The organism is Solilutibacter silvestris (genome assembly GCF_002895945.1).
GTDB classification, from domain to species: Bacteria; Pseudomonadota; Gammaproteobacteria; order Xanthomonadales; family Xanthomonadaceae; genus Solilutibacter; species Solilutibacter silvestris.
The window spans coordinates 343959-400038 of sequence record NZ_NPZB01000002.1 but is presented as its reverse complement, the minus strand read 5'-3'; the positions used below and the strand labels follow the sequence as shown (position 1 = coordinate 400038).

Annotated in this window: 56 protein-coding genes, 3 tRNA genes and 2 pseudogenes (2 of these 61 only partly in view); 26 read left to right on the top strand and 35 right to left on the bottom strand. The window is 64.5% G+C overall.

Features of this window, described 5'->3' with window-relative positions; genetic code table 11:
- Positions 1-1124 carry the 3' portion of a M13 family metallopeptidase gene (locus tag Lysil_RS09480; protein ID WP_103075359.1) on the top strand. Its footprint begins 922 nt before the window's first position, so only the last 1124 of its 2046 coding nucleotides appear in the window; its start codon lies off the left edge, out of view; it ends in the stop codon at positions 1122-1124.
- 119 nt (positions 1125-1243) lie between these two features.
- Positions 1244-3250 (top strand): M13-type metalloendopeptidase, encoded by a 2007-nt coding sequence (locus Lysil_RS09475; RefSeq protein WP_103075358.1) that lies wholly within the window; start codon positions 1244-1246, stop codon positions 3248-3250.
- Positions 3251-3262: 12 nt separating this feature from the next.
- On the opposite strand, the gene Lysil_RS09470 is transcribed toward Lysil_RS09475, so the two are convergent.
- Complete coding sequence (locus Lysil_RS09470; protein ID WP_103075357.1) at positions 3263-3901, bottom strand: rhomboid family intramembrane serine protease; 639 nt, start codon at positions 3899-3901, stop codon at positions 3263-3265.
- 57 nt (positions 3902-3958) lie between these two features.
- Here Lysil_RS09470 and Lysil_RS09465 point away from each other — a divergent pair, with 57 nt between their 5' ends.
- On the top strand, positions 3959-4570 hold the full coding sequence (locus Lysil_RS09465; protein WP_103075356.1) for a 2OG-Fe(II) oxygenase: 612 nt from the start codon (positions 3959-3961) through the stop codon (positions 4568-4570).
- 4 nt (positions 4571-4574) lie between these two features.
- On the opposite strand, the gene Lysil_RS09460 is transcribed toward Lysil_RS09465, so the two are convergent.
- Positions 4575-4901, bottom strand: a complete 327-nt coding sequence (locus tag Lysil_RS09460) for an MGMT family protein (protein ID WP_103075355.1) — start codon at positions 4899-4901, stop codon at positions 4575-4577.
- 142 nt (positions 4902-5043) lie between these two features.
- On the opposite strand from Lysil_RS09460, the gene Lysil_RS09455 reads away from it, so the two are divergent.
- Both Lysil_RS09455 and Lysil_RS09450 read left to right on the top strand, forming a co-directional pair.
- Entirely contained in the window at positions 5044-6351 is a 1308-nt protein-coding gene (locus Lysil_RS09455) for a hemolysin family protein (RefSeq protein WP_103075354.1), read from the top strand.
- On the top strand, positions 6344-6988 hold the full coding sequence (locus tag Lysil_RS09450) for an exopolysaccharide biosynthesis protein (RefSeq protein ID WP_165782456.1): 645 nt from the start codon (positions 6344-6346) through the stop codon (positions 6986-6988). The genes Lysil_RS09455 and Lysil_RS09450 overlap by 8 nt, the downstream gene beginning before the upstream one ends.
- 3 nt (positions 6989-6991) lie before the next feature.
- On the opposite strand, the gene Lysil_RS09445 is transcribed toward Lysil_RS09450, so the two are convergent.
- Positions 6992-7792 (bottom strand): RNA methyltransferase, encoded by an 801-nt coding sequence (locus Lysil_RS09445; RefSeq protein WP_103075352.1) that lies wholly within the window; start codon positions 7790-7792, stop codon positions 6992-6994.
- 75 nt (positions 7793-7867) lie between these two features.
- Here Lysil_RS09445 and Lysil_RS09440 point away from each other — a divergent pair, with 75 nt between their 5' ends.
- Entirely contained in the window at positions 7868-8695 is an 828-nt protein-coding gene (locus Lysil_RS09440) for an inositol monophosphatase family protein (RefSeq protein ID WP_103075351.1), read from the top strand.
- Between the two features lie 36 nt (positions 8696-8731).
- Here Lysil_RS09440 and Lysil_RS09435 read toward each other — a convergent pair whose 3' ends face one another.
- From Lysil_RS09435 to tgt, 5 genes are all read right to left on the bottom strand, one after another.
- Positions 8732-9217: a hypothetical protein gene (locus Lysil_RS09435; protein ID WP_129588422.1), complete on the bottom strand. Its 486-nt coding sequence runs from the start codon at positions 9215-9217 to the stop codon at positions 8732-8734.
- A gap of 13 nt (positions 9218-9230) precedes the next feature.
- A complete protein-coding gene (gene secF / locus Lysil_RS09430; protein ID WP_103075349.1) occupies positions 9231-10199 on the bottom strand; it encodes a protein translocase subunit SecF in 969 nt (322 codons plus the stop codon).
- A 20-nt stretch (positions 10200-10219) separates the two neighbouring features.
- Positions 10220-12103 (bottom strand): protein translocase subunit SecD, encoded by a 1884-nt coding sequence (secD, locus tag Lysil_RS09425; protein WP_103075348.1) that lies wholly within the window; start codon positions 12101-12103, stop codon positions 10220-10222.
- Between the two features lie 65 nt (positions 12104-12168).
- Positions 12169-12513 (bottom strand): preprotein translocase subunit YajC, encoded by a 345-nt coding sequence (yajC, locus tag Lysil_RS09420; protein WP_103075347.1) that lies wholly within the window; start codon positions 12511-12513, stop codon positions 12169-12171.
- Between the two features lie 58 nt (positions 12514-12571).
- Positions 12572-13714, bottom strand: a complete 1143-nt coding sequence (gene tgt, locus Lysil_RS09415) for a tRNA guanosine(34) transglycosylase Tgt (RefSeq protein WP_103075346.1) — start codon at positions 13712-13714, stop codon at positions 12572-12574.
- Between the two features lie 62 nt (positions 13715-13776).
- Between tgt and Lysil_RS09410 the strand changes: the two genes are divergently transcribed.
- A complete protein-coding gene (locus Lysil_RS09410) occupies positions 13777-14820 on the top strand; it encodes a lysozyme inhibitor LprI family protein (protein ID WP_165782455.1) in 1044 nt (347 codons plus the stop codon).
- Here Lysil_RS09410 and queA read toward each other — a convergent pair.
- Together queA and Lysil_RS09400 are read right to left on the bottom strand one after the other, a co-directional pair.
- The gene (gene queA / locus Lysil_RS09405; protein ID WP_103075344.1) at positions 14807-15853 is read right to left on the bottom strand and encodes a tRNA preQ1(34) S-adenosylmethionine ribosyltransferase-isomerase QueA; all 1047 of its coding nucleotides are present in this window, start codon (positions 15851-15853) and stop codon (positions 14807-14809) included. The genes Lysil_RS09410 and queA overlap by 14 nt on opposite strands.
- A gap of 509 nt (positions 15854-16362) precedes the next feature.
- Positions 16363-16794 (bottom strand): Lrp/AsnC family transcriptional regulator, encoded by a 432-nt coding sequence (locus Lysil_RS09400; RefSeq protein WP_103075343.1) that lies wholly within the window; start codon positions 16792-16794, stop codon positions 16363-16365.
- A 143-nt stretch (positions 16795-16937) separates the two neighbouring features.
- Here Lysil_RS09400 and Lysil_RS09395 point away from each other — a divergent pair, with 143 nt between their 5' ends.
- Both Lysil_RS09395 and upp read left to right on the top strand, forming a co-directional pair.
- Positions 16938-18434 (top strand): aminotransferase class III-fold pyridoxal phosphate-dependent enzyme, encoded by a 1497-nt coding sequence (locus Lysil_RS09395; protein WP_103075342.1) that lies wholly within the window; start codon positions 16938-16940, stop codon positions 18432-18434.
- A 96-nt stretch (positions 18435-18530) separates the two neighbouring features.
- Positions 18531-19163, top strand: coding sequence for a uracil phosphoribosyltransferase (gene upp / locus Lysil_RS09390; protein WP_103075341.1), 633 nt, complete (start codon positions 18531-18533; stop codon positions 19161-19163).
- Positions 19164-19175: 12 nt separating this feature from the next.
- Here the strand turns inward: upp and Lysil_RS09385 are convergent, their stop codons facing one another.
- The 5 genes from Lysil_RS09385 to rsmD all read right to left on the bottom strand — a co-directional run bounded on the left by Lysil_RS09385 (position 19176) and on the right by rsmD (position 23262).
- Positions 19176-20066, bottom strand: a complete 891-nt coding sequence (locus Lysil_RS09385; protein ID WP_103075340.1) for an MBL fold metallo-hydrolase — start codon at positions 20064-20066, stop codon at positions 19176-19178.
- Between the two features lie 17 nt (positions 20067-20083).
- Entirely contained in the window at positions 20084-21838 is a 1755-nt protein-coding gene (gene ggt, locus Lysil_RS09380) for a gamma-glutamyltransferase (RefSeq protein ID WP_103075339.1), read from the bottom strand.
- Positions 21835-22089 (bottom strand): YfhL family 4Fe-4S dicluster ferredoxin, encoded by a 255-nt coding sequence (locus tag Lysil_RS09375; RefSeq protein WP_103075338.1) that lies wholly within the window; start codon positions 22087-22089, stop codon positions 21835-21837. The genes ggt and Lysil_RS09375 overlap by 4 nt, the downstream gene beginning before the upstream one ends.
- Positions 22090-22096: 7 nt before the next feature.
- Positions 22097-22612, bottom strand: coding sequence for a pantetheine-phosphate adenylyltransferase (gene coaD, locus Lysil_RS09370; RefSeq protein ID WP_103075337.1), 516 nt, complete (start codon positions 22610-22612; stop codon positions 22097-22099).
- A gap of 68 nt (positions 22613-22680) precedes the next feature.
- Positions 22681-23262: a 16S rRNA (guanine(966)-N(2))-methyltransferase RsmD gene (gene rsmD, locus Lysil_RS13570; protein ID WP_240600481.1), complete on the bottom strand. Its 582-nt coding sequence runs from the start codon at positions 23260-23262 to the stop codon at positions 22681-22683.
- 136 nt (positions 23263-23398) lie between these two features.
- On the opposite strand from rsmD, the pseudogene ftsY reads away from it, so the two are divergent.
- The 3 genes and pseudogenes from ftsY to Lysil_RS09355 all read left to right on the top strand — a co-directional run.
- Positions 23399-24400: pseudogene (ftsY, locus tag Lysil_RS09365) on the top strand (signal recognition particle-docking protein FtsY); the annotation flags it as partial.
- The gene (gene mutY / locus Lysil_RS09360; RefSeq protein ID WP_103075335.1) at positions 24385-25434 is read left to right on the top strand and encodes an A/G-specific adenine glycosylase; all 1050 of its coding nucleotides are present in this window, start codon (positions 24385-24387) and stop codon (positions 25432-25434) included. The pseudogene ftsY and the gene mutY, both read left to right, overlap by 16 nt.
- Complete coding sequence (locus Lysil_RS09355) at positions 25431-25700, top strand: oxidative damage protection protein (protein WP_103075334.1); 270 nt, start codon at positions 25431-25433, stop codon at positions 25698-25700. Before mutY ends, Lysil_RS09355 begins: the two co-directional genes overlap by 4 nt.
- A gap of 6 nt (positions 25701-25706) precedes the next feature.
- Here Lysil_RS09355 and Lysil_RS09350 read toward each other — a convergent pair whose 3' ends face one another.
- Entirely contained in the window at positions 25707-26129 is a 423-nt protein-coding gene (locus Lysil_RS09350; protein WP_103075333.1) for a DUF6491 family protein, read from the bottom strand.
- 116 nt (positions 26130-26245) lie between these two features.
- Between Lysil_RS09350 and Lysil_RS09345 the strand changes: the two genes are divergently transcribed.
- Positions 26246-26321 (top strand) — tRNA-Phe (locus tag Lysil_RS09345).
- A gap of 85 nt (positions 26322-26406) precedes the next feature.
- On the opposite strand, the gene Lysil_RS09340 is transcribed toward Lysil_RS09345, so the two are convergent.
- Positions 26407-26592, bottom strand: a complete 186-nt coding sequence (locus Lysil_RS09340) for a hypothetical protein (protein WP_103075332.1) — start codon at positions 26590-26592, stop codon at positions 26407-26409.
- 357 nt (positions 26593-26949) lie between these two features.
- Between Lysil_RS09340 and Lysil_RS09335 the strand changes: the two genes are divergently transcribed.
- The 6 genes from Lysil_RS09335 to dxs all read left to right on the top strand — a co-directional run bounded on the left by Lysil_RS09335 (position 26950) and on the right by dxs (position 33608).
- Positions 26950-27360, top strand: coding sequence for a hypothetical protein (locus tag Lysil_RS09335; RefSeq protein ID WP_103076001.1), 411 nt, complete (start codon positions 26950-26952; stop codon positions 27358-27360).
- 74 nt (positions 27361-27434) lie between these two features.
- Positions 27435-27917, top strand: coding sequence for an LEA/WHy family protein (locus tag Lysil_RS09330; RefSeq protein WP_240600478.1), 483 nt, complete (start codon positions 27435-27437; stop codon positions 27915-27917).
- Positions 27918-27936: 19 nt separating this feature from the next.
- Positions 27937-29727, top strand: a complete 1791-nt coding sequence (locus Lysil_RS09325) for an acyl-CoA dehydrogenase C-terminal domain-containing protein (protein ID WP_103075331.1) — start codon at positions 27937-27939, stop codon at positions 29725-29727.
- A gap of 146 nt (positions 29728-29873) precedes the next feature.
- Positions 29874-30473: an HNH endonuclease gene (locus Lysil_RS09320; RefSeq protein WP_240600593.1), complete on the top strand. Its 600-nt coding sequence runs from the start codon at positions 29874-29876 to the stop codon at positions 30471-30473.
- Positions 30474-30552: 79 nt separating this feature from the next.
- Positions 30553-31644 (top strand): hypothetical protein, encoded by a 1092-nt coding sequence (locus Lysil_RS09315; protein ID WP_103075329.1) that lies wholly within the window; start codon positions 30553-30555, stop codon positions 31642-31644.
- A gap of 59 nt (positions 31645-31703) precedes the next feature.
- A complete protein-coding gene (gene dxs, locus Lysil_RS09310; protein ID WP_103075328.1) occupies positions 31704-33608 on the top strand; it encodes a 1-deoxy-D-xylulose-5-phosphate synthase in 1905 nt (634 codons plus the stop codon).
- Positions 33609-33667: 59 nt separating this feature from the next.
- Here the strand turns inward: dxs and Lysil_RS09305 are convergent.
- The 15 genes and pseudogenes from Lysil_RS09305 to Lysil_RS09235 form a co-directional block, all read right to left on the bottom strand.
- Positions 33668-33744: transfer RNA gene (locus Lysil_RS09305), tRNA-Pro, on the bottom strand.
- 26 nt (positions 33745-33770) lie between these two features.
- Positions 33771-34148, bottom strand: a complete 378-nt coding sequence (locus Lysil_RS09300; RefSeq protein ID WP_103075327.1) for a MerR family transcriptional regulator — start codon at positions 34146-34148, stop codon at positions 33771-33773.
- On the bottom strand, positions 34141-34428 hold the full coding sequence (locus tag Lysil_RS09295; protein WP_103075326.1) for an integration host factor subunit alpha: 288 nt from the start codon (positions 34426-34428) through the stop codon (positions 34141-34143). The genes Lysil_RS09300 and Lysil_RS09295 overlap by 8 nt, the downstream gene beginning before the upstream one ends.
- An 11-nt stretch (positions 34429-34439) precedes the next feature.
- Complete coding sequence (gene pheT, locus Lysil_RS09290; RefSeq protein ID WP_103075325.1) at positions 34440-36818, bottom strand: phenylalanine--tRNA ligase subunit beta; 2379 nt, start codon at positions 36816-36818, stop codon at positions 34440-34442.
- The gene (gene pheS / locus Lysil_RS09285; RefSeq protein WP_103075324.1) at positions 36815-37810 is read right to left on the bottom strand and encodes a phenylalanine--tRNA ligase subunit alpha; all 996 of its coding nucleotides are present in this window, start codon (positions 37808-37810) and stop codon (positions 36815-36817) included. The genes pheT and pheS overlap by 4 nt, the downstream gene beginning before the upstream one ends.
- A gap of 207 nt (positions 37811-38017) precedes the next feature.
- Positions 38018-38368, bottom strand: a pseudogene (rplT, locus tag Lysil_RS09280) (50S ribosomal protein L20); the annotation flags it as partial.
- Positions 38369-38381: 13 nt separating this feature from the next.
- Complete coding sequence (gene rpmI / locus Lysil_RS09275; RefSeq protein ID WP_103075322.1) at positions 38382-38585, bottom strand: 50S ribosomal protein L35; 204 nt, start codon at positions 38583-38585, stop codon at positions 38382-38384.
- Positions 38586-38757: 172 nt separating this feature from the next.
- Positions 38758-39309 carry a translation initiation factor IF-3 gene (gene infC, locus Lysil_RS09270; RefSeq protein WP_103075321.1) on the bottom strand — a complete coding sequence of 184 codons (552 nt, stop codon included), beginning with the start codon at positions 39307-39309 and terminating at the stop codon, positions 38758-38760.
- 36 nt (positions 39310-39345) lie between these two features.
- Positions 39346-41250 (bottom strand): threonine--tRNA ligase, encoded by a 1905-nt coding sequence (gene thrS / locus Lysil_RS09265; protein WP_103075320.1) that lies wholly within the window; start codon positions 41248-41250, stop codon positions 39346-39348.
- A 231-nt stretch (positions 41251-41481) separates the two neighbouring features.
- Complete coding sequence (locus Lysil_RS09260; RefSeq protein WP_205756927.1) at positions 41482-42954, bottom strand: efflux transporter outer membrane subunit; 1473 nt, start codon at positions 42952-42954, stop codon at positions 41482-41484.
- On the bottom strand, positions 42951-43688 hold the full coding sequence (locus Lysil_RS09255; protein ID WP_103075318.1) for an SDR family oxidoreductase: 738 nt from the start codon (positions 43686-43688) through the stop codon (positions 42951-42953). Before Lysil_RS09255 ends, Lysil_RS09260 begins: the two co-directional genes overlap by 4 nt.
- 44 nt (positions 43689-43732) lie before the next feature.
- The gene (locus Lysil_RS09250; protein ID WP_103075317.1) at positions 43733-46912 is read right to left on the bottom strand and encodes an efflux RND transporter permease subunit; all 3180 of its coding nucleotides are present in this window, start codon (positions 46910-46912) and stop codon (positions 43733-43735) included.
- Between the two features lie 27 nt (positions 46913-46939).
- Positions 46940-48142: an efflux RND transporter periplasmic adaptor subunit gene (locus tag Lysil_RS09245; protein ID WP_103075999.1), complete on the bottom strand. Its 1203-nt coding sequence runs from the start codon at positions 48140-48142 to the stop codon at positions 46940-46942.
- A gap of 38 nt (positions 48143-48180) precedes the next feature.
- Complete coding sequence (locus Lysil_RS09240) at positions 48181-49041, bottom strand: SDR family NAD(P)-dependent oxidoreductase (RefSeq protein WP_165782453.1); 861 nt, start codon at positions 49039-49041, stop codon at positions 48181-48183.
- Between the two features lie 8 nt (positions 49042-49049).
- Complete coding sequence (locus Lysil_RS09235; RefSeq protein ID WP_103075315.1) at positions 49050-49307, bottom strand: hypothetical protein; 258 nt, start codon at positions 49305-49307, stop codon at positions 49050-49052.
- Between the two features lie 123 nt (positions 49308-49430).
- Between Lysil_RS09235 and Lysil_RS09230 the strand changes: the two genes are divergently transcribed.
- A complete protein-coding gene (locus Lysil_RS09230) occupies positions 49431-50471 on the top strand; it encodes a LysR family transcriptional regulator (RefSeq protein ID WP_103075314.1) in 1041 nt (346 codons plus the stop codon).
- A gap of 26 nt (positions 50472-50497) precedes the next feature.
- Here Lysil_RS09230 and Lysil_RS09225 read toward each other — a convergent pair whose 3' ends face one another.
- Positions 50498-51097, bottom strand: coding sequence for a rhomboid family intramembrane serine protease (locus tag Lysil_RS09225; RefSeq protein ID WP_103075998.1), 600 nt, complete (start codon positions 51095-51097; stop codon positions 50498-50500).
- A 108-nt stretch (positions 51098-51205) separates the two neighbouring features.
- On the opposite strand from Lysil_RS09225, the gene Lysil_RS09220 reads away from it, so the two are divergent.
- A complete protein-coding gene (locus Lysil_RS09220; RefSeq protein WP_165782452.1) occupies positions 51206-51730 on the top strand; it encodes a GNAT family N-acetyltransferase in 525 nt (174 codons plus the stop codon).
- 264 nt (positions 51731-51994) lie between these two features.
- On the opposite strand, the gene Lysil_RS09210 is transcribed toward Lysil_RS09220, so the two are convergent.
- A tRNA-Arg gene (locus Lysil_RS09210) sits at positions 51995-52071 on the bottom strand.
- A gap of 37 nt (positions 52072-52108) precedes the next feature.
- Complete coding sequence (locus Lysil_RS09205; protein WP_129588419.1) at positions 52109-52705, bottom strand: hypothetical protein; 597 nt, start codon at positions 52703-52705, stop codon at positions 52109-52111.
- A gap of 80 nt (positions 52706-52785) precedes the next feature.
- On the opposite strand from Lysil_RS09205, the gene trxA reads away from it, so the two are divergent.
- From trxA to Lysil_RS09185, 5 genes are all read left to right on the top strand, one after another.
- Positions 52786-53643 (top strand): thioredoxin, encoded by an 858-nt coding sequence (gene trxA / locus Lysil_RS09200; protein WP_103075311.1) that lies wholly within the window; start codon positions 52786-52788, stop codon positions 53641-53643.
- 7 nt (positions 53644-53650) lie between these two features.
- On the top strand, positions 53651-54112 hold the full coding sequence (locus Lysil_RS13405; protein ID WP_165782451.1) for a DUF4442 domain-containing protein: 462 nt from the start codon (positions 53651-53653) through the stop codon (positions 54110-54112).
- A 9-nt stretch (positions 54113-54121) separates the two neighbouring features.
- A complete protein-coding gene (locus Lysil_RS13400) occupies positions 54122-54775 on the top strand; it encodes a DUF502 domain-containing protein (RefSeq protein WP_165782450.1) in 654 nt (217 codons plus the stop codon).
- Positions 54776-54780: 5 nt separating this feature from the next.
- A complete protein-coding gene (locus Lysil_RS09190; protein WP_205756926.1) occupies positions 54781-55950 on the top strand; it encodes a PQQ-dependent sugar dehydrogenase in 1170 nt (389 codons plus the stop codon).
- 67 nt (positions 55951-56017) lie between these two features.
- Positions 56018-56080, top strand: the 5' portion of a protein-coding gene (locus Lysil_RS09185; RefSeq protein WP_240600476.1) for a DUF885 domain-containing protein. 1740 nt of this gene lie beyond the right edge of the window; only the first 63 of its 1803 coding nucleotides appear in the window; its start codon is at positions 56018-56020; its stop codon lies beyond the right edge, outside the window.

Sequence of the window (56080 nt, the reverse complement as noted above, 5' to 3'; positions counted from 1 at the left end):
ACCTAGCCGCGCACGCCATCGACAGCGCATCGCCGTCGTTGTCGACCGCGTTCCAGAACGAACGCTTCGACTTCTACGGCAAGACGCTCAACGGCCAGCCGGAACAGGAAGTGCGCTGGAAGCGCGTGGTGGGTTCCGTCAACGGCGCGATGGGTGAAGGTCTCGGCCAGCTCTACGTCAAGGACTATTTCCCGGCCGAATCCAAGGCGCGCGCCCAAGTGCTGGTCGACAACGTCCGCAACGCGCTGAAGTCGCGCATCGAACACCTCGACTGGATGAGTGACGCCACCAAGGCCAAGGCGATCGCCAAGTGGTCGACCTTCCTGCCCAAGATCGGTTATCCCGACCATTGGCGCAGCTGGGACGGCCTGAAGGTCAGCCCGAATGATTTCTTCGCCAACGTGCGTGCCGCCCGCGCCTTCAACCAGCGCTGGGAACTCGACCACATCGGCAAGAAGACCGATCGCCTCGAATGGGGAATGACGCCGCAGACGGTCAACGCCTATTACAACCCCACCGACAACACCATCAACTTCCCCGCCGCCATCCTGCAGCCGCCGTTCTTCTACGCCAATGGCGACGATGCCATCAATTACGGCGGCATCGGCGCGGTGATCGGCCACGAGGCTGGCCACGGTTTCGACGACCAGGGCAGCCAGTTCGACGGCGCCGGCAACAACGCCAACTGGTGGACGCCGGAAGACCGCAAGCGTTTCGAGGAACGCACCGCCCTGCTCGGCGCGCAGTTCGACGCCTACGCGCCGATTCCGTCGATGCCCGACAAGCACGTCAACGGCAAGCTGACGATGGGCGAGAACATCGGCGATCTCGGTGGCCTCAATTTCGCCTACACCGCGATGCAGACGGCCGCCGCCGGCAAGCCCGACCCGATGATCGATGGCCTGACGCGCGACCAGCGCTTCTTCCTCAGCTGGGCCCGCGTCTGGCGTGGCAACATCCGCGACAAGGCGCAACTGGTGCTGCTCAACAGCGACCCGCATGCACCGACGAAGTTCCGCGCGATCGCGGCGCCCAGCAACATGCCGGCGTTCGCCCAGGCCTTCCAGTGCAAGGACGGCGACGCCATGGTGCGTTCCGGCGACAAACGCGTGCAGATCTGGTAATTGCACGCGCTGGCAATACCGCACGAGGCCCGGGATCACCGGGCCTCGTCGTTTCCGGGTCAGGAAGCAACCGGCCGCGATTGCTAGACTTGGCGGATTGCCACAGGAATCCTGCCACGATGACCCGACGCCCACTCGTCCTTGCCCTCGCCGCCCTGCTTGCCACCACGCCATTCGGCGCGATGGCCGCCAAGAAGAAGGCAGCACCAAAGAAGGCCAAGGCCGAACCCGTGGCCGCGGAATGCGCGGACTACTACGACGTCGTCAACAAGTCGTGGCTGGCCACCAACCCGATGCCGGCCAACAACGTCACGCTCAGCGCCCTCGGCCAGCTCGATGCGCGTGCGGTGCAGCAGCAGCGCGACCTGCTCGACGCGGCGATGAGCGGCCCGCAGAACAACGTGCAGAAGCTGCTTGGCGATTTCTGGGCCAGCGGCCTCGATGAAGCCGCGGTGGAAGCCGATGGCTCGAAGCCGATCGCGCCACTGCTCGCGCGCATCGACGGCATCCGCCGCTCCGGCGATGTCGCCGCGTCGATCGCCGCGTTGCACCAGGTCGGCATCCCGGTGGCCTTCAACTTCGCCGCCGACGTCGATCTCGACGATCTCAATCGCCACATCGGCTACTTCAGCCAGGGCGGCCTCGGTCTCGGCGATCCCGCGTTCTACACGCGCCAGGACGCCGACATCAACGCGATCATGATCCGCTATCGCAAATACGTCGAAAACATCCTCACCCTCACCGGCAGCCAGCCCGACAAGCTGGCGCAGGATCTCGACATGGTGATCGGTCTGGAAACGCGGCTCGCCCAGCTGTCGCGCCCGTTCAAGGCCAATCCCGATCCGCGCTCCGACTTCAACGCGGTGCCGGTGGCATCGCTGGCCGCCTATCGCAACCTGCAGCTCGGCGATTTCCTCAAGGCACAGGGCGTGAACGACGATCGCGTATCGATGGTCGATCCCAACTATTTCACCCAGCTCGATTTGCTGGTGAAATCAGTGCCGGCCAGCCAGTGGAAAACCTATCTGCGCTACCAGGTCGGCAACGCGATGGCGCCGTATCTCTCGCGCGGTTTCCGCGATGCCGAACAACAGTTCCGCGGCGTGGTCTTCCGCAATGAAAGCGCCGCGCCGCCGCGCTGGCAGCAGGTGCTGGACGCGATCAATACCGCCGCCGGCCCGATGCTCGGCCACGAATACACCGCGCGCTATCTGCCCGCTGCGACCAAACAGCGCGCCGAGGCGATCGCGCAGGAAGTGCGCCAGGCGCTGGACGCCGATGTCCAGGCATCGACGTGGATGAGTGCGACCGCCAAGGCGGAAGCGCAGGCCAAGATGGCCGCGATGAAGATCGAGATCGGCGCGCCGGCGCGCGACCTCGACTACACCATCCAGCCGATGGGGCGCGGCAGCTTCGGCAGCAACATGCTGATCGCAGCGACTTGGCGCCATGCCCAGGAAATGAAGCGCATCGGCAAGGGCAACGCCGATCGTCGCTGGAGCGTGCTGCCGCAATCACCGGCGCTCGGTTACGACCCGGCGCAGAACCGCATCATCATCACCGCCGCGATGTTGCAGTCGCCGGTGCTCGACATGGCGCAAGCGAACGGCGCGCTTTATGGCAGTTTCGGCGCACTGACCGCGCGTGCAATGGTGCGTGCAGTCGATGCGCATGGCCAGATGGTCGACGCCAAGGGCGCGTTCCGCGACTGGTGGACGCCTGCCGACACCGCCGCCTGGAATGATCGCCTCGCGCGCATCGGCAGCCAGGCCAACGGCTGGGCCTACCCCGGCCTGACCGGCAGGATGGTGAACGGTCAACTGGTACGCGACCAGAGCCTGCTCGATTTCGCCGGGCTCGATGCCGCCTGGCGCGCGTTGGGCAAGGGCCAGCCGGTTGTCGCGGCCGATGCCGGCGCGTTCTTCTCCGGTTGGGCGCGCTTGTGGCCGCAGCAGGCCAGCATGCAGGCCGCAGCGATCGATCAGGCCAGCAGCCCGTATGCGCCGGGCAAGTGGCGCGTCAACGGCCCGCTCGCGGCGATGCCGGAATTCGCGCACGCCTTCAGCTGCAAGACCGGGCAACCGATGGCGCTGGCACCCGCCGCCATCGTCCATCCCTGGCACTGAGCTTCGGGGCGGCTACATCACCCTGCGCAGTTGCGGCGGCTTGCGGTCGCCGCGACCGAAGGGGGGCTGCCCGCGCCAGTAACGCAGGATCAGCCAGCCGGTGAGCATGCCGCCGAGATGGGCGAAATGCGCGACGCCGGGCATGAATCCGGTCATGCCCGAGAACAGCGACAGCGCGCCGATCAGGAACACGCCGACCCGCGCCGGGATGAAGAACGGGATCGGGAAGATCATCAACTTCTGGTTCGGGAACAGCATGCCGTAGGCCAGGATCAGGCCGAGCACGCCGCCCGAGGCACCCACCGTCGGGTAGGCCGGCGTGCCTTCGTGTGTCATCCAGGCACCGACCGCGAGCTGGCACAGGCCAGCCCCGATCACGCAGGCGAGATAGAAGAAGGTGAAGCGGCGGGTGCGCCAGGTGTATTCCAGCGGCGCGCCGAACATCACCAGCGCCAGCATGTTGAAGAACAGGTGCATCCAGCCGCCATGAAGGAAGCCGTAGGTCAGCAATTGCCAGGGTATGAATCCCTCGCCCAGCGGCCACAGCGCGAAAGGCGCGAAGCCGGCATCGTGGAGCAGCCATTGCGCCAGGAAGATCACCACATTGGCGATGGCGATGGTCTTGGTGGCAGGCGGCAGGTTGTTGAACATGGGGGCTCCGTGGCTACGCATGGATATGATACGGGGGTCGCCGAAAACAACGTCAACATGCAGACCGCCATCGCCCGTTCCGGTCCCGATTCGGTCGCCATCGCCGATGCCCTGTGCGGCAGTGGTGCCTGCATCATCGACGGCCTGTTCGCCGACCTCGCGGACGATCTCGCCGCAGAATCACGGCTGCTGCAACAACGCGGGGCGATGCAGGCCGCGCGCGTCGGTCGCGGATCATCGCAACAGGAAAACCTGCAGCTGCGTGGCGACAGCGCACTGTGGCTGGATGATCCCGCCTGCATCGCCGGGCGACAGCTGTTGCATCGCCTCGAAAGACTGGCGGAAGGGTTGCGCGAATCGCTGCGCTTGCCGATCCGCTCGGTGGAGGCGCATTACGCGCACTATCCGGCCGGCGCGTCCTATGCACGGCATCGCGACCGCTTTCGCGACAGCGGATCGCGACTGCTGTCGTGGGTCGGCTATCTCAATCCGGATTGGCGCGTTGATGATGGCGGACAACTGCGCATCCATTTCGAGGATGGAGCATCCGGTGATGTGCTGCCGACGCTCGGCACATCGGTGTGTTTCCTCAGCGAGCTCGAACACGAAGTGCTGCCGGCGCGGCTTGATCGTTACAGTGTCGCGGCGTGGTTCCGGCGGGACGAATAAGGTTTCATTTCGGCCCCCACAACGCCTCGTCCTCGCTGCGAACCGCACGCGCACCACGGACGCGACCGGATTCCACTGTCACGCCTTCGGCCTTGAGCCGGCGACTCTGTTCGACATAGCCCTTCGATCGCGCGGGAAACGCGATGCGCCCGTCGCTGCGCAACACGCGATGCCACGGCAACGCGGCGTCATCGTTCTCCGACAGGATTCGCGCCACCAGTCGCGCACGCCCGGGCAAACCGGCAAGGCGCGCCACTTCGCCATAGCCGCGCACCTGTCCGCGCGGAATCACGCGAATCGCGGCAAGGATGGCGGCGCGGGCATCGTCCATCGCCACAGGATACCGGTGCCCGCGGTGCCACGGGCGCGCCACGGACGCCCTGCTAAGATGCCGACGAGATGACTATCGCGACTCCTGCCGAACCTCCGACGCGCAGCGCGCGCATTCCCCGCTCGACGCAGGGCCTGCCGCGATGCTGAATCTGCTCATCGTCGCGGTGCTGATCCTGTTCAACGCCTTCTTCGCGATGTCCGAAATCGCGGTGGTGACATCGCGCAAGAGCCGCCTGAAAGCGCTGGCCGTGCACCACACCGGCGCGGCCAAGGCGCTGGAACTGGCCGAGGCGCCTGATTCCTTCCTCTCCGCCGTGCAGCTGTGGATCTCCCTGCTGAGCCTGATGGTCGGCTACTTCGGCGGCGAGACCATGGGCGCACAAATCGCGGTGCCCTTCCATGACATCCCGCTTTTGGCGCCTTACGCCGGCAGAATTGGTTTTGTGCTCGGCTTCATCACCACGCTGTTCGTGTTCGGCCTGCTGGGCGAACTTGTGCCGAAACGCGTCGCCACCATCGCGCCGGAACGCATCGCTTCAGTGGTGGCGTGGCCGATGGTGATCTTCGCGCGCATCGCCATGCCGCTGGTGTGGCTTCTGTCGGTGTGCACCCGCGGCATCATTCGCCTGCTGGGACTGGCCAATGTCGACGAACAGTCCATCACCGAAGAGGAAATCCAGATCCTGGTGAGCGAAGGCCACGAACAGGGCGTGATCGACGACGACGAACGCAACATGATGACGCGGGTGATGCGCCTCGGCGATCGCAGCGCCGAGAGCCTGATGACGCCACGCACGCGCATCGTCTGGCTGGATACCGAAGCCAGCACCCGTGACAACATCGCATTGATGCGCGAGGAAGCGTTCTCGCGTTATCCAGTCTATCGCGGCAACGACGCCGATGTGGTCGGCACGCTGGAAGTGAAATCGCTGCTCGACAACATCGGCGATGCCACGCCGTCGCTGTTCTCCAAGTTGCGTGAAACATTGTTCGTCAGCGAATCCACCCATGCGATGAAACTGCTGGAGATCTTCCGCGAGGAACAGCAATCGTTGGCCTTGGTGGTGGACGAATACGGCGATGTCACCGGGTTGGTCACCATCAGCGACGTGATGGGCGCGATCACCGGACGTCTGCAATCGGCCGAACACGCCGACGACGAACCGCTGGTGGTGACGCGCGAGGATGGATCGTTGCTGGTCGATGGCAGCCTGCCGGTGGACGAACTGCGCGAACTCACCGCAAGCGCGCGCCTGCCGCACGAAGACGATCTCGATTACCACACCGCCGCCGGCATGTTGATCGCGCACTTCGGGCGCATCCCCCACGTCGGCGAATATTTCGACTGGAACGGCTGGCGTTTCGAAGTGATGGATCTCGATGGCCCGCGCATCGACAAGCTGCTGGTGCAACGCGTCGTGGAGCCGGCGGAATCGCGCGGTGAATGATCCGCGACACGAAGATCGCAGCACCCGCGCCTTGTTGCAGGCGCTGGCGGATGGCGACTCCGGCGACACCCTGACCCTGCGCGGCATCCTCGACGATTTCGACGAACGCGGCTTCGGCATGCTGCTGCTGATCGCCACCCTGCCCGCCTTCATCCCGATCCCGGTCGGCGGCGCCATCAGCGGCCCACTGGTGATGTTCCTCGGCGCGCAATTGCTGTTTGGCCGCAAGGACGTGTGGCTGCCGAATCGCATCGCCAACTGGGGCCCGCGTCGCGAGGCGTTCGCGCGTTTCGCCGCACGGATGTCGCCATGGCTGGGGCGGCTCGAACATCTGATCAAGCCGCGCATCGCGCTGCTGTTCGATCATCCATTGACGATGGCGCTCAGTGGCATCCTGTTGGTGATCACCGGTGCGCTGCTGGCGTTGCCGATCCCCGCCACCAACTACGTCTTTGGCGGCATCCTGCTGATGTTCGCGCTGGCGTTGCTGGAACAAGATGGCGTGTTGCTGATCATCGCGTGGATCGTGGCGATCGTGGTGGCGACGATCATCGGCCTGCTCTCCGGCCATCTTCTCGCCAATATCGGCACGTGGCTGGAATCGTTGCAGGGATGGTGGAACGCCCGCATCGCCTGATCGTCACTTTCCCGATGCGATGCGCGCCATCCGTTGCGCATCCGCGAGCACGCCGCGCAACAGGCGCACATCGCGCGTGCTGAGGTCGACGCGCAGGAAGATCCGCCGCAATTTTCGCATTGCCGATTCCGGCGCACGGCCCTTGTGGAAGTCGATCGCTTCCAGCGTTTCATCCAACTGGGCGAAGAATCCTTCCAGTTCGGCATGCGCGGCGGGCAGATCGCGCGGATCGCCGCCGGCCTCATCCTGCACGTCCACCGCGACCTGATCGTCTTCCAGCAACGCTTCGCGCACGGCGTAGCTCAACACCTGCACCGCCGCCGCCAGGTTGAGCGAGCTGAATTCCGGATCGGAAGGAATGTGCACCGCGGCGTGGCACAGCTGCAGTTCCTCGTTGGTCAGCCCGGTGCGTTCGCGTCCGAACACCAGCGCCACCTCACCGCCCGCCCTGGCACCTGCCAAGGCGCGGGAGGCTGCGACGCGCGGCGGCAGCTCCTCCAGCGCGATCCTGCGGCTGCGTGCAGTGCAACCCAATACCAGGGCGCAATCGGCCACGGCGTCGGCCAGGGTGGCGTGGACCGGCGCATCGAGCACCAATCCCTCGGCCCCGGCAGCCATCGCCACGGTGTCGTGATCCAGCGCTTTCTCCGGTGCCACCAGCACCATCCGGGTCAGGCCCATCGTCCGCATCGCGCGCGCGGCGGAACCCAGATTGCCGGGATGCTGGGTGCCGACCAGCACGATGCGAATGCGGTCGCTGGCGCGTCCTGCGGGTTCTTCGGCGATTCCTGCGGCGTTTCTCATGGGTGAATGTTAAACTGCGCCCCCGGCCACATGCGCCGGCCCGTTCTTTCCCATTCCAGCCGAGGCACTCCCGCGATGCAAAAACCCGCGGTCACCATCATGGTCAAGGCGGCACGTGCCGCTGGCAACATCCTGTTGCGCAACATCAATCGGCTGGAATCGATCAACGTGGTCGAGAAGGCACGCCTGGACTACGCCAGCGACGTCGATCGCGATGCCGAGGACGCAGCCATCCGCGAATTGCGTCGCGCCATGCCGGAAGTGGGCGTGCTCGGCGAGGAATCCGGCCAGAAGGGCAACACCCGCTTGACGTGGGTCATCGATCCGCTCGACGGCACCAGCAACTACATTCGCGGCTTGCCCCACTACTGCGTCTCGATCGCGCTGGTGGAGCACGGCGAACCGACCCACGGCGTGATCTACGACCCGATCCGCAATGAACTGTTCACCGCGAGCAAGGGCAGCGGCGCGCTGTTGAATGGCTCGCGTATTCGCGTCTCCGAGCGTCGCGAGCTGGATGGCGCGGTGATCGCCACCGGTTTCGCCCCGCGCGAACGCGAACGCATCGGCCCGCAACTGCGCTGCACGGAACTGCTGCTGACCGAGCATGGCGCCGAAGACATCCGCCGCGCCGGATCGGCCGCGCTCGATCTCGCCTACGTCGCCTGTGGCCGCGTCGATGGCTACTTCGAAGCCGGCGTGAAGCCGTGGGACATCGCCGCCGGCATGCTGCTGGTGCGTGAAGCCGGTGGTCGCGTGATCGCCGCCGATGGTGGCCAGACCGGCCCGGTGGACTCGCGCGGCATCGATCCGCGACTGGTGATCGCCGGCAACCTCAAGCTCAGCGATGTGTTGCAGAAGGCCGTGGTGAGCTCCGGCTACGCCGCCAGCTTCCGTCGCTGAAGAGCCACATGGGCCGCATGACGCCGCCCGGCACCATCAATTCACTTCGAGCTGCTTGTTGCGCAGCAAGCTGCGGTACTGCGCGGTGCCCTTGACGGCTGCGAACGCGTTTTCGACCTCGTCGCGATCGGCCGTTTCCAGCTTGCGCGACAGGCAGGCGCGCACGAAGGCACCATTGTCGCCGTACTTGTCGATGCCCCAGCGCGTGCCGCTGGTGTGGCCCGGCCAGAACGCATGCCAGGAATAACTGGTGTCGCCGCCGCGTTCGAGCGTCTTCAGCATCACGCCGACCACGCCCGAAGCGTTGCGTGCGGTCATCAGATCGCGCGTGCTGGCCGCTTCGGGCAGCGTCGCCTTCACTTCGTCCAGCCATTCGCTGGCGGCGGCTTGTGCCTTGGCCCAGGTGCCGAATTCGACCAGCGAGAAGTTGCGGGAATGCAACACGCCATCGCGACGGATGCGCGCCATGATGCAGCCGGACGCGGTGTTGCGGGTGAGATTACGGGGGAGGAGTTTGCGCATCGTAGTGCTCCGGTTACGGCCTGCGGGCGAGTGCCGCGTCATCCCTGGCCTTGGGTAGGAGATCCTGACGGCTGACCTTGAACATGCCGATGCTGAGCATCGGCACTGCGACCAGCACTGACGACACTACCACGATCACTGCCCCAACCATGTGTGTTTCGGCCAGCCCTTCCATCGAACGACCGCCATAGATGTACAGCGCCAGCGCCGACAGGAAGAACATCACCGCGGTGATCACCGTGCGCGACAGCGTCTGGTTGATCGAGCGGTTCAACACCTCGTTGGAGTCGACGCGCAGGGTGCGGAAATTTTCGCGCACGCGGTCGAACACCACGATGATGTCGTTGATCGCGAAGCCCATCACCGACAGCAGGCCGGCGAGCACGGTCAGGTCGAATTCGCGACCGACCAGCGACATGTAGGCGATGGTCAGGATCAAGTCGAAGAACGCGGTCAGGCTGGCAACCACCGCGAACTTCCATTCGAAGCGGAAGGCGATGTAGATGAGGAACCCGAACAGCATGAACAGGGTCGCGTAGAGACCGTTCTTGGCGAGATCCTTGCCGACCTGCGGACCGACGAATTCACCCGGCTGCACCGTCACCGGATTGGCATCGGTGGTAACCGCCTGGCGCACCTGCTCGGAGACCTTTTTCGCAGCGTCGTCGGCATTGTTGTGTTCGCCACGCGGCTGCAGGCGGATGATCACGTCATTGCCGCTACCCGCGTTCTGCACCAGCGGATCGGTGAAGCCGGCGCTGGCGAGTTGACCGCGGACGTGGTTGGTATCAACGGGCTTGTCGAAATGCGCGCGCACCACCGTGCCGCCGGTGAACTCCAGCGCGTAGTTGAAGCCCTTCAGGCCGATGATGGCGACCGCACCGATCAGCAGCAACAGCATCAGTGCCAGGATCGGGCGGCTCGGCCGCATGAAGTCGATCTTGGTGTCGTTCGGAAGAAGATGGAGCGGAAAGAGTTTCATTGAATATGATCCGTGGCCGGTCAGATGGCGATCGACTTGAGGTGCTTGCGACGGCCGTAGATCAGCGTGGCCAGAGCGCGCGACACCGTGATCGCGGTGAACATCGAAGCGAAGATGCCGATGATCATCGTCAAGGCGAAGCCCTTCAGCGGGCCGCTACCAAAGGCGTACAACGCCACGCCGACGATCAATCCGGTGAGGTTGGCGTCGAAGATGGTGTGGCTGGCCTTTTCGTAACCCGCAGCGATCGCCGCCTTGGCTGGCATGCCATGCCGCAGTTCTTCGCGGATACGTTCGTTGATCAACACATTGGCGTCGACCGACAGGCCAACCGACAACGCCAGGCCGGCGAAACCGGGCAAGGTCATGGTCGCGCCGAACAGCGACATCACCGCCACCACGATCAGCAGGTTGAACAGCAGCGCCACCGAGGTGATGAGGCCGAACATGCGGTAGTAAATGGCGAAGAAACCGAGGGTGAACAGGAACGAGAACACCACGGCCTTGATGCCGCGCTGGACGTTTTCCGCACCGAGACTGGGGCCGATCACGTATTCCTCGACGAAGTCCATCGGTGCCGCCAGCGCACCCGACTTCAACTGGCGGACCAGGTCGGTCGCCTGCTGCTGGCTGAGGCCGGTGGTGAGGAAGTTCGCGCCGAACGGTTCGTTGATGTCGGGCGCGGCGATCACGCGTTCCTGCACGCGCGCGGCGCCGCGCACTTCGTTGCCGTTGGCGTCCTTGGTGACGGTCGGGATGCGGTCGATGTAAACCGTCGCCAGGCGCTTGTGCACGTTGTTGACGGTGTGGTCGAACATGCGCTTGCCGGCGGCGGCATTCAGCGTCACCGAGACCGACGGCAGGCCGGTCTTCTGGTCGGGAATCGCCTGGGCGTTCAGCAGCTCGTCGCCGCTCACCAGCACGCGCTTGGACAGCAGGATCGGACGACCGTCCTCGAAGTGGTAGAGCTTGGAGTCCGGCGGGATGTTGCCACTGCGTTGCGCTTCGGCGGCCGTCAGTTCATCGCCGGTCACTGCACGGAATTCCAACGTCGCGGTCGCGCCGATCTGGCGCTTGGCTTCTGCGGTGTCCTGCAGGCCCGGCAGTTCCACCACCAGGCGATCGTTGCCCTGGCGCTGCAGCACCGGTTCGGCCACGCCAAGACCGCTGATACGGTCGGCGATCACCGCGCGGTTCTGGTCGATGGCGTCGGTCGCCACCTTGGCGGAGTCCAGCGCACTGAGGCGCACCACCACCTGGTTGTTGCGCACTTCGGTGCTGTACGGATTGGGGCCACCCGCCGCATTGGCGCGCAAGCCCGCATCGATCACCTTCTGGGCGTTGAGGGCATCGGCCGGCGTCGACAGCGTGGCGACCACGGTTTCGTCGGGCATGCGATCGACCGATCCGAACGTCACCGACTTGTCGCGCAACAACGCACGTACGCTATCGGCGGCGCCTTCGAGTTTCTTCTCGAGCGCGGCCTTCTCGTCCACCTGCATCAGGAAGTGCACGCCGCCCTGCAAGTCGAGGCCGAGCGACATCGGCTTGGCGCCGAGCGAGCTCAGCCACTTCGGCACCGTCGGCAGCAGGTTGAGCGCAGTGGTTTCGCCCTCGCCCAGCACCGGCTTGACGGCATCGTTGGCCTTGGTCTGTTCGTCGGCACTGCGCATGCGCAGCAACAGCTTGCCCTTGGCGTCGGTTTCTTCCGCCTTCGGCGAAATGTGCGCGGCGGCCAGCGCGGCGTCCACCTTGCCTTTCAGCGTGGCGTCGACCGCCGCTCCACTGGCGGCAGAGACCTGCACCGACGGATCCTGCGGATAGAGGTTGGGCATCGCGTAGATCGTGCAGAAAACCAGCACGAAGACGATGACGAAGTATTTCCAGCGGGCGAACTCAAGCATTGGGCGGCACCTGCGCCCGCATTCGCGGGCGCATCGAAGGTCAATTGGTTAGTGAAAATCCGCAATCACGCGTTTTTCAGCGTGCCTTTCGGCAACACATTGGCGATGGCGCCACGCTGGATGCGCATGCGCACGTTGTCGGCCACTTCGACCGAGACGAAGTTCTCGCCGATCTCGGTGACGACGCCGGCAATGCCACTGTTGGTCAGCACTTCGTCACCCTTGGACAGTTTGTCCATCAGCGCCTTGTGATCCTTGGAACGCTTGGATTGCGGGCGGATCACCATGAAATACATCAGCAGGATGAACACCGGCACCATGACGATCAGCGACAGGCCGCTACCCGGCGGTTGCGCGGTCTGGGCAGTCTGCGCGGCGGCAGGTGCAATCAGGAAGTCGATCGGGGACATTGGTGGTCTCGCGAAAACGTAACGGGAGATTATGCCATGCGGGCCCGAATCCCGGCTTTCAAGCCTCGGCGGCGGGATTTCCGGCCCTGGCGGCGTAGAAGGCCTGGCGGAATTCCTCGAAGCGGCCGGCGGCGATCGCCTCGCGCATCTGCGCCATCAGGCGCTGGTAGTAGCGCAGGTTGTGCAGCGTCCCCAGCATCGGCGCCAGCATCTCGTTGCAGCGGTCGAGGTGGCGCAGGTAGCTGCGACTGTAACCGCCGGCACAGGCTTCGCAATCGCAGCCCTCCTCGATCGGGCGCAGGTCGCTTTCGTATTTCGCGTTGCGGATACGGATGGTGCCGGTCGCGGTGAAGAAATGGCCATTGCGGGCGTTGCGGGTCGGCATCACGCAATCGAACATGTCGATGCCGCGCGCCACCCCTTCGACCAGGTCCTCGGGACGCCCGACGCCCATCAGGTAGCGCGGGCGATCGGCCGGCAACTGCGGCACGGTGTGTTCGAGCATGGCGTTGCGTTCGGCCTCGGTTTCACCGACCGCCAATCCACCCACCGCATAACCGTCGAAGCCGATCTTCTTCAAGCCTTCCGCGGAACGCGTGCGCAGGTCGCGATGCACGCCGCCCTGGACGATGCCGAACAGCGCGGCATCATTGCCTTCGTGGGCGCGCTTGCTGCGTTCGGCCCAGCGCAGCGACAGTTCCATCGAACGTTCCACCACCCGCTGATCGACCGGCTTGCCGTCGACATGCACCGGCGGACATTCGTCGAAGATCATCACGATGTCGGAATCCAGCACCTTCTGGATGTGCATCGACTCCTCGGGGCCAAGGAACACCTTGCTACCATCGGTGGGCGCGGCAAAGGTCACGCCTTCCTCGGTGATCTTGCGGCGATGCGCCAGCGAGAACACCTGGAAACCGCCGGAATCGGTGAGTATCGGGCCACTCCAACGGGTGAAGCCATGCAGGCCGCCATGCGCGGCGATGACCTCGAGACCGGGACGCAAGTAAAGATGAAAAGTGTTACCGAGGATGATTTCCGCGCCGAGGTCGCGCACCTGCTGCGGCAACACGCCCTTGACGGAACCATAGGTGCCGACCGGCATGAAGGCCGGCGTTTCCACCGTGCCGCGCGGGAAGGTCAGGCGGCCGCGGCGGGCGGCGCCATCGATGGCGAGGAGTTCGAAATTCATGCGGGACATCCTGTCTATTATGGAGGATGGCATCGTCGCCAGTCGTCTCGTCAGGACAGGAGTTGCACTGCATGCGCTATCGAGTGATTCCCGCCATCGCGCTGACCACGGCCCTGTTGTCGATGCCGGCACTGGCGGCAACGCCCGAAGACCCGCAATGGCCTTACCAGGTCGAATGCGCGAAATGGACCAAGGTTCCCGTTCCGGCGCAGGACATCGGCACCGCCCCGCAACAATGCGACGCGCAGGCGCTTTACTACGGCAAGGATGGCAAGGGCGCCGGGCGCGATGGCAATGCGGCCCGCCATTGCGCCTATCGCGAACGTGGCAGCGGCACCGCGATCCAGGAACAAGGCGCTGTTTTCGGCGGTAGCGGCCTGCTGATGATGCTGTACGCCAATGGCGAAGGCGTGGCGCGCAATATTCCCCTCGCCAAGCGTTTTGCCTGCGAATACGGCGGCGCACCTGCGGAAGTGGAAGGTCGCCTGCAACATCTCGACGCGATCGCCAGCGGCAAGGATGGCAAACCGATGGATATCTGCGACGACGTCACCAGCGGCATGATGATGGGCTTCTGCACGGGCCGGGAAGGCGATTCCGCACGGGCGCAACGCGAAACCCGCTGGACGTCACTGCAGTCGACGTGGTCGCCATCGCAGCGCAATGCACTCGCGGAACTCCGCAAGTCGGCGAAGGCGTATTTCGACAGCGTCTCCACCGCGGAAACCGACATGAGCGGCACCGCGCGCGGCGCTATGGCCGAGACCGCCTACGAAAACCTCGACAAGACATTGTTCACGGACATCGAAGGTTTCGAGCACGGCAAGCGGCCAGCGACTCGGGCGCAGGATTTCGCCGCTGCCGATCGCAGCTTGAACGCCACCTACAAGAAAGTGCTGGCGCGATTGGGCGTCGCTTCATCCAGCTCCGATGGCAGCCAGTACGGCACGGTGTCTGCGAACGGCGTACGTGCGACGCAACGCCTGTGGCTGAACTACCGCGAGGCCTGGGTACGCTTCGCGACCACCCGTTATCCGGCTGTCGCCGCCGACACCTGGCGCGCGTGGCTGAGCCGCGAGCGCAGCGGTGCCCTGCTCGAGCTCATTTCCGACTGACGCCATCCTGCGGCCACAACAGCATCGCGTCGCCATAGCTGAAGAAGCGATAGCGCTCGCGCACGGCATGTTCGTAGGCGGCGAGGATGCGCTCGCGTCCGGCGAAAGCGCTGACCAGCATCAGCAAGGTGCTTTCCGGCAAGTGGAAATTGGTGACGAGGCCATCGACGCTGCGCACTTCGATTCCCGGGTAAATGAAGATGCTGGTCTCGCCGGAGAATGCTTGCAGGCCATCAGGCGTCATCGCCGATTCCAGCGCGCGCAGCACGGTGGTACCGACCGCGATCACGCGACCGCCCGCCGCACGGGTGGCACGGACCTTGTCGACCAGCTTCTGCGGCACGTCGATCCATTCCGAATGCATGCGATGCTCGTCGAGATTCTCGACGCGCACCGGCTGGAACGTGCCCGCGCCGACATGCAAGGTGATGCGCGCGTCATCGATGCCACGGTCGCGCAATGACTGCAGCAGGGCATCGTCGAAATGCAGTCCCGCCGTCGGTGCCGCGACCGCACCCGCGCGTTCGGCGAATACCGTCTGGTAACGCTCGGCATCGACGGCATCGGGCGTGTGTTCGATGTAGGGCGGCAACGGCAACTGCCCGACGCGCTGCAGCCAATCGATAAATTCACCATCGACATGGAAACGCAAGGTGAAAAAGCCACGATCGTCGCGATCAATCACTTCCGCGCTGCCGCCACCATCCAGTTCGATACTCGATCCTGGCTTCGGTGTCTTGCTTGCGCCGATCTGCGCTTTCGCCACGCCATCGCCGAGCAGGCGTTCGATCAGGATTTCGACGCGGCCGCCGGTCGCTTTCTGGCCGAACAGTCGCGCCGGGATCACGCGGGTGTCGTTGAAGACCAGCAAGTCGCCGGCACGCAGCAATCCGGGCAGGTCGCGGATGCCGCGATCTTCGAATGCGGCATCGCCCGGCGGCACCACCAGCAGGCGGCTGGCGGAGCGTTCGGGCAACGGTTGCTGGGCGATCAGCTCGGGCGGCAGATCAAAGCGGAAATCGGAGGTCTTCAAGATTGATGCTGCAGCGGTAGCGCGGATGGGCATTTTAGCTGTGAGTGGTGGCGGGTGCTGGCCGTGTGCGGCCGGAACTCCTCGCACGCGCTGGCTGGCGTGGTCGGCCCACCCAATGCGCGGGACGCCGTGAATCCATCCATGGAGGCTCGACTCGGCCCGCTATCCGGGTCCGGCCACTCGCTTACGCTCGCGGCGTTCGGAATCGCCACGCGGCATGCCGCGTAAGCGGCGCTTCCTCACCCATGCCTCGTATGCCCGCGCATCGGGCAGACCGCCCACTAGCCGCGCGCGTGTTGTGGCTTCCTCGCAAGCGAAGAAACGCTCCCCGCCCGGCAGCGCCTGCGCGGTGTGTCCCTATGGCCGACCATTCCACCGCATGGATGCGGCGGCTGAGCCTACATGGACGTATTCACGGCGTGTCGGACATAGGGACACCCAAGCGGGCGCACGCCGGGCGCGAGAAAGCTGATCTCTCAGACAGCACGCCAGCCAGCGCACGCCATGACTCACCGCTCGAACTTCGTGGAAAGAATGATCGACGAATTCGTGCGCTCCACGCCGTCGATCGCGCCGATGCGATCGGTCAGCACATCCATCTCGCCCACCGTCGCTGCCACCGCCTGTGCGATCAGGTCGTAACCGCCGCTGATCGAATACAGCACGCGCACCTCGCGCACCGCCTGCAACGCCTTCACCACCGCCGCCATCTGCTTCGGTTGCACGGTGATGAGGATGTGCGCACGGATGCGGCTACGCTCGTATTCGTCGTCCACCCGCACCGTGTAACCGGCAATCACGCCCTGCTGCTCCAGCCGCGCGATGCGGTTCTGCACCGTCGTTCGCGACAGGCCGAGGCGCCGGGCGATCTCGGCCGTGGAGGCGCGCGCGTTCTCGCGGAGGATGGACAACAACAGCTCGTCGGCAGCAGAAATCTTCATATCGATGGATGATATCGTCGTTTCGACCAGATTGCAGCGTCATTTGGTCGATCCGCACCTGTCGATTGGCGCGATTCCCGCGATAATGGAAGATTGCCGCGCATCCCGCCATGGATGCGGGCTCCAGACGGGAGACCACGACCATGAATCTGATCGACATCCTTGCCCCGCTCCGCGCCCACGGCGGCCAGCGCACCATCGGCCTCGACGACGCCACCATCCTCGATTTCGCCGGCCGTCATCCGGAATTGCGCGAAGCGATCACCGCCGCCAGCGACGCCTATGCCGCGGTCAAGGCCGACTTCCCGGACCTGCTCGACCTCGACGAGAACGCGCAGATCGCGCGCGTGCAGGGTGGCTTTCTCAACTTCTACGCCGCCGATGCGGTGAATCCATACGTGGCACTCGTTGCGCGCGGTCCGTGGGTGGTCACCCTCAAGGGCGCAGTACTGAACGACAGCGGCGGCTACGGCATGCTCGGTCTCGGCCACGTGCCGCAGGACGTGCTCGACGCGATGGCCAAGCCGCAGGTGCTCGCCAACATCATGACGCCGAATGTCGCGCAACTGCGCTTCGACAACGCCATGCGCAAGGAAATCGGGCAGACCCGCGATGGCTGTCCGTACGTGAGTTTCATGTGTCTCAACTCCGGTTCGGAATCGGTGTCGCTGGCCTCGCGGATCGTCGATGCCAACGCCAAGACCATGACCGATCCGGGCGCGCGCCACGCCGGCAAGGAAATCCATCGAGTCGTCGTCAAGGGCAGCTTCCACGGCCGCACCGACAAGCCGGCGCTGTATTCCGATTCGTCACGCAAGACCTATGTGCAATACCTCGCCAGCTATCGCGGCGAACACAGCGTCATCACCATCGAACCCTACGACGTCACTGCTCTGCGCCAGGCCTTCGCCGACGCCGAACGCAACGGCTGGTTCATCGAAGCGGTCTATCTGGAACCGGTGATGGGCGAAGGCGATCCCGGCCGTTCATTGCCGCGCGACTTCTACGACGCCGTGCGCACGCTCACCCGCGACCACGGCAGCATGATGCTGATCGATTCGATCCAGGCCGGCCTGCGTGCGACCGGTTATCTCTCGATCGTCGATTACCCCGGCTTCGAGAACGCCGATGCGCCCGACATGGAAACCTATTCCAAGGCACTCAACGCCGGCCAGTTCCCGCTGTCGGTGCTCGCCGCCGGCGAACGCGCGACGCAAGCCTACAAGCGCGGCCTCTACGGCAACACCATGACCGCGAATCCGCGCGCGCTCGATGTCGCCTGCACGGTGCTGCGCAGCCTGACGCCGCAGCTGCGCAACAATATCCGTGAGCGCGGCAAGCAGGCGCTGGCCAAGCTCGAAGCGCTGAAGAGCGAGACCGGCTTGATCACCAAGGTCCAGGGCACCGGCTTGCTGTTCTCCTGCGAACTCGCGGCGGGCTTCAAGGGTTATGGCGTCGGTTCGACCGAAGAATGGCTGCGCGAACGCGGCATCGGCGTGATCCACGGGGGCGCCAATTCGCTGCGCTTCACTCCGCGTTTCGCGATGCAGGAAGACGAGCTCGACCTCATCGTCGCGATGGTCAAGCGCTCGCTGCTTGAAGGTCCGCGCGAGGTACAGGTGCAGGACAAGGCAGCCTGATCGCCACCGCAATGACTTGAAGAAGCCGGCCTGCGAGCCGGCTTCTTTTTTTGGTGGGATCATGCAGACTCGTCGCATCGAATCCATGGCCACAACATGAAAATCGTCGAAGTCCTCCACCCGCTGGTGCAGCACAAGATCGGCCTGCTGCGCGACGCCGAACTCAGTACCAAGGGCTTCCGCGAACTGGTGACGGAGCTCGGTACCCTGCTCGCCTACGAGGCGACTGCAGATCTTGAAACCGAAGCCGCGACGCAACCCGGTTGGGCCGGCGAAGTGCAGGTGCGGCGCATCGCCGGGGCGAAGATCACCCTGGTGCCGATCTTGCGCGCCGGCCTGGGCATGTTGCCGGGCGTGCTGGCGCTGATCCCCGCCGCCAAGGTCAGCGTGGTCGGCCTGCAGCGCGACGAAGAAACCCTGCAACCGGTGCCGTATTTCGAACGGCTGACTGGTCGCCTCGACGAACGCGATGCGCTGATCCTCGACCCGATGCTGGCCACCGGGGGCACCCTGATCGCGACCATCGACATGCTCAAGCGGGCCGGCGCAAAACGCATCAAGGGCATCTTCCTGGTCGCTGCGCCGGAAGGATTGAAGGCAGTGGAAGCCGCGCATCCCGACATGGAGGTCTACACCGCCGCGATCGACGAACGCCTCAACGAACACGGCTACATCCTGCCCGGCCTCGGCGACGCCGGGGATCGCATCTTCGGCACCCGCGTGGTTTAGCGTTTTATCGGATCACGCTTCCAGCGATCGTGCGTGCAGTTCCGCGACTTCATGCGCGGTACCGAAACGGCCCTTGGCATCGCGCGTCAGTTGCGCCAAGGCGCATTCGGGATCGTGGGTGAAGTAAAGATGGACATTGCGCGCGAGCAAATCGGTGAGCAACTCCTGCTTCTCGTCGATCAACACTTCGGCGCAACGGTCGTAGCCCATGGTGATCGGCACGTGGACCCACGGCCGCCCGGGAATGAGATCGGCGCAGAACAACAAGCCGCCGTGTGCTTCGTTGCCGACGCGTTCCGGCCCGACGATTTCGGCGAGCATCAATCCCGGCGTGTGGCCCTGGCTGTAATGGAAGCGCACCGCATCACCCAAGGTGCGCGAATGCGTGCCATCGATGATTTCCAGGCGTCCGCTCGCCGCCAGCAATCCCGGCAATTCAGGGATGAAGCTGGCGCGATCGCGCGGATGCGGTGATGTCGCACGTTCCCAACAGGCACGACTGACGAGATACGTCGCCTTCGGGAACAGCAGCGACGGCGCAGCACCTTCCTGCCACGCCGCCAGCAATCCGCCCGCATGGTCGAAATGGAGATGCGACAGCACCACCACGTCGATATCCTCGTGGCTGAAGCCCGCCTGCTGCAACGAATCGAGCAAGACGTGGCGATCTTCCTGCACGCCGTAGCGCTCGCGCAATTTCGGCTCGAAGAACGCACCGATGCCGGTTTCGAACAGCACCGTCTTGCCATTGATCGGCGACGCCAGCAACGCGCGGCAGGCCAGCGGAATGCGATTGAGTTCGTCGGGCGCAAGCCACTGCTGCCACACCGCGCGCGGCGCGTTGCCGAACATCGCGCCGCCATCGAGTTTCTGCGAGTTGCCGAGGATCGACCACAGTTTCATGCGACCAGCCTACTCCTTTACTTCGTCTTGGCCTTGTCCAGTCGCACTTCCGCCTTGCCGACCGGATTGCGCGGATCGCTGCCGCCATCCATGGTGCCGGTCACCTTGTTCCATTCGACGGTCTGCAGATTGCCCCAGGCATCGCTGGAACGCTGGCCCTTCACTTCACCGGGCACGATCACCGTGTGGCCCATCGCGCGCAACGATTGCACCGTCGCCGCATCGAGCGAACCCTTTTCGGTTTCGACCACGTCCGGCAACCACTGATGGTGATAACGCGGCAACGCGGCGACCTGTTGCGCGTTCAAACCATCGTCGTAGCCGAGGATGCCGAGCAGGACCATGGTGATGATGCGGCTGCCACCGGGTGTGCCCAGCACCGCGACGCGATCCTTCGATTCCATGAAGGTCGGTGTCATCGAACTCAACATGCGCTTGCCCGGCTTCGGCGCGTTGGCCTCGTAGCCCATCACGCCAAACGCATTCGGCGTGCCCGCCTTGAGCGCGAAATCATCCATCTCGTCGTTGAGCAGGAAGCCGGCGCCAGTCGGAATCAGGCCCGAGCCGTACAACAGGTTCACCGTCTGGGTCGTTGCAACGAGATTGCCCTGGTCGTCGATGATCGAGAAATGCGTGGTCTCGTCATGTTCCTTGAGCGGCGTAGGCGTGTTCGGGAACAGGTCGCTCGGCGTCGCCTTGTCGGGATTGATGGTGGTGCGCAGGCCGGCAGCGTAGGCGGGATCGAGCAGCGTCTTCTGCGGCACGTGCACGAAATCGGGGTCGCCGAGATAGAAGGTGCGATCGTGGTAGGCGCGACGCATCGCCTCGACCACCAGATGGATGCGATGCGCCTGATCCATCTTGCGCAGATCGTAGGGTTCGATCAGCTGGAGGATTTCCGCCAGCGCGATGCCGCCCGACGACGGCGGTGGCGCGGTGACGACGTGCCAGTCGTGATACTTGAAGCTGATCGGCGTGCGTTCCTTGACGCGATACGACGCCAGTTCCGCGGCGTTCCAGTGGCCACCATTGTCATTGACCGCCTTGAGGATCTTCTGCGCGATGTCACCCTTGTAGAAGCCGTCGAAACCCTTGTCGCCGAGCAGTTGCAGCGTGCGCGCGAGGTCGGGTTGCTTCAGCAGTTCGCCTTCCTTCAGCGGTACGCCGTTCGGCTCGAAGGTCGCGCGCGTACCGGGATAGCGCGTCATCACTTCGCGGCGTTCGCTGTACGCGCGCACCAATCGCCCGTACATCGGGAAGCCTTCGCGGGCGATGCGGATCGCCGGTTGCAGCGACACTTTCAGCGGCAGGCGCCCGTATTTCTGCGAGACATGCACCAGCGCCGCCGGCAACCCGGGAATGCCGGCCGACCACGGGCCATTCTGCGATTTCTCGGGATCGAGCTTGCCGTTGGCATCGAGGAATTTGTCGGGCGTGGCCGACGCCGGCGAGGTTTCGCGCGCATCGACGAACACGTCCTTGCCGGTCTTTGCGTCGTGCAGCAGGAACATGCCGCCGCCGCCAAGGCCGGAGCTGACCGGCTCGACCACGCTCAATGCAGCCGAGACCGCCACTGCTGCATCGAAGGCGTTGCCGCCCTTTGCGATCACTTCGAATCCAGCCTGGGTCGCCAGTGCGTGCGCCGATGCGATCGCCGTGCCGGGCGGATGCGCGTGCAGCGGTTTCGTCACGCCACGCGCGGATGCCTGATCCACCCACCCGAACGACAGCAACAACCCGGCGAACACCAGCGAACGCCATGACGTCTTCATGCGGCTTTCTCCTGCAGGCCCGCCAGTTTGGCGAGCAGTTGGTCGTGCGATTCCACGTGCGCGGGATCGTTCTCGATGCATTCCACCGGACATACCACCACACACTGCGGCTCGTCGTAGTGACCTACGCATTCGGTGCAGAGATCGGCATGGATGATGTAGATCTCCGCGCCCTGCGTGATCGCCTGGTTCGGGCATGCCGGTTCGCAGACGTCGCAGTTGATGCAGGTATCGAGGATCTTCAGCGCCATCGTCGGATCACGTCTGCTCGCCACCACTACGGCGACGGAATTGTTCCTGCAACGCGGCATCCACCGCCGGCGGCACGAACTTGCGGACATCGCCACCCAGTCGCGAGATCTCGCGCACCAGCGTCGACGAGATGAAGCTGTATTTCTCGGCGGGCGTCAGGAACAACGTTTCCACCCCGGGAATCAGGTGGCGATTCATGCTCGCCAACTGGAATTCGTATTCGAAATCGGAGACTGCGCGCAATCCGCGCAACAGCACGCCAGCGCCGACCTCGGTGACGAAATGCGCCAGCAGGGTGTCGAAGCCACGCACCTCGACATTGGCGAGTTCCTTCAGGCTCTCGCGCGCCAGTTCGATGCGCTGTTCATGCGGCAATCCCGGCCCCTTGCCCGGGCTCACCGCGACGCCGACCACGAATCGCTCAAACAGCGGCGCGGCGCGATGCACCAGGTCGACATGACCATTGGTGATGGGATCGAACGTGCCGGGGTAGATCGCGATGCGCGGATTGGGACTGGCCATGCCGGGACCGAAGGCGTCGGGAGTGCGCCTGTATGCGGGGAATCAGTGTATCAGCGGTGCCGGCGAATTCATCCCGGATCGCGGCGATACAGTCGGTAGGCGACCTCGCGGGTCGCGCCTTCGCGATGCAGCGTCCAGCCCGGTCCGGGATCGGCCAGCGCGCGAGGCGCCGATTCCACGTACAGCCACGCCTCGGGTGCGACATGCGCCGCCAGCCCGGCCATCACCTGCACCCACAAATCGTCGGCGAACGGCGGATCGACGAAAACAATGTCGAACGGGTCACCCGTCGCGCCCGCCAGCCATGCCAGCGCATCGGCCGTCACGACCTTGGCAGCAGCGCCGGCGCCCAATCGATCGATGCTGGCTCGCAATCCCGCACAGGCGGCGCGATCGCGTTCCACCAGCGTGACCGCCGCCGCGCCGCGCGACAACGCTTCCAGCCCCAGCGCGCCGGTTCCTGCGAACAGATCGAGCACGCGCGCGCCCGGCAACGCCGGTTGCAGCCAATTGAACAGCGTCTCGCGCACGCGGTCGGAACTCGGGCGCAATCCCGGCACATCGGGCACCGGCAATTTCGTCCCGCGCCAGCGGCCGCCGATGATGCGCACTACGCCGGCCGGCCGGCTGTCGTTGCGACCTCGGTTCATGAGGGGATATCGAGAGCGGGTGATACCATGCCGGCCATTGTCCGTCATTGCATCCGGAATGGTCAGCTGGTTCCGCCGCAACAAGCCCGAGGCCGCCGCACCGGTGCCCGTCGAAACCACGCACCAGCCCGTCGCGCCACTCGCCGATGCGCCGTCGGGCGTGGTCGCGAATGTTTCCCGTGACGATGAATTTGCCGACTTCGCACCCGCTGCCGCACCCGGCACATCCGGTTGGCGCCAGCGCCTGTCCGGCAGCGGCATCGCCCGCAGCCTCAGCGGCCTGTTCCGGCGCAATCCGGCGCTGGATGATGATCTCCTCGACGAGATCGAAACCGCGCTGATCACCGCCGATGTCGGCGTGTCCGCCACCACCGCATTGGTGGACGATCTGCGCGCACGCATGAACAAGCGCGAATTTGCCGATGCCGCCGAGTTGTTCGCGGCATTGCGCGGCGCGCTGATCGCCATCCTGCAACCGGTATCGAAGCCGCTGCTGATCGATGGCAGTGCGCGGCCATTCGTGATCGTCACCGTCGGCGTCAACGGCGTCGGCAAGACCACCACCATCGGCAAGCTGGCGCGCAAGTTCCGCGACGAACGCCGCAGCCTGATGCTCGCCGCGGGCGATACCTTCCGCGCCGCCGCCGTGGCGCAGTTGCAGGCCTGGGGTGAACGCAACGACGTGCAGGTGGTCGCGCAGGGGCAAAACGCCGATGCCGCCGCCGTCGCGTTCGATGCCTACCAGGCCGCGAAGGCGCGTGGCGTCGAGGTGTTGATCGCCGATACCGCAGGCCGCCTGCACACGCAGGGCGGATTGATGGAAGAACTCGCCAAGATCGTTCGCGTGCTCGGCAGGCAATCGAGCGATGTCCCGCACGAAATCCTGATGGTGATCGACGGCACCACCGGCCAGAACGCGATCGCGCAGGTGCGTGCGTTCAGCGCGAAAGTCCCGGTGTCGGGATTGGTCGTCACCAAGCTCGACGGCACCGCCAAGGGCGGCGTGGTTTTCGCCCTTGCGCGCGAATTCGGCATCCCGATCCGCTACGCCGGCATCGGCGAACGCCCGGAAGACCTGCGTGTGTTCGACGCCGCCACCTTCGTCGATGCGCTGTTGCCGGAATCGCTCTCGACTTGAGCGATCGTTTCGCCACTCGCCTGCTGACGTGGTTCGACGCGCACGGTCGCCACGACCTGCCGTGGCAGCACCCGCGCACACCGTATCGCGTGTGGCTGTCGGAAATCATGCTGCAGCAAACCCAGGTCAGCGTGGTGATCCCGTATTTCCAGCGCTTCGTCGCTGCCCTGCCCGACCTGCCTGCACTCGCCGCTGCACCGCGCGACCAGGTGCTGGCGTTGTGGTCCGGTCTGGGCTACTACGCCCGCGCGCGCAACCTGCACACCGCCGCACAACGCTGCGTCGAATTGCACGACGGCGATCTTCCGCACGACTTCGATGCCTTGCTGGCATTGCCCGGCATCGGTCGCAGCACGGCGGGCGCGATCCTTGCGCAAGCCTGGGACGATCGATTCGCCATCCTCGACGGCAACGTCAAGCGCCTGTTCGCGCGTTTCCACGGCATCGAGGGTTGGCCGGGCACGCCGATCATCGAAAAACAATTGTGGGAACTGGCGAATGCGCATCTGCCGCATTCGCGACTCGCCGACTTCACGCAAGCGCAGATGGATCTCGGCGCAACGCTGTGCACGCGCGCGAATCCCGATTGCACGCGCTGTCCATTGCACGAGGATTGCGTCGCCTTCGCCAGCGACCGCACGGCGACACTGCCGACGCGACGTCCCGGCAAGACCAAACCGGAACGCGAAACGCATGTGGTGTGGATGGAAGATCGCGACGGTCGCATCCTGCTGCAACGCCGTCCGCCAACCGGCGTGTGGGCATCGTTGTGGGCGCTGCCGCAATTCGACACGTCGGCCGATCGCGACGACTGGCTCGCCTCGCAGGGATGTATCGCTTCATCGACGGAACTCGATGCGATCGAGCACGTCTTCACCCATTTCCGCCTGCACATCCATCCGCTGCGCGCACGTCTCTCCACGGCAAGAATGCGTGTGAGCGACAATGACGATCAACGCTGGGCAACGCGCGATGATCTCGCCACGCTCGGCATCCCCGCCCCGATTCGCCGTTTACTGGAGTCCACGCCATGAGCCGCACCGTCTTCTGCGATTACAGCCATCAGGAAGCGGAAGGGCTGGATTTCGTGCCGTGGCCGGGCGAACTCGGGCAACGCGTGTTCAACCATATCGGCAAGAGCGCGTGGGCCGCGTGGCTGGCGCACCAGACCATGTTGATCAACGAACTACGGCTGTCGCCGCGCAACCCCGCCGATCGGGCGCGTCTGCAAACCGAAATGGAAAAATTCCTGTTCGGCGGTGATGCCGAGAAACCTGCGGGCTATGTTCCCGAGGGTTGACGCGACTCAGGACGAATGCGCCGCTGCCGTTTCACCCTCGCGCAGTTTCACGGGATCGAGCGGGCGGATTTCCTGGATCATGCAGGTCGGTCCGTGCGCCATGCTGATGCGATCGAAGCCGGCGCTGATCTGGCCGAGATTGGAACTGATCCCGACGATGTAGGAACTCGGCGCATAGGCCATGCAGGGGCCACCGAGCGTCAGCATGTATTGGCGCTTGGGTGCGAGGAAATAGAGGAGATGGCTGTCATCGATCCTGTCCCAGCTGGGCGAACCGAAGACATTGATGTTGCGTACCGGCGAACCCGCCGCCGCCTGATAACGACCCAACTTGGCCGAATCGAATGCCTGCTGCTTCGCCGGATCCACCGTTGCACATCCAGCCAACAAGGTGATGAGGGTGATCGTCAATATCGATGCTTGTCGCATGGCAATCTCCCCGCTTGGACTCTCGCCATCATGCCAGAACCGGCCTGTAGCTTGGCCAAGCGCCCACCCGAACGGTCTTGCCCCGGTCGCAGGCGCGCATTACAATGGGCGGCTATGGCTAGGTAGCTCAGTTGGTAGAGCAGGGGATTGAAAATCCCCGTGTCGGGGGTTCGATTCCCTCCCTGGCCACCATATCCGAAGGGCCTGCAGCGATGCAGGCCCTTTATCTTTTCCCGCGCGTGTTGCCCTTTCGCGGGCAATGGTTTTGCCGGACTGTTCAACTGCTCGCGACGGCGTACCGACTGTTGCTCGTCATGTCGGCGCGCCTGAGTTGATACAGCGCGACCCGCACCGCGTTGGAATGCGAAGTGAAGTAGTCGCTGGTGATGCAATTCATGCCGTGTTGCTTGTAGTAGCGACCCCAAGCGCGGTCACGTTCGGGCGAATGCAACAGGCGACCCATGCCGATGCTCCTGCGTCGCGCCGCGTTTGTGGCGTCATTTGGCGGGCTCGGATCATGATGCTCGTGAACGTGAAAACCGATGAGTGTTGCGATCCCAAGGTTCATTTGTCTTACCCCTTCGTCATAGTCATCGTGGCTTCGACTGTTCGACCTGATCCAGTCGAATGAACCCTATCAGCCGGGCCGTGAGGCCAATCGTGACGGCGTGGAATGCGAGCTGAATCGCGTCGGGCCCACGGTTATTGCTGCCAGCTTGGGCGAGCGAAACTCGACCGCATCTGTGACGCCGCACACACAGTCCATCGCGGAATCCGGCGTAGGCTTGTGATGGCACGCAATGGTTGCTGGAGGAATGCGATGAAACGCATGGTTCTGATACTTGCCCTAGCCCTCGCCGGGTGCGCGACGTCATCGCACGTGATGACCGGCGTGGCACGGCCAGCCATCTCGCCCGACCAGGTGAAGATCTACACCACTCCGCCTCCGGGCAAGTACGAGCAGATCGCCGTCATCGACGCCAACAGCTCGCGGGCGATGGCGATCTCCTCGCAGCAGAAGACCGATGCGGTGGTCGCGCGCCTGAAGGAGGAAGCCGCCAAGCTCGGCGCCAACGGCATCATCCTGCAAGGCATCAACGATCAGGCCTCTGGCGGTGGAGTTTCCCTGGGCGGTTTCAGCATGGGTGGCAACGTCGGCATCGGCACCGGCGTTTCGATTCCGGTCACGCGCAAGGCCGGCAACGCGCTGGCGATCTACGTCTCTCCATAAACGCGTTCGCGCCACCCATACGCAACCGCACTGCCAACCTGATACCGTGTCGGCAACTGGCACACGGAGCTTCCATGCGTTCGCCGAAAAGTTTCCCGATCATTGCCCTCGCCGGCCTGATGACCCTCCTTTCCGCCTGCGCTTCGCACGGTGGCCGCCGCATTTCCGAACCGACGGCGAGCATCCAGCAATTGACGGTGGACGCGCGTGGCAACTGGCAGGTGCAACTGCGCTTGCAGAACTACAGCAGCGTGTCGATGCGCTTCGATGCGGTCGATCTGGCGTTTGAAGTGAACGGCCAGGCCGCCGGCCACCTGCAGGCGACTCCGGCGATGTCGGTGCCGGCCGAATCCGCCGATACCGCCACCATCGCGCGCGTACCCGATGCCACCGCCAAGCTGGCCATGGCCGATGCGCTGGCGTCTGGGATGGGCATCAACTACACGTTGAAGGGCGACATCAAGGCGACCCCCGAAGGCGACAAGCAACGCAGCTACACCATTGACGGCAAGAACCAACTCAACCCGGTGCCCGGCCTGCCCGGCGTGCTGCGCTGATCCATCCGGGAATTCACACATGAGTCAATATCGCGCACCGCTCGCCGACATGCGTTTCGCCCTGTTCGACGTCCTCGATGTCGAAAAACAATTCGCCGCACTCGGTTACGACGAAGTCACGCCCGACATCGTCGATGCCGTGTTGGACGAAGCCGCACGCTTCACCGAAACCGTGCTCGCCCCGCTCAACGCGGTCGGCGACGACATCGGCTGCAAGTTCGATTCCGCCACTGGCGATGTCGTGGCGCCGCCCGGCTTCAAGCAGGCGTTCGACCAGTTCGTCGACGGTGGCTGGACCGGACTCACCAACGACCCCGCTTACGGCGGCCAGGGCATGCCGGAAGTGCTGGGCGCGGCGCTGACCGAAATGGTCGATGCCGCCAACCTCGCCTGGGGCAATTTCCCGATGCTGTCGCACGGCGCGGTCGAGGCACTCAACCGCTACGGCGAGGATTGGCAGAAGGAGGCGTTCCTGCGCCCGCTGGTGGAAGGTCGCTGGACCGGCACCATGTGCCTGACCGAACCGCACGCCGGCACCGATCTCGGCCTGCTGAAAACGCGTGCCGAAGCCAACGCCGACGGCAGCTATTCGATCACCGGCACCAAGATCTTCATCACCTGCGGCGAACACGATCTCGTTCCCAACATCATCCATCTGGTGCTGGCGCGCCTGCCCGATGCACCGCCCGGACCGAAAGGCATCTCGCTGTTCGTGGTGCCGAAGTTCAAGGTCGGCAAGGACGGCGCGGCGGGCGAACGCAATGCGGCGCGTTGCGGCTCGATCGAACACAAGATGGGCATCCACGGCTCCGTCACCTGCGTGATGAACTTCGATGGTGCACAGGGCTATCTCGTCGGCGAGGCCAACAAGGGCCTGCAGGCGATGTTCGTGATGATGAATTCGGCGCGCATGGGTGTCGGCCTGCAGGGATTGGGGTTGAGCGAACGCGCCTACCAGAACGCCGTGCGTTACGCGCGCGAACGCCTGCAGACGCGCTCGCTGGCGGGGGCGAAATTCCCCGAGAAAGCGGCCGATCCGATCATCGTCCATCCCGATGTGCGGCGCATGTTGCTGTCGATGAAATCGCTGGTCGAAGGCGGTCGCCTGCTGGCGCTGCACGCCTATTCGCAACTCGACGCCGCGCACCACGCCCAGGACGCCGACGCACGCGCGAAAGCCGACACGCTGGCGAGCTTCCTGACGCCGATCACCAAGGCCTGCCAGACCGAGTGGTCGATCGAGAACACCTACAACGCGATCCAGTGCTTCGGTGGCCACGGCTACATCCACGAACACGGCATGGAGCAACTGGCGCGCGATGCTCGCATCACCACCTTGTACGAAGGCACCACCGGCATCCAGTCACTCGACCTGATCGGCCGCAAGACCGCATCGACGCAGGGCGCGGGCCTGAAACTGTTCCTGGCGATGATCGACGATTTCGCGAAGCAACACGAAGGCGATGTCGCGCTCGCCGAATTCATCGCACCGCTCAAGGCCAAGGCCGCGGAATGGGCGCAACTCACCACCGGCATCCTCCAGCGCGCGGCGAAGAATCCCGAGGAACTGGGCGCCGCCAGCACCGATTACCTGTTCTATTCCGGCTACGTGGTGCTGGCCTACTGGTGGGCACGGAGCGTCGCCGCGGCGAATGGCTCGTCGCGCAACGCCGCGTTCAAGCAGGCCAAGCTCGATACCGCACGCTTCTATTTCGCCCGGATGCTGCCGCGCACGCTGGCCCACAAGGCGGCGATCGAGTCCGGTGCCGAGCCGCTGATGGCGATGCCGGCAGAACTGTTCGGGGACTGAACGCGCTGTGCCACGGTCCGTTCAGGAGCCATCCCGAGCGGGCCATACACAAAACGTCAACAAACGGGTGTAAGGTGAATCCCCGTATGGAGCCAGCGCACGCGCATCGTCGTCTGCAACTGGCCGCCTCCGACGCGGAGCCGGCTTTGGGCATCCTGTCCCCCGTTACCGAGATCCGACGCCCCGGCGTCGTGCGCCTGCTGGCGCTGGATTCGCACGGCCAGGCGCTGGACTGGATCAGCTGGCAGGACGCCGCCTGCCTCTATACGCGCGATGCCGTCGCCTGGACGCTGGGCGATCCCTGCATCACCCTGCACGGCGGCACCTCGCGCCTGACCGGCGAACAGAGCCAGCTGCTGCTGCATCCGATCATCGCCGCCCGCAACCACGCCCGCGGCCGCCCGGGCATGCCGACGCCAGCGCTGACCAATCCGGCGCTATTCGCCCGCGACCAGCAGCTGTGCATGTACTGCGGCAACAACTACGGACGCAGCCATCTCACCCGCGACCATGTGCAACCGGTCTCGCGTGGCGGCAGGGATGTGTGGGAGAACGTCGTCACCGCCTGCGTCGGCTGCAATTCGCGCAAGGGCAGTCGCACGCCACAGCAGGCCTCGATGCCATTGCTGGCAATTCCCTACCGGCCGAGCTGGATCGAGCACCTGATTCTCAGCAACCGTCACATTCTTGCCGACCAGATGGAATTCCTGAAGGCGCAACTGCCGAAGAAATCGCCACGCCATTGATGAAAACGGGAAGCGCGCACTGGTTAACAGGCGCGACTCACCCATAGAATCATCGCTTTCCGGTTGTGGTGGTGGGTCGATGAAGCTGAAGTTGGGCATGACGGGCATGGATGGCCCGACGCAAGCCGCGTTGACCGAGGCGTTCCACGCCGCCAACCAATCCTCCGGCAACCGTTTCGAGTTGAGCGCCGCCGGCAACGAAGCCGATTTCGTCATCGTCGACATGGACAGCCTCTACGGGCCGATGAGCTTCATGCAGCTGCACAACGCCGGCAAGCATGTGATCGGCTACACGCAGGCGCCGCGCACGCAATCCGACTCGCGCCTGGCGCGTCCGTTGGATCCCGCAGAATTCAGCAACCTGCTCGGCATGCTCGCCGACCAGCGCGGTGCGCAGCCTGTCCTCGAGGACGTCCAGCCCGAGGAGCCCATGCCCGAGCCGACACCTGCGGCCGTCGTCGTGCAACAGGCGGTTGTGGAAGATGTCGCGCCGCTGGAATCGGCACCGCCCGCCGGCACCACGCCCGCACCGAAGCAGCAGGATCATCTGCCGCCCTCGCCCGCAGTCACCGTCGCCGCGCCCCATCCGGTTGCCGAAGCGCAGCCGCTGGTTGCCAACGTCGTTCCGGAGCCGGTACACCACGCCACGCTCGCCGACTGGCTGGTCGCAGGCGCCCTCAAGGGCCCGGTCGCCTTCCAGCGCGGCGATGGCCCGGAACTGCGTATCCATCCCGTGCAGCGTGAATACCAGGGCCCGACCGGCCTGAAACCGCTGATCGCCTATTTCGACGCCGCGGTGGCCGAACACGACCTGCGCGCCCTGGCCGATGGCGACTGGCAGGCGGGCACGGCGCAGCCACTGACGCGACTGGTGTGGCTGGCCGGATTGCTGGCCGGGAACGGTCGCATCGTCGCCGGACTGCCCGACCATGCCCATTTCCAGCTCACCAAGTGGCCGCAGACCGAGCGCGAATATCCCAAGCACTTCCGCATCGCCACCGCGATGATGAAGGGCCCGGCGACTGTCGAGCAGATCGCCGAAGCAGCCAGCGTGCCGGCCAGTGACGTCGCCGATTTCGTCAATGCCAACCTCGCCACCGGCTTCGCGACCGCCAGCGTGGACGGCGTGAACGCGCCAGCCCCGGGCATCCTCGGCGCCCTGCGCGGCTGAGTGCGCCACTTCACACCGGCAACACCGCGGCCGCGTGCGCGTGGTCGTAAAATGTCGGCATGATCGATGCCGACCGTTATCCGCGCCTGTCGCGGATCGATACCCCCGCTGACCTGCGCACATTCGACGCGAGCGAATTGCCGGCCATCGCCGATGAACTGCGCGCCTACCTGATCGAATCGGCGGGCAAGTCCGGCGGCCACTTCGGCGCCGGCCTCGGCGTGGTCGAACTCACCACCGTCCTCCATTACCTCTACGACACGCCGGAAGACCGCATCGTCTGGGACGTCGGTCACCAGGCCTATCCGCACAAGATCCTCACCGGCCGCCGCGACGCCATCCACACCGTCAAGCAGAAGGACGGCATCGCGCCGTTCCCCAAGCGCGAGGAATCGGTCTACGACACCTTCGGCGTCGGCCATTCGTCGACCTCGATTTCCGCGGCGCTGGGCATGGCGATCGCCAACCGTCACGCCGGCAACGATCGCAAGGTGGTCGCGGTGATCGGCGATGGCGCGATGACGGCGGGCATGGTCTACGAAGCGCTGAACCACGCCGGCGGCATGGACCAGGATCCCGACATGCTGGTGATCCTCAACGACAACCGCATGTCGATCAGCGAAGCGGTCGGCGGACTCACCAAGATGCTCGGGCGCATGACCGGCAGCCGCACGCTCAACGCGATCCGCGAAGGCGGCAAGAAATTGCTGGGCGACAAGGACAAGGCGCCCGCGCGCTTCGTCAAGCGTTGGGAAGAACACTGGAAAGGCATGTTCGTGCCATCCACCCTGTTCGAGGAAATGGGTTTCCATTACACCGGCCCGATCGACGGCCACGACGTCAACGCGCTGGTGGAAATGATCAACACGCTGAAGGGATTGAAAGGCCCGCAGCTGCTCCACGTCATCACCACCAAGGGCAAGGGTTACGAACGTGCGGAAGCCGACCAGATCGGTTATCACGCGGTGTCGCCATTCGACCCCGAACAAGGCCTGGTGTCGAAGCCGGGCGCGGTGAAGAAACCGACCTATACCGATGTCTTCGGTGACTGGCTGTGCGACATGGCCGCCGCCGATCCGAAGCTGCTGGCGATCACCCCGGCGATGCGCGAAGGCTCGGGCCTCGTGCGTTTCAGCAAGGAATATCCCGATCGCTATTTCGATGTCGCGATCGCCGAACAACACGCGGTGACGCTCGCCGCCGGCATGGCCTGCGAAGGCGCGAAACCGGTGGTGGCGATCTACTCGACCTTCCTGCAACGCGGCTACGACCAGTTGGTGCACGACGTCGCCATCCAGAATCTCGACGTGCTGTTCGCGATCGATCGCGGCGGCGTGGTTGGCCCCGATGGCGCGACGCACGCCGGCAACCTCGATCTCTCCTACCTGCGCTGCGTGCCCAACATGGTGGTGATGGCGGCGTCCGACGAGGACGAATGCCGCGCGATGCTCAGCACCGGCTTCGACTATCACGGCCCGGCGGCGGTGCGTTACCCGCGCGGCAGCGGCCCCGGCGTGGCGATTTCGCGGTCACTCGACGTGTTGCCGATCGGCAAGGCCGAGGTGAAACGACGCGGCCAGCACATCGCGCTGCTGGCGTTCGGCGCCATCGTGCCTGCGGCGCAACAAGTGGGCGAGGAATTCGGTTTCAGCGTGGTCAACATGCGCTTCGTGAAACCGCTGGATCGCCAATTGATCCTGGAACTGGCGAAGACGCACGATGGATTCGTCACGCTTGAGGACAACGTGGTCGCCGGTGGCGCTGGATCCGGTGTGGCGGAATTGCTGGCCGCTGCCGGTATCGTCATGCCGATCCTTCACCTGGGCTTGCCCGATGCCTTCCAGCATCACGCCAGCCGCGAGGATTTGCTGGGCGAAGCCGGACTGGATGCGGCGGGGATTCGCGGTGCGGTGCTTGCGCGCTTTCCGCAACAACAGGATGGGAAGTTGCGCGCGAGCGTGTGAGCGGGTTCATCATCGCTGCGGATATAACAACGCCCGGGCATGCCGGGCGTTGTTTTGTTTGGTCGGGGTAGCCGGATTTGAACCGACGACCACTTGTCCCCCAGACAAGTGCGCTACCAGGCTGCGCTATACCCCGGAAACGCCATTATAGACGATCGCTGCTCAGCGCCGCAGCAGCGCGACGATCTGTTCCAGCTCGAGGCGCACCGTGCGCAGCGAGTCCTGCGCGGGCGACACGGCAGCATGCGTCGCAACCGCTGCGGCCTTGCCCTGGTCGCCTTCCAGGCGCAGGCGCGCGCCGCTGATGGTGTAGCCCTGCTCGTACAGCAGGCCGCGGATCTGGCGCACCATCATCACGTCGGAACGCTGGTAGTAGCGACGGTTGCCGCGACGCTTGACCGGCTTCAGCGACGGAAATTCGGTTTCCCAATAGCGCAGCACGTGTGGTTTCACGTCGCACAATTCGCTGACTTCGCCGATGGTGAAGTAGCGCTTCGCCGGGATCGGCGGGAGTTCCTTGTTGCTGCCGGGATCAAGCATGACCTTCCACGCGCTCCTTCAGCTTCTGACCCGGCTTGAACGTGACCACGGTGCGCGCGGTGATCGGGATCTCGACACCGGTCTTGGGGTTGCGGCCGGGGCGTTCGTTCTTGCGGCGCAGGTCGAAATTGCCGAAGCCGGACATCTTCACCTGGCGACCATCTGACAGTGCATCGGACAACGAGGAAAAAAACGCATCGACGAATTCCTTCGACTCGCGCTTGTTCAACCCGACCTCTTCATGCAACCGGTCGGCGAGTTCAGCTTTCGTCAACGCCATGAATCATTCCCCTATCCGCGTACTACGGCTCCGTGCCTGGATGCCGCAGTATCAATCACCTTCGTGATCAATGCGTTGACATCCTGGTCGGTCAGGGTGCGTGATTCCTCCTGCAGAATCAAGCCCATGGCGAAACTTTTTTCGTCGTCGCCAACGCCCGGCCCGGTGTAGACATCGAACAGCACCAGTTCGCGCAGCCATTCACCCGCGGACTCGCGCACGCTGCGTGCAAGCGCTTCCCATTCGATGTTGCGCGGCACCACCAGCGCGAGATCGCGACGCACCGACGGGAAACGTGACAGCGGCCGCGACTTGGGAACGTCGCGCAGCGCCAGCGGCGCGAGATCGACTTCGAACGCGCAGGTGCGCGCAGGCAGGTCGAGCGCATTGCACAGCGCCGGATGCAGTTCGGCGATCCAGCCGAGCTTCACGTCACCACGGAACACATTGGCGCAGCGGCCGGGATGCGCCCACGGCAGGCGCGCAGCGCGATAGTCCAGTGTCGCGTCCGCGAGCGCGGCCAGCGTGTCGAGATCGCCCTTGAGGTCGAAGACGTCGACGCCACGCTTGCCGTTGGCATCGCCCCACTGTTCGTCGGCGGCGCTGCCGCAGGCGATCACGGCGATACGCTGGGTATGCAGCGGTGCATCATTGGTCGCGTGAAAGACATTGCCGAGCTCGAACAGGCGCACGCGCGACTGCTGACGCGCACTGTTGCGTGCAAGTGCCTCTGCGAGCCCCGGCACCAGTGACGTGCGCATCACCGCCAGTTCGGCGCTGAGCGGATTGGCCAATTCCAGGCTGTCTGCGGTCATCTGCCACGCCTGCAATTGGCGCGCATCGACGAAGGCGAAGGTGATCGCTTCGAGATAGCCACGCGCGACCAGCTGGCGACGCAAGGCCCAATCGGAGACACGGGTTTCCGACGGCGCACGCACGGTGGCACCGCCGGCCGGCAAGGTGGTCGGGATGGCATCGTAGCCGTGGATGCGCGCGACTTCCTCGATCAGGTCTTCCTCGATCGCGATGTCGAAGCGCGAGGACGGCGCGGTCGCCATCCAGCCATCGGCAGTCGCGTTCACCGCGAATCCAAGCGAACGCAGGATGCGTTCGACATCGGCATCGGCGATCGTCACGCCGAGCACGCGCGCCAGTCGCGCACGGCGCAGTGACACCGGCTGCGGCCGTGGCAATTCGGCGTCCAGCGCGACTTCGCTCACCGGTCCCGGCGTGCCACCGGCGACTTCGAGGATCAATGCGGTCGCGCGTTCGATCGCGACGCGCGGCAACTGCGGATCGACACCACGTTCGAAACGATGCGAAGCGTCGGTGTGCATGCCGAGCTTGCGCGAACGGCCGATGATCGCCGCCGGCGCGAAATGCGCGGCTTCCAGGAACACGTTGCGGGTACCGTCGCCGACGCGGGTGTCAAACCCGCCCATCACGCCTGCCAGCGCGACGGCGCGATCGGCGTCGGTGATGACGAGGAAGCCGTCGTCCACCGCCACTTCGCGGCCATCGAGCAGCTTCAGCGTTTCGCCAGCGCGGGCACGGCGCACGCCGATCGGTCCCTGCAGGCGATCGCGGTCGAACGCATGCATCGGTTGGCCGAGTTCCAGCATCACGTACTGGGTGACATCGACCAGGAAGCTCACCGGGCGAATGCCGCTGCGGCGCAGGCGCTCGGCCATCCACAGCGGCGTCGCGACCTTGGCATCGATGCCTTCGATCACGCGACCGACATAGCGCGGCGCATCGGCGCCGGCATCGAGCGTGATCGGCAATGTTGCGGTCGATTGCGCGGGCACGGCATCGATCTTCTGTTCAACCAGCGCCGTGCCGGTGGCGGCGGCGACGTCACGGGCGATACCACTCAGGCAGAAACAATCGGCACGATTCGGGGTGAGCCCGAGTTCGATCACCGCATCGGGCAGGCCAAGGTAGTCGCCGATGGCCATGCCGACCGGCGCATCCGCCGGCAATTCCAGCAGGCCCGAGGCATCGGCATCGATGCCGAGTTCTTTCGCGGAACAGAGCATGCCGTTCGATTCGACACCGCGCAGTTTCGCCGGCTTGATGGTGATCTCGCCGATCTTCGCGCCGACCAGCGCCAGCGGCGCCTTCAGGCCGGAACGCGCGTTCGGTGCGCCGCAGACGATCTGCAACACACCGTGCACGCCGGCATCGACCGTGCACACCTGCAGGCGATCGGCTTCGGGATGGCGCGCGCAATCGCGAATCTGTGCGACGACGACATCGTTGCCAAGGCCTTGCCCCAGCACGTCGCTGTCTTCGACTTCAAGACCGATCGCGGTGAGGGTGGCTTCCAGTTGTTCACGCGTCTGCGTGGTCGGAACCAGTTCGCGCAGCCAGAGTTCGGAGAATTTCATGCGAATTGCCTGAGGAAGCGCACGTCGTTCTCGAAGAACGCGCGCAGATCATTGACGCCGTAACGCAGCATCGCCAGACGCTCGACACCCATGCCGAAGGCGAAGCCGCTGTAGCGCTCGGGATCGATGCCGACATTCCGCAGCACCGAGGGATGGACCATGCCGCAGCCCAGCACTTCCAGCCAACGGGAATTGCCGTCACCAGTATCCCACTTGATGACGACGTCAGCGCCCGGTTCCACGAACGGGAAATAGGTCGGCTTGAACAGCATCTCGAAATCGCGCTCGAAGAAACCGCGCAGGAATTCGGCAATCGTGCCCTTGAGATCGGCGAAGGTCGCGTGCTCGTCCACCAGCAGCCCTTCGACCTGATGGAACATCGGCGAATGCGTCTGGTCGCTGTCGCTGCGATAGACCTTGCCGGCGGCGATCATCCGCAGCGGGGGTTTGATGTCCTTCATGTAGCGCACCTGCACGCCCGAGGTATGCGTGCGGAGCAGGCGACCGTCGCCGAAGTAGAAGGTGTCGTGCATCGCGCGCGCGGGATGGTGCGGCGGGAAGTTCAGCGCCTCGAAGTTGTGCCAGTCGTCCTCGATCTCGGGACCATCGGCCAGTTCATAGCCGAGGCGCGCGAAGATGTCGACGATGCGTTCCAGCGCACGGTTGAGCGGATGGATGCCGCCGATGCCGCCATCGCGGCCGGGCAGCGTCATGTCCAGCGTTTCACCGGAGAGGCGCGCATCGAGTGCGGCGCTGTCCAGCGATTGCTTGCGTGCCGTCAGTGCGTCGGTGACGACCGTGCGCACGCGGTTCACCACCTCGCCCTGGGTCTTGCGCTCATCGGGCGACAACGCGCCCAGCGCCTTCAATCGCGCAGTGATGCTGCCGTTCTTGCCCAGCAGGGCCACGCGCAGCTGTTCCAGCGCATCGGGCGATGCCGCCGCGGCAATGTCGGCCAGGGCTTGGTGTTGCTGTGTGTCGAGTTCGCTCATGTGCAAAGAATAGTCGGTGCGCGACGGATTCCGCCCGCCGCAAACGACGATGGGGAAGGACTCGCGCCCTTCCCCATCATTTGAAGCTGCCGATCGCTCAGCGCGGCCGGCGTGGCTGGATCAGCCTTGCTTCTTCGCCTTGGCCGGCTTGCGGGCCGGTTCCATGACGTACTTGGGCAGGCTTTCCGGCACCTTCACTTCCATGCCCAGCGCCTTGCCGGCGGTCTGCGCCAGCACGCTGAAGGCCGGCAGGTCGTGCACGGCGATGTCGGCCAGGACCTTGCGGTCGAGGGTGACACCGGCCTTGAGCAGGCCGTTCATGAAGCGGCTGTAGGACAGGCCGAACATGCGGGACGCGGCGTTGATGCGCACGATCCACAGGCTGCGGAACTGGCGCTTCTTCAGCTTGCGGCCGATGTAGGCGTACTGCTGGGCCTTGGTGACCGCCTGCTTGGCGACGCGGAAGACCTTGCGGCGGGCGTTGTAATAACCCTTCGCGGCCTTCAGGACTTTCTTGTGACGGCGTCGTGCTACGACGCCACGCTTGACTCGTGCCATTGTTCAGTCCTCCTCAGAGATAGGGCAGCATGCGGTCCAGACGACCGGCGTCGCCCGGGCAGACGTAGTTCGTCTGACGCAGGTTGCGCTTGCGCTTGGTGGCCTTCTTGGTGAGGATGTGGCTGCGGTTGGCATGGCCACACTTGAGTTTGCCGCTGGCGGTCTTGCGGAATCGCTTCGCCGCGCCGCGATGGGTCTTGATCTTGACCTTCGACATGACATTCCTTGGTTGTGTTCTGACTGGCCGGGCGCAGGCTCGCGCCTGCTTTCCATCCTTGCCCATGCCGGGTTCATGCCGCTATCCAGTATCGGGCGCGGCAGGCCCGTCCCGGAGAACCGGGAGCCGCCCAGTATGGCGGAAAGGTGAACGTGACGCAAGATCGGGCGGATTACTTCCGCTTCGGCGCGATCATCATCACCATCTGGCGCCCTTCCAGGCGCGGACGCGATTCGATCACGATGTCCTCGCCGAGGTCGCCCTCGATGCGCCGGGCCATCTCGATGCCCAGCTCCTGATGGCTCATTTCGCGGCCACGGAAGCGGATGTTGACCTTGATCTTGTCGCCTTCGATCAGGAATTCGCGCATCTTGCGCAGCTTGATCTGGTAGTCGCCCTCGTCGGTGACCGGCCGGAACTTCACTTCCTTGATCTCGACCTGCTTGGTCTTCTTCTTGGCCTCGTTGGCCTTCTTCTGCAGTTCGAACTTGAACTTGCCGAAGTCCATGATCTTGCACACCGGCGGATCCGCCTGCGGCTGGATCTCGACCAGGTCGAGACCTTCTTCCTCGGCCATGCGCAAGGCGTCGTCGCGCAACAGTACTCCCACCATTTCGCCGTCCGAGCCAATCACGCGCACGCGCGGGACACGGATTTCGCTGTTCTTGCGGTTCTGCTTGTTATCGATGGGGGTACTGATATTGCGGTCTCCAAGGGGAATCAGGTCCGGGCTGCGTTTTGCATGGCCGCCCGGTGATGGTCAGGCTGGTACGTGTTCCGCACGCAGCCTGTTTGCGAAGTCTTCGATCGTCTGGCTCCCCAGGTCCTCGCCTCCGCGGCTACGCACTGAAACCCGGCCTTCCTCGCGTTCGCGGTCGCCCACGACCAGCAGGTAAGGCACGCGTTGCAGCGTGTGCTCGCGAATCTTATAGCCGATCTTCTCGTTCCGCAAATCGGAAACCACCCGGAAGCCTTGATCCGCAAGGGTTTTGCGGACCTGATCGGCATATTCGGCCTGGGCATCGGTGATATTCATCACGACAGCCTGAATTGGGGCCAGCCAGGCCGGGAACTGGCCGGCGTGGTGTTCGATCAGGATACCGAGGAAACGCTCCATCGAGCCAACGATGGCCCGGTGCAGCATGACCGGATGGCGTTTCTGGCTGTGTTCATCGACATATTCGGCGCCAAGGCGGCTCGGCATCATGAAGTCGACCTGCATGGTCCCGAGCTGCCAGGTGCGGCCGATGGCGTCCTTCAGGTGGTACTCGATCTTGGGGCCATAGAAGGCGCCCTCGCCCGGCAATTCCTGCCATTCCACCCCGGCACTGCGCAGGGCCGAGCGCAGCGCGTCCTCGGCCTTGTCCCACGTCGCATCGTCGCCGAGACGGGATTCCGGACGCAGCGCGATCTTGATCTGGATGTCGCTGAAGCCGAAGTCGGAATAGACCTTGAGCGCCTGCTGGTGGAAGTCGCGGACCTCGGACTCGATCTGGTCCTCGGTGCAGAAGATGTGGCCGTCGTCCTGGGTGAAGCCGCGCACGCGGAGGATGCCGTGCAACGCGCCCGAGGGTTCATTGCGGTGGCAGGCGCCGAATTCGCCATAGCGGATCGGCAGATCGCGGTAGCTGTGCAGGCCCTGGTTGAACACCTGGACGTGGCCCGGGCAGTTCATCGGCTTGAGCGCGTAGGTGTGCTTCTCCGATTCGGTGAAGAACATGTTGTCCTTGTAGTTGTCCCAGTGGCCGGACTTCTGCCACAGCGACACGTCGAGGATCTGCGGGCAGCGCACTTCGCCGTAGCCGGTCTGGCGATAAACGCGGCGCATGTACTGCTCGACGATCTGCCAGATCGCCCAGCCCTTGGGATGCCAGAACACCAGACCCGGGCCTTCTTCCTGCAGATGGAACAGGTCCTGCGCCTTGCCGATCTTGCGATGGTCGCGCTTGTCGGCTTCCTCCAGTTGCGTCAGGTAGGCCTTGAGATCCTTGTCGTTGAGCCAGGCGGTGCCGTAGACGCGCTGGAGCATCTCGTTGTCGGAATTGCCGCGCCAGTACGCACCAGCCACCTTCATCAGCTTGAACGCGCGCAACTTGCCGGTGTTCGGCACGTGCGGGCCGCGGCAGAGATCGGTGAATTCGCCCTGCGTGTAGAGCGAAAGCTCCTGGTCCGCCGGGATCGATTCGATGATCTGCGCCTTGTATTCCTCGTTCTTGTCGCGGAAGAATTTGACAGCGTCATCGCGCGACAGCACCGAGCGCGCCACCGGCAATTCCTCGGCGACGATCTTCTTCATCTCGGCCTCGATCTTCTCGAGGTCTTCCGGGGTGAACGGCATCTTGCGCGCGAAGTCGTAATAAAAACCGTTGTCGATCACCGGGCCGATGGTGACCTGGGTATCGGGGAACAGCCGCTGCGTGGCCTGCGCCAGCAGATGCGCGGTCGAGTGGCGCAGCACGTCGAGCGCTTCCGGCGACTTGTCGGTGACGATCGCGAGTTCGGCGTCATGGTCGATGCGGAAGCTGGCGTCGACGAGAGTGCCGTCGACCTTGCCAGCCAACGCGGCCTTGGCCAGTCCGGCGCCGATGGACGCGGCGACCTCTGCGACCGTCACCGGATGGTCGAATTCGCGGCGGCTGCCGTCGGGGAGCGTGATGTTGATCATTGGAATGCGTGATTGAAGAGTGGGGATCGGGCGCGACCGGTGGCCGGACGCAAAAACGGCGCCACGAGGGCGCCGTTGATCGGTACCTCGGGACGTTTCAGCGCTGGGCGATGGTAGTGCTCATGTCGCACGCTCGGCCGGCGTTGCCGCAGGCCACCCGGGTCCGGTGGAGATACAGAGAATGGGGGCCGGAGCGGCCTCGGTCAAGGCCGGCGGGTTTCCAACCGCCTCTCATTGCGAACGCGACGCCAGTTTCTTGCGTTCCGGCATGCGCTCGGGCCAGCCGCCCGCCAACGCTTTATAGAGTGCGATGGCACTGCCAACGCTGCGGGTGCGGGCGTCGGCGAAAGCGTCTTCCGCCTGCAATTGGGTACGTTCGGCGTCCAGCACCTCGAACAGGTCGGTGGCGCCGGCGTGGTAGCGCAGGCGGGCCAATTGCGCGGCCTTGGCGCTGTCGAGCGCGGCTTGTTCCAGATGGCCGTCCTCGTCGCGGGCACGGGCATGGCGGACCAGCGCGTTCTCGGTGTCCTCCAGCGCCAGCAGCACGGTCTTCTCGTATTGCGCGAGCTGGCCCGCGGCATCGGCATCGGCCGCCTTGATGCGCGCGCGGACACGACCGACATCGAGGAAGGACCAGTCGATGCCGAGGGCGACCAGATGCGTTTCGCTGTCGCGCGAGAACAGCGCCCCGGTCGTGCCGGCCTGCGAGCCGATCAACCCGCCCAGGGTGAAGCGCGGGAACAGGTCGGCAGTGGCAACGCCAATCCGCGCGGTGGCGGCGTGCAAGCGTTCTTCCGCCGCAGCGACATCGGGACGATGACGCAGCAGCTCGCCCGGCGTCGACGGATCGATGCGCGCGGGGAGCACCGGCAGTGGCTGCAACGGCGTGAGTTCGGTGATCAATGTGTCCGGCGTGCGGCCGGTCAACACCGCGAGCCGATGCATCGCCACCGCCACCTGCGCTTCCAGCGCCGGCACCCGCGAGCGCGTCGTCTCGAGTTGCGCACGGGCGCGCGAGGTATCGAATTCGGTGCCGCGTCCGGCGTTGAAGCGCGCTTCCACCAGTTGCAACGTCTGCGCCTGGTTGTCGGCGTTCTGGCGCGCCACCCGCAGGCGCTCCTGCGCTCCGCGCAGGCCGACATAGGTATTGGCCACTTCGCCGACGATCGCTACCTGCAAGGCCTGCAGGTCCGATGCCGAGGCCTGCAGGCCTGCGCGCTGCGCTTCCACGCTGCGACGGACGCGCCCGAACAGATCGAGTTCCCACGAGGCTTGGGCATTGACGCTGTAGCTCTGGTAGTCGCGATCATCACGCGCAACGCCGGGTAGCTGATCGGCACTGGCGCGATTGTCCGATGCCTGCCCCTGCGCAGTGATGGTCGGCAAGTAATCGAATTTCGCACCACGCAACAAGGCATTGGCGCGATCGAGATTCGCCAGCGCGATGCGCAGGTCGTGGTTGGCGAAGAGTGCCCGCTCGACCAGCCGCGTCAGCTCCGGATCGTTGAAGCCGCGCCAGAATTCGCTATCGGGCGAGACCGCGACGGTGTTCGTTGCAGCGGTGTTCGCGTCGGCCTCCACGCGCACGAAATGCTCCGGCACATCCATGGCAGGACGGACATGGTTCGGGCCGACCGCACACGCCGCCAGCAATACCGAGGCGATGGCGATGGCGAGGGGCCGGACACCACCGGAAATATTCACCATGGCAATGTGTCCTCGAAATGGACGAAGCCGCCGCTTGGGCCGCGCTCGTCAAGCAGGGCCATGCGAACGCTGGTCCTTGCGCCATCGGCGACTTCCAGGTCGCCGTGCGCGTTCATGTCGGTCTTCACCGATCCCGGATGCACCGCATTGACCTTGATCGCCGTGTCCTTCAGTTCATGCGCAAGCTGCACCGTCCACGCATTCACCGCACTCTTCGACACGTTGTAGGCCGGGATCTTGAAGTCATAGATCGGCGAAGCGGGATCGGCGTTGGCTGCAATCGAACCGAGAATGCTCGACAGGTTGACGATGCGCGCGGCCGGCGCACGCTTGAGCAACGGCAGGAATGCCTGCGTAGTGGCGACCACGCCGAACACGTTGGTATCGAAGGTTTCGCGCCAGGTATCGAGCGATTGTTCCGACGGCTTGCGCTGCATGTCATCGCGAAGGACACCGGCATTGTTGACGAGGATGTCGAGCTTGCCGTGCTTGCGTTCGACTTCCTGCGCCGCGGCCGCGATGCTGTCTGGCCTGGTGACATCGAGGGCGATGGCTTCGACCTGCAGGCCCTCGGACTGCAGTTTCAACGCAGCCTCGACGGCCTTGGCGCGATCGCGGCCGGCGAGCAATACGTGCACGCCCTGGCCGGCGAGCTGGCGGACGGTTTCGAAACCGATGCCGCGCGTGGCACCGGTGACGAGGGCGACTTTGGAATTGTTCTGGGCAGACATGGAATTTCCTTTCATGGTGGCGGACCTGGGCCCGCCGTGGGGGATCAGAGAATCGACGAGGCAGTCGCCGGCGAGTGCCCGGGCAATGCGTCGTGGCGAACGAGTTCCCTGCGCGCGAGCTTGCGCAGGGCGACGTAGAACACCGGCGTCAGGAACAGGCCGAACAGCGTCACGCCAAGCATTCCCGAGAACACCGTGATGCCGGTGACCGAACGCACTTCCGCACCAGCGCCGTGCGAGAACACCAGTGGAACGGTGCCGGCGATGAACGCGATCGACGTCATCACGATCGGGCGCAGGCGCATGCGGCAGGCTTCCAGCGCGGCTTCGACGATGCCTTTGCCCTGCATTTCCAGTTCGCGCGCGAACTCGACGATCAGGATCGCGTTCTTGCACGCGAGCCCCATCAGCACAACCAGCCCAACCTGCACGAAGACGTTGTTGTCGCCACCGGTCAGCTTGACGCCGAGCAACGCCGACAACATGCACATCGGCACGATCAGGATCACCGCCAGCGGCAACGTCCAGCTTTCATACAGCGCGGCCAGCACCAGGAACACCAGCAGGATCGCGAGCGGGAAGATCACCAGCGCGGCCTTGCCCTGCATCGCCTGCTGATAGCTCAGGTCGGTCCATTCGATATTCATGCCATTGGGCAACACCTTTTGCGCGGTGCCTTCCAGCGTCGCCATCGCCTGCGCCGACGACATCACCCGCGGATCGGCTTCACCGGCGAGATCGGCGGCGGGATAGCCGTTGTAGCGCAGCACCGGATCGGGACCGTAAGTCTGCTTGACCGTCACCATCGAACCGATCGGCACCATTTCGCCGCGATCGTTGCGCGTGCGCAGGTTGGCGATGTCCTCGACATTGCCGCGGAACTTGCCGTCCGCCTGCGCGATCACTTGCCAGGTGCGACCAAACTGGTTGAAGTCGTTGACGTAAGCGGAGCCGAGATAGGTCTGCAAGGTGTCGAACAATTCGGTCAGCGGCACGCCCTGCGCCTTCGCCTTGACGCGATCCACTTCGGCATCGAGCTGCGGCACGTTGGCCTGGTAGCTGCTGATCGGGAACCCCATGCCCGGCGTCTGCGATACCGCACCCTGCATGCCCTGCACCGCGCCCTGCAATGCGCCGTAGCCAAGGTTGTCGCGGTCCTCGATGAACAATTGGTAGCCGTTGCCATTGCCGAGCCCAAGGATCGGCGGCGGCATCAGCGCGAAGGTGAAACCTTCCTGCAGGCCACTGATCTTCTGGTTGATCTCGCCGACGATCTCCGCGGCGGTGCGATGGCGCTCGCTGAACGGCTTGAGTGGGAAGAACACCACGCCGGTGTTGGGCGTGTTGGTGAACTGCAAGGCATTGAGACCGGGGAACGCCACCGAGTGCGCAACGCCATCAGTGTGCATGGCGATGTCGCTGACCTTCTTCAGCAAGGCATCGGTGCGCGCGATCGAAGCGCCTTCCGGCAGCTTCACGCCAGCGATCAGGTAGAGCTTGTCCTGGGTCGGGATGAAACCGGCGGGCACCAGCTTGAACATCATGCCCGTGGCGAGCAGCAATACCGCATACACCGCGAACACCGCGCCACGGCGGCCCAACGCACTCTTCACCGCACCTTCGTAACGCTCGGAATTGCGCTTGAAAAAACGGTTGAACGGACGGAACACCCAGCCGAACAAACGATCGATCAAGCGTGATGGCGCGTCCTTCGGGGCATCGTGCGCGCGCAGCAGTCGTGCGGCCAATGCCGGCGACAATGTCAGCGAGTTGATCGCGGAGATCACCGTCGAAATGGCGATCGTCACCGCGAACTGCCGGTAGAACTGCCCGGTCACGCCCGAGAGGAAGGCCATCGGCACGAACACCGCGCACAACACCAGCGCGATCGCGATGATCGGGCCGGAGACTTCCCTCATCGCCAAGTGCGCAGCCGCGAGCGGCGTCGCGCCGTGTTCGATGTGGCGCTCGACGTTCTCCACCACCACGATGGCGTCATCAACCACGATACCGATCGCCAGCACCATGCCGAACAGGCTCAGCGTGTTGATCGAAAACCCGAGCAGGTACAGCACCGCGAAGGTGCCAACGATCGACACCGGCACCGCGATCAAGGGGATGATCGAGGCACGCCAGGTCTGCAGGAACAGGATCACCACCAACACCACCAGCGCGACCGCTTCCAGCAGCGTCGATACCACCGCCTTGATCGAATCGCGGACGAAGATCGTGGTGTCGTACACCGCCTCGTACTTGATGCCTTCGGGGAAGCGCTTGGACATCCCGTCCATGGTCGCAATCACGTTCTTCTGGATGTCCAGTGCGTTGGCGCCGGGTGCCTGGAAGATGCCGATGCCGACCGCGTTCTTGCCATCCAGCAGCGAGCGCAGCGTGTAATCGCCCGCGCCCAGTTCGAGACGCGCGACATCAGACAAGCGCACAATCTCGCCATCGTTGCCGGCTTTCAGCACGATGCCACCGAATTCCTCCGGTGTCTTGAGGCGGCCCTGCGCATTGATCAGGGTGAGGAACTTGCTGTCCGGCATCGGTTCGGCACCGAGTTGTCCCGCCGACACCTGCACGTTCTGCTCGCGCATCGCCCGCACCACGTCACCGGCGGTGAGGCCGCGCGCAGCGATCTTGTCGGGATCAAGCCACGCGCGCATCGCGTAATCACCACCACCGAAGATCTGCGCATCACCAACGCCGGGCAAGCGCGTCAGCGCATCCTTCACGTGCAGGCGCGCGTAGTTGCGCAGGTACAGCGTGTCGTACTTGCCGCTGGGCGATGTCAGGTGCACCACCATCAGGAAGGTCGGCGACTGCTTCTGCGTAGTCACGCCTTGTCGGCGCACGTCTTCGGGCAATCGCGCCAACGCCTGGCTGACGCGATTCTGCACGCGTACCGCGGCGTCATCGGCATTGGTCCCGGGGCGGAAGGTCACCGTGGTGACCAGCACGCCGTCGGAACCGGCGACCGACTTGATGTACATCATGTTCTCGACGCCGTTGATCGCTTCTTCCAGTGGCGTCGCCACGGTTTCGGCGATCACCTTGGGATTGGCGCCGGGATACACCGTGCGCACCACCACCGATGGCGGCACCACGTCCGGGTATTCGCTGATCGGCAACAGCGGCATCGCGATCAGGCCGGCGGCGAAGATCACGATCGACAGCACCGCGGCGAAGATCGGTCGGTCGATGAAGAATTTCGAGAAGTCCATGCGGATTCCTTGTCAGTTGCGTATGCGTCAGTGCGAACCGGGCTGGCCTGCGGCCGGGGCCGGCGGCGGTGCGCCCATCGCGATTTGCGCGGGTTTCACCGGCATGCCCGGGAAAAACACCTTCTGCACGCCATGCACGATCACCTTGTCCGACGTCGTCAATCCCGACTGCACCACGCGCAGGCCGTCGATGCTGCGACCGAGCACCACGTCCTTGCGCAGCGCCACGTTCTTCGGTCCGAGCACGTAGACATACTTGCGATCCTGGTCGGTGAGCACGGCCTGGTCGTCGATCAGCAGCGCGTTGAACTCGCCGCTACCCTGCAGCTGCACGCGCGCGAACAGGCCGGGCGTGAACAGGTGATCGGGATTCGGCAACACGGCGCGCGCGCGGATCGTGCCGGTTTTCGGATCGACCTGGTTGTCGACGAAATTGACGGTGCCCTCATGCGGATAGCCGCTTTCGCTGGCAAGTCCGACGCGGACCGGATTCTTCGTGGCGTTGCGTTCGCCCTTGCGCGCCATCTCGCCGTAACGCAACAGGCTCTGCTCGTCGCTTTCGAAGTCGATGTAGACCGGATCCTGCGACACCACCGACGTCAACTGGGTCGCATCGGCCTGGGCGAGATTGCCCACCGTCACCAGCGCGCGGCCGGCGCGACCATTGATCGGCGAACGCACCTCAGTGAATTGCAGATTGAGGCGCGCGGCGGCAACCGCGGCTTCGGCGGCGCGCACCGACGCTCCCGTGCCTGATGTCGCGGCCTTGCGCTGGTCGAATTCCTCGCGCGAGATCGCCTTGGCCTCGATCAACGACCGCGCGCGTGCATCCTGCGCCTGAGCCAATCGCGAATCGCTGCGGGCGCGTTCAAGATCGGCCTGCGCGCGATCCAGTGCGGCGCGGTACGGGCGTGGATCGATCACGAACAGCAGTTCACCCTTGTGGACGTCCTGGCCTTCCTGGTAGGCGACACGCTGCACGTAACCGCTGACGCGCGGACGCAGCTCGACGCTTTCCACCGCGGCGACATGGCCGCTGAATTCGTCCCATTGATGCACCGGCTTCGACAGCACGTTGGCGACGCTGACCTCGGGCGGCGGCGGCATGCCGGCATTCGGTGCGGCCTTGCTGCTGCAGCCGGCCAGCGCGAGCAGGATCGCCGCGCCGATGGCGAGTCCCGGCCACGCCGGCGCGGACTCGGTGCGCTGCAATGCGCGACCGGGAAGCATCGAGCCTGAAAGCGTCGGATTGAAAATGGTGTCGTGGATCATCTGGAGCGCTCCTGGGTCTTGTTGGCTGCGGTGTTCGACGAGGAAAACCGCGTTGTCACGGTTTCAAGCAATTTGTGGACGTCCTGCAGGCAGCGTGCGGGCAATGCGGATGCGTCGCCTTGCGTTTCTTGCGGCTGGATTTGCGTCGGCGCGGACTGTGCGGTGTTGTCCGACTCCAGAGTCAAGATCGCCTGCGAACAACGCGTGTCGTTGCGATGCCTCAGCAGTTCCAGCGCCTTGCGACCGATGTGATCGACGCAGGGCCAGCCCTGGCAGGCGTGTTTTTCGTTGGCGGTCGTGCGCGCCGGGGAGTCGATTTCCAGCAATTGCAGGCGCACCGCATGGGCACGTGCTTCGTCATGCAGGACGCGCGCGAGCATGCGCAGCGCCGCGGCGGAAATCGAACGGTGGCCGTAACCGGCCCAGGGATTGCGCCCGCCGGGACCACCGATCATCACGTAACCGCAGTTGCGACCCGATTCCGCCAGCCACGGCAACAGATGACGCGCGGCGACCAGATGCGGCAGCACCGCTTCATCGAAATCGCGGCGCAATTCTTCGGGCGATTGATCGATCAGGCGACCGCGCTTGCCGTCAGCCCCCAGCGCAGCAACAACCCCGAGGAACGGTCGCGCAATCCGCTTCAGCTCCGCGACCAGCGCGATCGCGCCCGTATCGTTGGCAAGATTGGCCGCCAGCGTTCGCAGATCGGCACCGCGGAACTGCCGATCCAGTATCGACAATTCCTGGCGGTCGCGAGCCACCGCCACCACCGGCCAACCGGCCTCGATCGCGGCCTTCACCGCCGCACGGCCGACGGTTCCGGTCGCGCCCAGCACCAGGATGGCGGGTTTCATCATCCCGGTCACGGGACATTTCCTCCCGTGTGCGGGATAGTGACGTAACGGTGCAGGCGTCGCTGCAACCAGTCGACTGCGGTCAGCGCAAGCAACAGCAGCGGCAACCCGGCGACGATGGCCAACACACCCACCAGCATCCACGCCTCGGCGGTTCCGATGGAAACCACCTGCTTCAGGGTGATGACAGCCAGCCACGGCACACCGACCAGACCGGCCAAGGTGACCACTGCATAGGCGAACCGGGTTGCGGGCAAGGACAACATGACGACGGCATCCTGGGGACTGGCGGCAGGTTAGGCCCGCGATCGGCACTTGATAAGTTGGCAAATCAGGGAATAATTGTCCCGCGACCGGTCCAATCGGAACGGCACCTTCCGGAGTCCCCAATGACCCGCGATCTCAACGACACCCTGATCTTCGTCAAGGTGGTCGAACACGGCAGCTTCATTTCCGCGGCGCGTTCGTTGCGCCTGCCCAAGACCACCGTCAGCCGCAAGGTGCAGGAACTGGAAACGCGCCTCGGCGCGCAACTGCTGCATCGGACCACGCGCAAGCTCGGCCTGACCGAAGCCGGCAACATCTACTTCGAACATTGCCAGCGCATCGCGCGCGAACTCGACGAAGCCGAAAGTGCCGTCGGCCAGCTGCAGAGTGGCCCGCGCGGCTGGCTGCGCTTCACCGCGCCCTACTCGCTCGGCACCGAGAAGATCGCACCGCTGCTCGGCGAATTCCACCAGCGCCATCCCGAAGTCCGCGTGGAGATGCATCTCAGCAACGAGCCGCTCGACCTCATCGACAAGGAAATCGACGTCGCCCTGCGCGTCGGCAATCTGCCCGACTCCAATCTTGTCGCACGCCGACTGGCGACTTTCCGCACGCAGGTGTTCGCCAGCGCTGAATACATCCGCCGCCATGGCGAACCATTGCATCCGGACGACCTTGTGCATCACTCGGTGCTGGCATTCACCAAGTCGCGCCGCAACGGCAACGAATTCGTGTGGACACTGGGCGACGGCGAGCGCACCGCCGACTTCCGCATCGACCCCATCTTCGTCGCCAACGACTACGGCGCGCTAAGGGGTGCACTGCTGTGCGGCGAAGGCATGATGATGTCCGCCGACGTGATGATGAAGCCGCTGATCGAAAACGGTTTCGTCCAGCGCGTCCTTGCCGGCTGGACCGGGCCCGAGTACGAATTCAACGCAGTGTTCCCGCGCGGCATGACGCAATCACCGAAGGTGCGCGCGTTCGTCGACTTCCTGGTCGAACGTTTCAGTTTCGATGTGGACTATATGAACCAGCTGTGCCCGATCTTCAAGCGCCAGCAGGAGCGGGCCGCCGAGGAACGCTCGAAACAGCCACAACCCGTGGTCGCGCGCATCAAGCTGCCGCAGCCGGAAGATCAGATGGAAGAAGTGCCTGCCTGATCGTTGCGGAAGCGACGCATCCGCGCTCAACCACCCGGATGCGCCAACGCCTGCAGGAATTGACTTGCTGCACCGGGAACCGCCAGCAGCACGGCGAGGACCCCGAACGCTGCGCCCCACAGATGCGCGCTGTGGTTGACGTTGTCCTGGCCACGTCGGTCCATCCAGATCGAATAGGCGACGTACAACACCGCGTAAATGATTGCCGGGATGCCGATCGCACCGTAGTAGAGATAGATCTTCTCCCACGGCGCCACCACGATGAAGGCGAACAGGCAGGCCGACACCGCGCCCGATGCGCCGAGACTGCGATAACCGGAATCGTTGCGATGCGCGAGATAGCTCGGCAACACCGATACCACCAGCGCGGCGAGATAGAACACCACAAAGCCGAACATGCCGAACAGGTGCTCCACCACGCGACCGAAGAAATACAGCGTGAACATGTTGAAGAACAGGTGCATGCCATCCGCGTGGATGAAGCCGTAGGTCACCAGTCGGTCGTACTGGTTGTTGCGACTGACCGCAGGCGGCCACAGGATCAGGCGCGACATCAACGCCGGCCGCTGCCAGGCCAGGTACGAGACGATCACGGTGATGGCGACGACGATCAGCGTCAGGGACATGGGGCGGTTCCGGTGGATATCGGCCATCATCATGCCGGAGAACGCGGGAACGGGTACACACGCGGAAGTCGGCCGTCGCGGTCCGCTGCGTGCTTTAGCATGCAGATCATGGAACTGCGCCTGCCCACGCCCGACGAAGAACCCGAATTCCGCCGCATGCTCGCCGCGATTCCCGCAGACAACCCGGCCTTCCTGCATTTCCATCGGCCGGGCATGACCATGGCCGAATATCTCGACGTCCTGCAAAAGCAGGCAGCAGGCAGCGATCCGGCACCGGGCCGTGAAGTGCCATCCACTTTCCTGTTCGCCTTTGTCGATGGACGCATCGTTGGACGCGTGTCGATCCGTCATTCCCTCGACTATCCGCTGGGATCGCTGATGGGCCACATCGGTTACGCCGTGCTGCCGGAGTTCCGCGGTCGCGGCCACGCCACGGAACTGCTGCGCCTCGCCATCCTGCACGCACGCCAACACCTCGGCATCGCGCGCGTGCTGGTCACCTGCGATCCCGACAATCATGCATCGATCCGCGTGATCGAAAAAAACGGCGGTGTCTTCGTCGATGAAGTTGACAACCACGCGAATGGCGTGCGCAAACGACGTTACCTGATCGACGCGCCAGCCTATGATTGAGCATTACGCATTCATCAGGGCATCGCGATGGCCGACATTCCCGCCGACATCTTCACCGAACAGGAAGATTATTCCCTGGACACGCTGGCGAGCCTCGGTCCGCTGCGCGGATCGCGCCGGCACGTGCGAACCCGGTGCTGGGAAAATCGGCGAAGTCATAGCAGCGCTTCGCGCGGCGGCGAACGCCCGAGCGTTGCACGCGATGCCGGGAATCCGACGACCACGCATGAAAAAAGCCAGCCTTTCGGCTGGCCTTCTCATCAGTGGTGCGCCCGGAGCGATTCGAACGCCCGACCCCCAAGTTCGTAGCCTGGTGCTCTATCCAACTGAGCTACGGGCGCGCTGAGCCGGTAATTATCCAGATTGGAGCCGGCGCCGTCAATCCCCCAAAGGGGCCTCAGGGTGGTCGCCCTCCCCGCTGGATCGCAGCCACGGCCAAGCCATCCACGCCGTGGCAGCCGCGACTTGCGCCCAGCCTCCGATCAGTGGCGGCAGCACCAAAACCACAATCAACCACAGGGCCGCCACCACCACCGCGATCCCGCGCGCGGCGGCCTTCACGCATATCGCCGAGGCCACGAAGGCTGCGGATGCAGCGATCAGCCAGACCATCCACAGTGCGGCGTGGTGCTGGCTGCCTTCACCTGCGAGATCGCCGGCATCGATCGGGAAGATGCCGAGCGCAGTCCACGCCAGCGCCGCGATCGCACACAGCCACAGGCCGATGCCGGCCACCATCCCGGATTGGTCGCGCGATCGCCAGCGTCGCTGCAACGCCGCCGACAGCAACGCGACGCCCGGAACGCCGAACCCCAGCAGGTTGAAGATGCGATGGCCCGGCATTTCCTGCGTGCCGGGCAAGGCCAGCGCATGGCGTGGCGTCCAGCCGCTGGCGCTGCAGGCGATGGCCAACGCGAGTGCGAGTGACACGATGGCGATGGCACTCATCCATTGGTCGAAACGGATTCGATTCATCGCGACAGTCTGCCCTGTTCCATCGCCACGTTCATCAAGGCATGCGATCATTTCACCATCTGTTCGACTGGAAAAATCCCATGTCCACCCATGTACTCGACGTTTCCATCACCACCTTCGAAAGCGAGGTGCTGCAGGCATCGACGCAGGGCCCGGTGCTGGTCGATTTCTGGGCCGAATGGTGCGGCCCGTGCAAATCCCTGACGCCCGTGCTGGAAAAACTCGCCGCCGAATTCAATGGCGCATTCAAGCTCGCCAAGGTCAATACCGAAAGCGAGCCGGATATCGCCGCGGCGTTCCAGATCCGCTCGATTCCCACCGTCTACCTGATCCGCAACGGCCAACCGGTCGATGGTTTCCAGGGCGCATTGCCGGAAGGCGAGCTGCGTGAATTCCTCAAGCGCAATGGCATCGAACCCGCCGCCGGCAATGATGGCGAAGCCGAAGCACCACCACCGCCCGCCGATCCGCACGAGGAAGTGCTGCGCCTGCGCAAGTTGGTGGAAAGCGAAGCGGACAAGCCCGCGCATCGTCTCGATCTCGCGCTGGCGTTGCTGAAAACCGGTGCCGCGCCGGAAGCGGAATCGTTGCTTGATGCGTTGCCGGCCAATCTCGCCACCGACGATCGCGCCGTGCAGGCGCGCGCACGGCTCGGTTTCGCCGCATTGCTGAAGGATGCGCCGCCACCCGCGACGCTGGAACAGGCGATCGCCGCCAATCCCGGCGATCTGCACGCACGCCATCTGTTCGGTGCGCACAAGCTGGTCGCGGGCGATGCCGAAACCGCGCTGGAACAGTTCATGGAGATGTTGCGTCGTAATCGCCAGTTCGAGGACGGCCTGCCGCGCAAGACGCTGATCGACGCGTTCCGGGTGATCGAGGACGACGATCTGGTCGGCAAGTATCGTCGCCAGATGTCGGCGCTTCTGCTGTCCTGACATGCAGATGACGCCGACGCGGCTGCGTTGGGTGATGAACCTGTGGCCGCCGTTCCTGTTCAACAGCATCCACGTCCAGCACATCGGCGCCGATTGGCGCAGTGCGCGCGTGGTGCTGCGCAAACGGCCATGGAACCGCAACTACGTCAACACCCAGTTCGGCGGCAATCTGTTTGCGATGACCGATCCGTTCTGGATGCTGCTGGTGATGCACGCCCTCGGCAACGATTACATCGTCTGGGACAAGGCCGGCGCGATCGAATTCGTCAAGCCGGGGCGCAGCGATGTCTTCGCGGAATTCCACCTGAGCGACGCCGATATCCAGTCATTGCTGGAGGAAGCCGCCAGCGGCGGCAAGGTGCTGCGCTGGTTCGACACCCATGTTGTCGATGCTTCCGGCGAGGTGATCGCACGCGTGCGCAAGCAACTTTACCTGCGCAGGAAGGCACCGAAGACGGCGACAACGTAAAATCGCGCCATGGCATCCAAACGCACGCTTTCCCTACGCCGCCTGCTCGTCACCGGCCTGCTCACCCTGTTGCCGATCTGGCTGACCTGGGTGGTCCTGAGTTTCGTCTTCGGACTGCTCAGCAACATCAGCCAGCCATGGGTACAGCCATTGCTGTCGAAACTGGCACACGAATCCCCTGCATTGTCGTGGCTGCAGCAATCACTGGTGACGGGAGCGGTCGCACTGTTCGGCACCCTGCTGGTGATCCTGCTGGTCGGCTGGCTGGCCGAGCATCTGGTCGGCCAGGCCTTGCTGCAATGGTTCGAGGCGGTGGTCGCGCGGATCCCGCTGGCCAACAGCGTGTATTCCGGCGCGCGCAAATTGCTGGATACGGTGCAGACGTCGCCCGACGGCACGCAGCGCGTGGTGCTGGTGGAATTCCCGCATCCGGGGATGAAGACCGTGGGACTGGTGACGCGCGTGTTCCACGATTCCAACACCGGCGAGGAATTGGCCGCGGTGTTCATCCCGACCACGCCGAATCCGACCGGCGGCTATCTGGAAATCGTGCCGGTGCAAAACCTCGTCGCCACCAACTGGTCCGTCGATCAGGCGATGAGTTTCATCATTTCCGGCGGCGCCGTCGCGCCGGATTCGATTCCGTACCGCAAGGTGGAGTGACGGCCATGCGCATCGCTGCCCTGCTTCTCGCCATATTGGCTAACTTGCCGATGACCGGCCATGCAGCAGCCGCCGATGCGCTGACGCCACATCGCATCACGCTGAAGGACGGGCGCAGCTTCAATCTGCAGGCGCCGGCATCGTTGCGTATCACGCCGGTCGCCGAAGGCTTCAAGCGTCCACGATTCTTCGCGCGCAGTCCGGACGGCCGCATCTTCCTCACCGACATGGACAACCTCGCCGACAACACGCGCGGCGCGGTGTACGTGCTCGACGACTTCGATCCGGCCACGGGCAAGATCGGCAAGATCAGCACCTGGGCCAGCGGCCTGCGCAATCCCAACAGCGTCGCCTTCCTCAAGGATGCGGCCGGCGTGCAGTGGATCTATGTCGCGCTGACCGATGCCCTGCTGCGCTATCGCTACACACCGGGCGAAACGCGGCCCAGCGGTTCCGCGCAATTGGTGGCGCGTTTCCCCGACCACGGCATGAGCGCGTCCAACGGCGGCTGGCATCTCACCCGCACCGTGGTGCCGATGAACGGCAAGCTGTACGTCGCCATCGGCAGCAGTTGCAACGCCTGCGTGGAAAGCGAAACCTTGCGCGCGGTGGTGGTCGAGATGAATCCCGACGGCAGCGGCCAGCGCGTGATCGCACGCGGACTGCGCAACGCGGTGTGGATGTCGGTGGTCGATGGCCAGTTGATGGCGACCAACCAGGGCGTCGACCATCTCGGCCCGAACCTGCCCAACGAAACCTTCTATGCGATCAAGCCCGGCGATTACGGCAGGCCGTCGTGCTACGTCGCCGGCAAGGCGATCAAGCCCGATCCCAAATTCCCGCGCAAGGAAGGTTGCGCGAACGTGGTGCGCCCGCTGGCGACCTTCATCGCCCATGGCTCGGCGCTCGGCTTCGACCTCTTCCCGAAAAATGGCAACAGCCAATTGGCGGATGAGTATGTGGTCGCCTTGCACGGGTCCGGCAGCCAGAAACTCGGGCATGGCTACAAGCTGGTGCGGATGGGCAAGGATGGATCGGGACAACGCGATCTCGTCAGCGGCTTCCTGCAAGCGGGCAAGGTGATGGGCCGGCCCTGCGGCGTATTGCGGGTCGGCGCGGACGCCTTCCTGTTCAGCGACGACAAATCCGGCGTCGTCTACTACGTACGCCCCTGACTTTGGGCACGGGTCGGCATCGCGGCGCTGACGCACACTCGGCGGTATTCCCCACCGGATGCCGTCCATGCGTCTTGCCCACCTCACCTTCGCGATCGCCCTCGCCGCCAGCGTTCCCACCCTCAACGCC

What these genes read in the sequence shown, in the direction of transcription:
- Lysil_RS09475 (WP_103075358.1), top strand. Translation starts at nt 1,244, where the DNA reads ATGACCCGACGCCCACTCGTCCTTGCCCTCGCCGCCCTGCTTGCCACC.
- Lysil_RS09470 (WP_103075357.1), bottom strand. Translation starts at nt 3,901, where the DNA reads ATGTTCAACAACCTGCCGCCTGCCACCAAGACCATCGCCATCGCCAAT.
- Lysil_RS09465 (WP_103075356.1), top strand. Translation starts at nt 3,959, where the DNA reads ATGCAGACCGCCATCGCCCGTTCCGGTCCCGATTCGGTCGCCATCGCC.
- Lysil_RS09460 (WP_103075355.1), bottom strand. Translation starts at nt 4,901, where the DNA reads ATGGACGATGCCCGCGCCGCCATCCTTGCCGCGATTCGCGTGATTCCG.
- Lysil_RS09455 (WP_103075354.1), top strand. Translation starts at nt 5,044, where the DNA reads ATGCTGAATCTGCTCATCGTCGCGGTGCTGATCCTGTTCAACGCCTTC.
- Lysil_RS09445 (WP_103075352.1), bottom strand. Translation starts at nt 7,792, where the DNA reads ATGAGAAACGCCGCAGGAATCGCCGAAGAACCCGCAGGACGCGCCAGC.
- Lysil_RS09440 (WP_103075351.1), top strand. Translation starts at nt 7,868, where the DNA reads ATGCAAAAACCCGCGGTCACCATCATGGTCAAGGCGGCACGTGCCGCT.
- Lysil_RS09435 (WP_129588422.1), bottom strand. Translation starts at nt 9,217, where the DNA reads ATGCGCAAACTCCTCCCCCGTAATCTCACCCGCAACACCGCGTCCGGC.
- secF (WP_103075349.1), bottom strand. Translation starts at nt 10,199, where the DNA reads ATGAAACTCTTTCCGCTCCATCTTCTTCCGAACGACACCAAGATCGAC.
- secD (WP_103075348.1), bottom strand. Translation starts at nt 12,103, where the DNA reads ATGCTTGAGTTCGCCCGCTGGAAATACTTCGTCATCGTCTTCGTGCTG.
- yajC (WP_103075347.1), bottom strand. Translation starts at nt 12,513, where the DNA reads ATGTCCCCGATCGACTTCCTGATTGCACCTGCCGCCGCGCAGACTGCC.
- tgt (WP_103075346.1), bottom strand. Translation starts at nt 13,714, where the DNA reads ATGTCCCGCATGAATTTCGAACTCCTCGCCATCGATGGCGCCGCCCGC.
- Lysil_RS09410 (WP_165782455.1), top strand. Translation starts at nt 13,777, where the DNA reads ATGCGCTATCGAGTGATTCCCGCCATCGCGCTGACCACGGCCCTGTTG.
- Lysil_RS09400 (WP_103075343.1), bottom strand. Translation starts at nt 16,794, where the DNA reads ATGAAGATTTCTGCTGCCGACGAGCTGTTGTTGTCCATCCTCCGCGAG.
- Lysil_RS09395 (WP_103075342.1), top strand. Translation starts at nt 16,938, where the DNA reads ATGAATCTGATCGACATCCTTGCCCCGCTCCGCGCCCACGGCGGCCAG.
- upp (WP_103075341.1), top strand. Translation starts at nt 18,531, where the DNA reads ATGAAAATCGTCGAAGTCCTCCACCCGCTGGTGCAGCACAAGATCGGC.
- Lysil_RS09385 (WP_103075340.1), bottom strand. Translation starts at nt 20,066, where the DNA reads ATGAAACTGTGGTCGATCCTCGGCAACTCGCAGAAACTCGATGGCGGC.
- ggt (WP_103075339.1), bottom strand. Translation starts at nt 21,838, where the DNA reads ATGAAGACGTCATGGCGTTCGCTGGTGTTCGCCGGGTTGTTGCTGTCG.
- Lysil_RS09375 (WP_103075338.1), bottom strand. Translation starts at nt 22,089, where the DNA reads ATGGCGCTGAAGATCCTCGATACCTGCATCAACTGCGACGTCTGCGAA.
- coaD (WP_103075337.1), bottom strand. Translation starts at nt 22,612, where the DNA reads ATGGCCAGTCCCAATCCGCGCATCGCGATCTACCCCGGCACGTTCGAT.
- rsmD (WP_240600481.1), bottom strand. Translation starts at nt 23,262, where the DNA reads ATGAACCGAGGTCGCAACGACAGCCGGCCGGCCGGCGTAGTGCGCATC.
- Lysil_RS09355 (WP_103075334.1), top strand. Translation starts at nt 25,431, where the DNA reads ATGAGCCGCACCGTCTTCTGCGATTACAGCCATCAGGAAGCGGAAGGG.
- Lysil_RS09350 (WP_103075333.1), bottom strand. Translation starts at nt 26,129, where the DNA reads ATGCGACAAGCATCGATATTGACGATCACCCTCATCACCTTGTTGGCT.
- Lysil_RS09340 (WP_103075332.1), bottom strand. Translation starts at nt 26,592, where the DNA reads ATGGGTCGCCTGTTGCATTCGCCCGAACGTGACCGCGCTTGGGGTCGC.
- Lysil_RS09335 (WP_103076001.1), top strand. Translation starts at nt 26,950, where the DNA reads ATGAAACGCATGGTTCTGATACTTGCCCTAGCCCTCGCCGGGTGCGCG.
- Lysil_RS09330 (WP_240600478.1), top strand. Translation starts at nt 27,435, where the DNA reads ATGCGTTCGCCGAAAAGTTTCCCGATCATTGCCCTCGCCGGCCTGATG.
- Lysil_RS09325 (WP_103075331.1), top strand. Translation starts at nt 27,937, where the DNA reads ATGAGTCAATATCGCGCACCGCTCGCCGACATGCGTTTCGCCCTGTTC.
- Lysil_RS09315 (WP_103075329.1), top strand. Translation starts at nt 30,553, where the DNA reads ATGAAGCTGAAGTTGGGCATGACGGGCATGGATGGCCCGACGCAAGCC.
- dxs (WP_103075328.1), top strand. Translation starts at nt 31,704, where the DNA reads ATGATCGATGCCGACCGTTATCCGCGCCTGTCGCGGATCGATACCCCC.
- Lysil_RS09300 (WP_103075327.1), bottom strand. Translation starts at nt 34,148, where the DNA reads ATGCTTGATCCCGGCAGCAACAAGGAACTCCCGCCGATCCCGGCGAAG.
- Lysil_RS09295 (WP_103075326.1), bottom strand. Translation starts at nt 34,428, where the DNA reads ATGGCGTTGACGAAAGCTGAACTCGCCGACCGGTTGCATGAAGAGGTC.
- pheT (WP_103075325.1), bottom strand. Translation starts at nt 36,818, where the DNA reads ATGAAATTCTCCGAACTCTGGCTGCGCGAACTGGTTCCGACCACGCAG.
- pheS (WP_103075324.1), bottom strand. Translation starts at nt 37,810, where the DNA reads ATGAGCGAACTCGACACACAGCAACACCAAGCCCTGGCCGACATTGCC.
- rpmI (WP_103075322.1), bottom strand. Translation starts at nt 38,585, where the DNA reads ATGTCGAAGGTCAAGATCAAGACCCATCGCGGCGCGGCGAAGCGATTC.
- thrS (WP_103075320.1), bottom strand. Translation starts at nt 41,250, where the DNA reads ATGATCAACATCACGCTCCCCGACGGCAGCCGCCGCGAATTCGACCAT.
- Lysil_RS09255 (WP_103075318.1), bottom strand. Translation starts at nt 43,688, where the DNA reads ATGTCTGCCCAGAACAATTCCAAAGTCGCCCTCGTCACCGGTGCCACG.
- Lysil_RS09250 (WP_103075317.1), bottom strand. Translation starts at nt 46,912, where the DNA reads ATGGACTTCTCGAAATTCTTCATCGACCGACCGATCTTCGCCGCGGTG.
- Lysil_RS09245 (WP_103075999.1), bottom strand. Translation starts at nt 48,142, where the DNA reads ATGCTTCCCGGTCGCGCATTGCAGCGCACCGAGTCCGCGCCGGCGTGG.
- Lysil_RS09240 (WP_165782453.1), bottom strand. Translation starts at nt 49,041, where the DNA reads ATGAAACCCGCCATCCTGGTGCTGGGCGCGACCGGAACCGTCGGCCGT.
- Lysil_RS09235 (WP_103075315.1), bottom strand. Translation starts at nt 49,307, where the DNA reads ATGTTGTCCTTGCCCGCAACCCGGTTCGCCTATGCAGTGGTCACCTTG.
- Lysil_RS09230 (WP_103075314.1), top strand. Translation starts at nt 49,431, where the DNA reads ATGACCCGCGATCTCAACGACACCCTGATCTTCGTCAAGGTGGTCGAA.
- Lysil_RS09225 (WP_103075998.1), bottom strand. Translation starts at nt 51,097, where the DNA reads ATGTCCCTGACGCTGATCGTCGTCGCCATCACCGTGATCGTCTCGTAC.
- Lysil_RS09220 (WP_165782452.1), top strand. Translation starts at nt 51,206, where the DNA reads ATGGAACTGCGCCTGCCCACGCCCGACGAAGAACCCGAATTCCGCCGC.
- Lysil_RS09205 (WP_129588419.1), bottom strand. Translation starts at nt 52,705, where the DNA reads ATGAATCGAATCCGTTTCGACCAATGGATGAGTGCCATCGCCATCGTG.
- trxA (WP_103075311.1), top strand. Translation starts at nt 52,786, where the DNA reads ATGTCCACCCATGTACTCGACGTTTCCATCACCACCTTCGAAAGCGAG.
- Lysil_RS13405 (WP_165782451.1), top strand. Translation starts at nt 53,651, where the DNA reads ATGACGCCGACGCGGCTGCGTTGGGTGATGAACCTGTGGCCGCCGTTC.
- Lysil_RS13400 (WP_165782450.1), top strand. Translation starts at nt 54,122, where the DNA reads ATGGCATCCAAACGCACGCTTTCCCTACGCCGCCTGCTCGTCACCGGC.
- Lysil_RS09190 (WP_205756926.1), top strand. Translation starts at nt 54,781, where the DNA reads ATGCGCATCGCTGCCCTGCTTCTCGCCATATTGGCTAACTTGCCGATG.